This is a genomic window from Amycolatopsis sp. NPDC051106 (assembly GCF_040682775.1).
Classification (GTDB): Bacteria; Actinomycetota; Actinomycetes; order Mycobacteriales; family Pseudonocardiaceae; genus Amycolatopsis.
In genome coordinates, this window is sequence record NZ_JBFBBQ010000016.1 from 1 (window position 1) to 57,148 (window position 57,148).

The following is a 57,148-nucleotide window of genomic DNA, read 5'->3' on the forward strand; positions in this document are numbered from 1 at the left end:
CGTACCTGGAGGGTCGGCTCACGAGCCGACTCTCTGGGTACGCGAGCCGACCTTCTGGGTACGCGAGACGACCTTCTGGGTACGTGAGCCGACCCTCCGGGTCAGTCCTTGCGGGGGACGTGCTTGCCGAGGAAGCTGATCACGCTCGGGACCACCGTCCGGTTGAACGGGTCGCCGTGCTTGCCGTGGGCCGTGTGGGCGACCGCCGGGTGGGCCGCCTCGATGTAGCGGCGGACGCCCGTGATGAACGAGTCCTCGGTGCCGCACCAGATGCCGTTGGCGACGCTCTTCGTCTCGTCGATGTGCTTCAGAGGGTCCAGCGCGGTCCAGTCGTTCAGGCCCGTGAAGATGTGCCGCTTGGCCATCTCCTGCCACGACAGGATGAGCGCGGGGGCCAGCGTCGCGACCGCGGCCGGTGGCTGGCGCCGCTCGACCCGGCGACGCGTGTACACCAGCGCGCCGAACCCGCCCATGGAGACGCCGGTGCAGGCGAACGGCTGCCCGGTCTCGCCGGCGAAGCCGCGGGCCCGGAGCCACTGCGGGACCTCCTCCAGCAGCATCGCCATCGGGTCGTCGCCCGGGTGGACCTGGTGCCAGTAGTTGTCGCCGCCGTCGACGGCGACGAAGCCGAACGCCGGGACCGCCTTGCGCGCGACGTCGCTGGAGAGCTGCTTGAGCGTGCCGGTCGGGGCCGCGCTGCGGGCGTTGCCGTGCAGGCCGTGCAGCATCAGCGACATCGGCAGCCCCTTCGGCGGGGTCTTCGACGGCAGGATGAAGACCAGGTCGACCATCCGGCCGCGGGCCTGGGAGTAGACGCGCTCGACGCGGGTGCTGCCCAGCTGGGTCGTCGGGTTCGACGACGTCACGCCCAGCGTCCGCTGCAGGGCCTGGCTGAACGGCAGCTTGCCGGTCGCCGTGCCGAGGGCCAGGCCGCCCACGGCCAGCCCGGACGCCCCCGCGATCAGCATCGAGCGGCGGCTGAGCCACCGCCGCGCGTCGCGGACGGCCGCCGCCCCCGCCGGGATCCGGGGCTCGGCTTCGCCGTGCTCCCTGGGATCCCCGTTTTCCTCGTTCACCTGTCTCCGTCCCCCGCCTGCTGCTCCTAGGACGCCGCGCACCCACTCCGCGTTCCCCCGCGTCCGTCGTTCGCCGGGTTAGTCGTTCCCACCCTGCCCGGCGTTTCCGGTTCTCGCCCGCCAAACCGCCTTCGCGGCCTCGGTCGAGTGTTCCGCCCGCTCCACAGTGTCCCCGAGACCCACCGCCAGGGTGATCCCCAGGGGTATCAAAATGTGGTCGATGCCCTGCTCACCGGCGCCGAAGTGCCCGGACGCCTCGAGCGTGACGAAGCCGTGCAGCGCGCTCCACAGCTGGGCGGCCGCCTGGTACTTGTCGGCGGGCCGGAACCGGCCCGCCTCGATGGCCCGCTCGGTCGCCCGGACGATGTGCTCGAACGCCTCCAGGCCCTCCTGGGCGGCTTCGCGGCCCTCTTCGGTGGTCAGGTCGGACAGCGTCGCCCGCTTGCCGCCCGGCGCGGACTGGCCGAACGTCACCGCGAACAGCTGCGGCTGCTCGGCGACCGCCTGCCGGTAGGTCCGGGCCAGGCCGAAGATGTCCGCCACCGGGTCGTCGGTTTCGGCGACCTCGGCCAGCCACGCGCTGAGCTTCCGGAACCCCGTGCGCGCGACCTCGTCGACCAGCGCGGCCATGCCCCCGAAGTGCGTGTACACGGCCATCGTCGAGACGCCGACCTCCGCCGCCAGCTTGCGGGCCTGCAGGGCTTCGGGGCCGCCCTCGGCGAGCAGCCGGATGGCGGCCTCGACGAGCCGCTCCTTGACGTCGTTCGCGCGCGGTTTCGGGCTCATGCTTGCCAGTATCTCATAACCCTGTTATAAATGGAGTCATAACCGCGTTATAGCAGCCTCGGAGGGGTCAGTCATGGGCACCAAGTTCCTCGAAGGAAACTTCGCCCCGGTGAGCCGGGAGCACACGATCACCGAACTGGCCGTCACGGGTGCGATCCCCGGGTTCCTCGACGGCCGCTACCTGCGCAACGGGCCCAACCCGCTGTCCGAAGTGGACCCGGCGGCCTACCACTGGTTCATGGGCGACGGCATGGTCCACGGCGTGCGCCTGCGCGACGGGAAGGCCGAGTGGTACCGCAACCGGTGGGTGCGCAACCCGGCCGTGGCGGCGACGCTGAACGGCGAGGACGCGAGCCGCTTCTGCGGGCTGGACGCGCTGGGCGCCAACACCAACGTGATCGGCCACGCCGGCAAGACCCTCGCGCTGATCGAGGCGGGCGCGCCGGTCTACGAGCTGACCGACGAGCTCGACACCGTCGGCCGCTGCGACTTCGACGGCACGCTCCCCGGCGGCTACACCGCCCACCCCAAGCGCGACCCGCGCACCGGCGAGCTGCACGCCGTGTCGTACTTCTTCGGCATGGGCCACAAGGTCCAGTACTCGGTGATCGACGTGCACGGCCGCGCGCGCCGGACCGTCGACGTCGAGGTCACCGGGTCGCCGATGATGCACGACTTCTCGCTGACCGAAAAGCACGTCGTGTTCTACGACCTGCCGGTGACGTTCAACGCGGAGATGGCGGTCGCCGCGAACGTGCCGGGCGCGCTGCGGACGCCGGCGAAGCTCGTGCTCTCGGCCATGGTCGGCAAGGTCCGCGTGCCGGACCCGGTGACGGCGATGATGGCGCGCAAGATCGGCGCGAACGGCGGCCTGCCGTACCGCTGGGACCCGAAGTACCCCGCGCGGATCGGTGTCATGCCGCGCGAAGGCGGCAACGGCGACGTCCGGTGGTTCGAGGTCGAACCCTGCTACGTCTTCCACCCGCTCAACGCCTACGACGACGGCGACAGCATCGTGCTCGACGTAGTCCGCCACCCGAAGATGTTCGACACCGAGCTGCACGGCCCGGACGAGGGCGGCCCGACCTTGGACCGCTGGACCGTCGACCTGACCGCGGGCAAGGTCCTGGAGGAGCGGCTCGACGACCGCGGCCAGGAGTTCCCGCGCGTGGACGAGCGCCTCGTCGGCCGTCGCCACCGCTACGGCTACTCGATGGCGGCCGACGGCGGAGCGGACCCCGCCGGCTCGCTGTTCAAGCACGACTTCCAGACCGGCTCGAAGCAGGAGCGAGCGTTCGGTGCCGGCCGGCAGCCGGGCGAGTTCGTCTTCGTCCCGTCCCGCGAGGACGCGGCGGAGGACGACGGCGTCCTGATGGGCTTCGTCTTCGACCCGGCGAACCAGCGCAGCGACCTCACGCTGCTCGACGCGGGCACGCTGGAGACGGTCGCGGCGATCCACCTGCCCGACCGCGTGCCCAACGGCTTCCACGGCAACTGGGTCGAGACGGTCTAGGTGAGCACGCGGTGGTCGCCGGTGTAGAGGTTCATCGAGTCGCCGCGCAGGAAGCCGATCAGCGTCATGCCGTTCTCCTCGGCCAGCTCGACCGCCAGCGATGACGGCGCCGACACCGCGGCCAGCAGCCCGATCCCGGCCATCGCGGCCTTCTGCACCAGCTCGAACGAGGCGCGCCCGGACACGAGCAGGCCGTGCCCGGGGGCGGGGATCCGGCCGTCGAGGACGGCCCAGCCGAGGACCTTGTCGACCGCGTTGTGCCGGCCGACGTCCTCGCGGACGACGGCGAGCTCACCGTCCGGGGTGAACAGTCCCGCCGCGTGCAGGCCGCCGGTGCTGGCGAACACCTTCTGCCGGGCGCGCAGCGCGTCCGGCAGGCCGGCCAGCGTCTCGCTCTTCACCGCGAAGGGCGCTTCGGCCGGGGAGAAGCGGGTCTTGAGCTTGACCGCGTCGAGCGCGGCCTTGCCGCAGACGCCACACGAAGAGGTGGTGTAGAAGTTGCGCTCGACCCCGGTGTCCGGCGGCGGCACCCCGGGCGCCAGCGCGATGTCCAGCACGTTGTAGGTGTTGCGGCCCTCGTCGTCGACGCCGTCGCAGTAGCGGGCGACCGAGATGTCCTCGCGGCCGCCGATCACCCCTTCGGACAGCAGGAAGCCGTGGGCCAGCTCGACGTCGTGCCCCGGCGTGCGCATCGTGACGGCCAGCGCCTTGCCGCCGACCCGCAGCTCCAGGGGTTCTTCGGCGGCGAGCGCGTCGAGGCGGCGGCGGTCGCCGGCCGCGGAGATCTTCCGCACCGGCCTGCGCACGGTCACCCTGCCCATGACCCACACCCTTCTTCGCCGGAAAGTTCGACACCCGGATGGTGCAACACCGGGTATTTAGTAATACATTCCCTCCATCATCCCCACTCTACGGAGGGATCCGATGGCTCTCGGCTTCCTGGACCGTTCCCGGATCGTGGCACCCCCAGGCTGGACGCGCTGGCTGGTGCCGCCGGCGGCCCTTTCGGTACACCTGTCGATCGGGCAGGCCTACGCGTGGAGCGTGTTCAAGACCCCGCTCGAGAAGACGATGGACCTGAACGGCACGCAGAGCTCGCTGCCGTTCCAGCTCGGCATCGTCATGCTCGGCCTGTCCGCGGCGTTCGGCGGCACGCTCGTCGAGAAGAACGGCCCGCGCTGGGCGATGTTCGTCTCGATGTGCTGCTTCGCGAGCGGGTTCCTCATCTCCGCCCTCGGCGTCGCGACCGGCCAGTTCTGGCTGGTCGTCCTCGGCTACGGCGGGATCGGCGGCGTCGGGCTCGGCATCGGCTACATCTCGCCGGTGTCCACGCTCATCAAGTGGTTCCCGGACCGGCCGGGCATGGCGACCGGCATCGCGATCATGGGCTTCGGCGGCGGCGCGCTGATCGCCTCGCCGTGGTCGTCGTCGATGCTCGGCACCTCGCCGACCACCGGCACGATCGCGACGGCGTTCCTCGTGCACGGCCTCGTCTACGCGGCGTTCATGTCGATGGGCTGGCTGCTCGTGCGCGTGCCGGCCGACGACTGGAAGCCGGCCGGCTGGCAACCGAAGACCGACCACGGCAAGGCGATGATCAGCACCGCCAACGTCTCGGCCGCCAACGCGATCAAGACGCCGCAGTTCTGGTGCCTGTGGGTCGTTCTGTGCTTCAACGTCACAGCGGGCATCGGCATCCTGGAGAAGGCGTCGCCGATGATCCAGGACTTCTTCAAGAACACGTCGACCCCGGTCGGCGCGGCCGCGGCGGCGGGCTTCGTCGCGCTGCTCTCGCTGTGCAACATGCTGGGCCGGTTCGTCTGGTCGTCCACTTCGGACCTGGTCGGCCGCAAGAACATCTACCGCACCTACCTCGGCGTGGGCGCGGTGCTGTACCTGGTGATCGCGCTGACGGAGAACTCGTCGAAACTCGTGTTCATCCTGTGCGCGATGGTGATCCTGTCCTTCTACGGCGGCGGGTTCGCGACCGTCCCGGCGTACCTGAAGGACCTCTTCGGCACCTACCAGGTCGGCGCGATCCACGGCCGGCTGCTCACCGCGTGGTCGGTCGCCGGGGTGCTCGGCCCGCTGATCGTCAACCGGATCGCCGACAGCGAGAAGTCGGCGGGCAAGTCCGGCCCGGACCTCTACGCGACGTCCTTCTACATCATGATCGGCCTGCTCGTGGTCGGCTTCGTGGCCAACGAGCTGGTGCGGCCGGTGAAGGAGAAGTTCCACGAGCCCGTCACCTCAGGCGCGACCGCGAAGAGTGAGGCGTGATGAGCGAGCCGTCCACGAAGCCAAACCGGGTCCCGCTGATCGTGCTGGCCTGGGCATGGGTCGTGCTGCCCTTCGCCTACGGCGTCTACCAGCTGTTCCTGAAGCTGGTCCAGCTCTTCGGCTAGCTTCACGGCTTGTGAGCTGAGTCACCCGTGCAGCAGAAGGCGGCCCGGCGGCGTCGGTAGGGCGTGCACCTACTGGGGAAGATCGCCGTCGCCGGGCTGTCCTTCGCCGTCCTGTGCGGGACGGCTTACGGCTACGAGAACCTCCGCGCCCTCGACGACGTCACGCGCGACAGCGTCATCGACGCCGACGGCGGCACCGCGCCGGGTGAGCAGCCCGCCGACGGTTCGCTCGACATCTTGTTCGTCGGGCGGGACTCGCGGACCGACCAGCAGGAAAAACCGCTTCCGCCGGACATCCTGCGCGAGCTGCGAGCCGGCGCCAACGGCGACGACCTCACCGACACCCTCATCGTCCTGCGGATCCCGAACGGCACGAAGGACGTGAAAGCGTTCTCCATCCCGCGCGACAGCTACGTGTCCATGCCCGGCGGGAAGGGCAAGATCAACGCCGCGTTCGGGCGGGCGAAGGCGGCCGAGGGAAAGCGGCTGCGCGACGCGGGGGAGACCGACAAGGCCAAGATCACCAAGGCCGCTCTCACCGCCGGGCGGCGCGGGACGCGGCAGGCCGTCGAGGACCTCACCGGCGTGAAGATCGACCACTTCGCCGAGGTCAACCTGCTCAGCTTCTACGAGATCAGCAAGGCCGTCGGCGGCGTCGACGTCTGCCTGAACGAAGCCACCGAGGACAAGAACTCCGGCGCGAACTTCCCCGCCGGGCCGCAGCGGATCTCGGGTGCGGACGCGCTCGCCTTCGTCCGGCAGCGCGACGGCCTCAAGAACACCGACTTCGACCGCGTCCGGCGCCAGCAGGTGTTCCTCGCCGGGCTGGCCCGGCAGGTGCTGTCGGCGGGGACGCTGGGCGACCCGGGGAAGCTGTCGGACCTCATCGACGCCGTCAAGCGCTCGGTCGTGCTCGACGACGGCTGGAACCTGCTCGACTTCGTCGCGCAGCTGCGCGGGATTAACGGTGGCGGGATCCGGTTCGAGACGATCCCGGTCGGCAACCGCGACTACCGCTACGACCCGCAGAACCCGCGGGCCACGGCCGTGCAGGTCGACCCGGCCGAGGTGAAGGCCTTCGCCGCGGCCCTGATCGGGTCCGCCGCGCCGAAGACGCCGGCCGCCGCCCCGGTCACCGTCGACGTCAGCAACGCCGGCCCGAAGGAAGGCCTCGCGACCCGCGTGGCCGGGTTCCTGGGGGAGCACGGGTTCGCCAAGGGCGACACCGGGAACACCGCCTCGCGGCGGACGTCGCTGGTCCGCTTCGGCGCCGGCCTCGCGCAGCGCGGCGCGGAGGTCGCGAAGCTGCTGGGCGGGCTGGCGACGCAGGAGTCGGCGGCGGTGCCGGCGGGTCACATCGAAGTGGTGCTCGGATCGGTCTACTCCGGTCCCGGAGCGACCGGGGGCGGGAGCGCCCCGGCCGCCGGCGACGAGCCGATCACCTCGGACGGGGTCGTCTGCGTGAATTGACAGCGCCCGGCTGTCGAATGTCCGGCTTTTCCGCCGGGTTCCGCGAAATTGCGCGAGGAATTTCCGCGAAGTACCGCAAGGTCGTTTTCCGCCGACCGGACCACGGCGGACCACGAGGGTGAGTGGTCTTGACGCTGCCTCCCTGGTGAGGCAGTGTGCGGGGACCGTCGGCGGCACTACCTCGCGGCGGACCGGAAAAGATCACCGGACCGGTGGCGTTCCGGAAAGTCAATTTCAGGAAATAAGGAAAGTCCGGACCCTATGCGCTACCGCGTTGCCCGCGGGGGGTGGCTCCTTTCGGTGCTCGCTTCCGCTCTTCTGTGCGCCGGGTGCCAGTCGGCGTCCGCTTCGGCGCACTACCCCGACAAGATCGACGCGTGCAAGCTGCCCGCCGCGAACGCGCGCGACCGGCTCGCCCCCGGCACCGTCGAGATCCCGGCCGATTCGGTGAAGACCGCCGACGCCAAGGTCGTCCCCCAGGACCGCTCCACTGAGGACAACGACCTCACCAGCTGCAAGCGTCTGTTCGCCCGCGACCTCGGCGGCGGGAAGCCCAACCTGCAGGACTACCGGCTCGTCACGATCGCCGTCGTGCGGTTCACCACCGCCGACCACGAAGACGCCGCCGCCAAGGCCACCCAGCTGATGACCGACGCGCTCGGTGACCACTCGGGTGTCCGGCTCGCGACCGGCGTCGGCGACGAGTCCGGTTTCTCCGAGCAGTGGGCCGCCGTGCGCTCCGGGAACGTCGTGCTCAGCCTGGCCATCGCCGACGGCGGCACGGAGGCCGCGCTGATCCCGCCGGCGACCCTCGACAACGTCCAGGCCGTGGTCACCGACATGACCACCACCCTGGAGCGCGAGTACCAGGGCTGAATCAGGGGCGGGGCTCGAGCCGCACCACGATCGCCTTCGACACCGGTGTGTTCGACTTCTCCGCCACCGAGTCCAGCGGTACCAGGGCGTTGGCTTCCGGGAAGTACGCCGCCGCGCACCCGCGGGCCGTCGGGTAGGAGACCACGCGGAAGGACGGCGCGCGGCGGTCGCCGTCCCGCCATTCCGAGACCAGGTCGACCATCGAGCCGTCGGCCAGGCCGAGCGCCGCGAGGTCGTCCGGGTTCACCAGGACGACCCGGCGGGCGTTCTCGATGCCGCGGTAGCGGTCGGACAGCCCGTAGATCGTGGTGTTGTACTGGTCGTGGCTGCGCATCGTCTGCAGCAGCAGCCGGCCCTCGGGCACCTGCGGGTACTCCAGCTCCGACACGGTGAAGTTGCCCTTGCCGTTGGCGGTGCCGGTGAACTCGCGGGAGTCGCGCGGCGCGTGCGGCAGCACGAACCCGTCCGGCTCGCGGACGCGGCGGTTGTAGTCCTGGCAGCCCGGCACGACCCGGGCGATGCGGTCGCGGACCAGGTCGTAGTCGGTCTCGAACGTCCGCCACGGCACGGCGTGCCCGGCACCGAACAGCGCCCCGGCCAGCCGGCAGACGATGGCGACCTCCGAGAGCAGGTGCTCGCTCGCCGGCTTGAGCCGCCCGCGCGAGGTGTGCACCTGCGACATCGAGTCCTCGACCGTGACGAACTGCTCGCCGCTCGCCTGGACGTCGCGTTCGGTGCGCCCGAGCGTCGGCAGGATCAGGGCGGTGCGGCCGTGGACGACGTGGGAGCGGTTCAGCTTCGTCGAGACGTGCACGGTGAGCGAGCACGACTCGAGCGCCTTCTCGGTCGCCTCGGTGTCCGGGGTGGCGGAGGCGAAGTTGCCGCCGACGGCGAAGAAGACCTTGCCGCGGCCGTCGCGCATCGCCCGGATCGCGTCGACGGTGTCGAAGCCGTGCTCGCGCGGCACCTCGATGCCGAACTCGCCGGCCAGGGCGTCCATGAAGGACTGCGGCATCTTCTCCCAGATGCCCATCGTCCGGTCGCCCTGGACGTTCGAGTGCCCGCGCACCGGGCACAGGCCCGCGCCCGGCTTGCCGATCATCCCGCGCATCAGCGCCAGGTTCGCGATCTCCGAGATCGTCGGCACGGCGTGCTTGTGCTGGGTCAGGCCCATCGCCCAGCAGTAGATCGTGCGCTCGGAGGAGGCGATCATCCGCGCGACGCGCTCGATCTGCTCGCGCGGCAGCCCGGTGGCGCGTTCGACCTCGGGCCAGTCGATCTCGCGCAGGTGCTTCGCGTAGTCGTCGAAGCCGTCGGTCGAGCGGTTCACGAAGTCGCGGTCGACGATCGCGCCCGGCGCTTCCTCGTCCCAGGCCAGCAGCAGGTGCCCGACGGCCTGGAACAGCGCGAGGTCGCCGCCGAGGCGGATCTGGGCGAACTCGTCGGCCAGCGGCGTGCCCTTGCCGACGACGCCGCGGACGTTCTGCGGGTTCTTGAACCGCATCAGCCCGGCCTCGGGCAGCGGGTTCACGGCGATGATCCGCGCGCCGTTCCCCTTGGCCTCTTCGAGGGCCGAGAGCATCCGCGGGTGGTTGGTGCCGGGGTTCTGCCCCACGACGACGATCAGATCGGCCTGGTGGATGTCCGCCAGGCTCACCGAACCCTTGCCGATGCCGGTGGTGGCGGCCAGCGCCGCGCCGGAGGACTCGTGGCACATGTTGGAGCAGTCCGGCAGGTTGTTGGTGCCGAACAAGCGCACCAGCAGCTGGTAGAGGAACGCGGCCTCGTTGCTGGTGCGGCCCGAGGTGTAGAAGATCGCCTCGTTGGGATCGGTCAGCGCCTTCAGCTCACCGGCGACGAGCTCGAACGCGTCGTCCCAGGAGATCGGTTCGTAGTGCGTCGCGCCTTCGCGCAGCACGAACGGCTCGGTGACGCGGCCCTGCTGGCCGAGCCAGTAGTCGGTCTTGCCCCGGAGCTCGCCGATCGGGTGGGCGGCGAAGAACGCGCGATCCACGCGGCGTTTCGTGGCCTCCTCGGCGACGGCCTTGGCGCCGTTCTCGCAGAACTCGGCCAGCTTGCGCTTCTCGCCGTCGACCTCGCGGGGCTCCGGCCACGCGCAGCCGGGGCAGTCGAAGCCCTCGCGCTGGTTCAGCAGCCGCAGTGCCTTGATCGTCCGGCCGGTGCCCATCTGCTCGACGCTGCGCGCGAGCGACACGGCGACGCCGGGTATCCCCGCCGCCCAGCCCTTCGGCTTCCCCACCTCGAGGCGGGTCTCGTCCACGTCCTGCGCCGGCGCTTCACGGGTCATGTGTTCATCGTGCGCCTCGATGACCACATCCGCGAACAGGGGGTGGGTCACATCGCCGGCGCGCCACTTTCTCCGGGAAAGATGCGTCCCTCACCCCGCCGGCGCGTCACTTTCCCCAGGAAAGATGCATCGCCTCACGCGGACTTCACCTTCGCGGCGCGCAGCCCGCGGTCGAAGAGGGTGACCGCGAGCAGGGCGACGCTGATCACGACCAGCGCGATCGCCAGCCGGTGCAGCCCCGCCGAGTCGGCGTGCGATCCGTAGCAGAGCGCGATCAGCGTCGACGCCACGATCGCGCCGAGGTACTGGGCCGTGCGGAACAACCCGCTCGCCGTGCCCATCTGCTCGGCCGGCGCCTCGCGGTACAACGTCGTCTGGTTCGCGACGCTCGTCAGACCCTGGGCCAGGCCGAACAACGCGGCCAGCGCCAGCAGCGCGCCGGTCCACGTGCCGTTGTGGACGAGCAGCAGCAGCGCGGAACCGCCGGCCAGCGCGACGGCGACCGTGACGAGCCGCGCGCGGATCCCGGAGCCGCGCCCCGAGAACGCCGCCGCGCAGACCGCCGTGCCCGACATCGGCAGCAGCATCAGCCCGGCCGCCTCCTCGGACAGCTGCCGCGCGGTCTCCAGCCACTGCACGTAGCCGAACATGATCGCGTAGATGGCCATGAAGCTCAGGGCCTGCCGCAGGTAGGTCCGCAGGATCGCGCGGTTGGCCGCCAGCGTCCGCAGGTCGAGGAACGGGTCGTCGCGGCGCAGTTCGACCAGCGCGAACGCGACGCCGAAAGCCGCGACGACGGCGAGCAGCCAGGGTTCGGTACCCGGGTCCATCAGGAAGAACAGGAGCGCGAGCAGGGTCGCGGAGAACAGCGCGATGCCCAGGACGTCGATCGGCTTCGCCGTGCGCTCGCCGCGGTCGTCCTTCGGCACCCACGCCCATGCCAGCACCAGCGACAGCCCGGCGAGCGGGATGTTCACGGCGAAGATCGCCGGCCAGCCGAAGAGGCCGATCAGCAGCCCGCCGAGCGTCGGGCCGATCACCATCACCGTCTGCGCGGACATCGACAGCACGGCGAGCACGCGCGCGGGCACGCCCTGGCCGCTCGCTTCCGCGTGGTGGCGCAGCACGGCCATCGCGGCGGGGAAACCGGCGCACGTGCCGAGACCCAGGACGACCCGCACGCCGGTCAGCCAGCCGACCGAAAGCGGGATCATGCCCGCGATCCCCGCGATGATCACCAGCGCCGCCCCGCCGAGCAGGACACGGCGCGCGCCGTAGCGGTCCACCAGCAGCCCGACCACCGGCTGCCCGACCGCGGTGGCCAGGTAGAGCGCCGAGATCAGCCAGGCCGTCTGACCGGGGCCGGCGCCGAAGCTCTGCCCGATCGGCACGAGCGCGACGGCGATGAGAGTGGAGTTGATCGGGTTGAGCACCGCGCCGGCCACCAGCGGGGTGACCAGGCGGGTGCCGAACTTCGCGGGGGCGGTGACGGTGCTCGTGAGAAGTCCCTTCAGTGCTGGGCGACGCGCTGCAGCAGCGGCAGCGCGCGCGTGACGGCGTCGAGCTCGGCGGGGGACAGTGCGTCCACCAGCGCCTGGGCCAGCCACTCGTCGCGGTGCTGCAGGATGCCGCGCACGGTGTCGGAGCCGGCCTCGGAAAGGCTGATCACCACGCGGCGCCGGTCGGCCGGATCGGGCGTGCGGGCGAGGTAGCCGAGCTCGTCGAGGACGCCGAGGGTGGCGGCCATCGACTGCTGCCGGACGTGTTCGGCGGCCGCGAGCTCGCCCTGGGTGGCGGGGCCGTCGCGGTGGAGCCGGTTGAGTACGGCGGACTGCGACGGCGTGAGGATCCCGGCGTTGTCGACCTGGCGCAGCCGGCGGTGCAGTTGCCCGACGACCGCGCGGATCCAGCCGGCGCTCTCGGCTACGTGTGCGGGTACTTCGCCCATACACACAGGTTAACTGTACAGTCCAGACTGTGCATTTGGATGTGACGCACTCCCTGCCGGAAGCGCAGACGGGTCAGTGGCAGCCGTCGAGGGTCGGCACCGGGTACTTCGGGTCGTAGTAGCCGGGCGCGTCCTGGTCGTCGCCCGTCGACGGGCCGGACGGCGGATTGGCGTAGCCGGGAGCCAGGAAGCCTTCCCGGGCGGCGGCGCAGCCGACGGACGAGTACGCGCTGGAGCCGCTGTAGGGCCACAAGCCGTCGCCGTGGGGGAAGCCGGTGTTGCGGCGGATCACGTAGCTTTCGTCGGCCCGCAGGAAGCTGACGATCTGGCCCGGGCTGCTCAGCTGTTCCGGCTGCGCGGCGTCGAAGGCGTAGGCGAGGGAGAACTTCGCGTCGACGATCAGTTCACCGGGCCGTTCCCCTGCTCGCGCGGTGAGGCTGCCGAACGACCGCGGCCCCTGGTCGAGCAGGTGGTGGCCGTCGGCGATCTCGGTGAGGTAGGTCGACACGTCCGCCTGGCCGTCCTTCGACGGCTTCCGCCCGAGGTCGCCGCTGATGGTCGCGCGGGCGTCCATGGCGAACAGGGCCAGGTAGGCCTTCGGGTCGTGCTGGTAGAGCACGGCGGGGTCCAGCCTCGCCACCGCGATGACCTGCCGGACCTTCGCGTAGGCGTCCGCGACCGCGTCGGCCTTGAAGCCGCCGATCGCGGCCGCGGCGGGCGCGGTGATGCCGTCGAGGCCCTTCGGCCAGGTGTCCGCGGGGGTGTTCGCGTACGGCCGGGCGAGATCGACCCGGGCGTACTGCGGGACCCGCGTGGGGTTCGGCGCCGCGTTCTGGGCGGGCCGGCGGCCGACGAGCACGATCGCCGTCGTCGTCACGGCGAGGATCGCCACCAGCACGCCGAGTATCCACCAGCGGCGGTGCGGTTTCCGGGCACCGCGCTTGCGTTGCTTGCGGAGCTGTTTGCGGTCCTTCTTGGCGCCCAGCCAGGCGTCGGTCCGCGCGTGCTTGCGCCACTCCGGGTCCATCAGGTCCGGGTGCGAGTCGAGCAGGTCGTCGTCCACGTGCGTTTCCCCCCAGTCGATGCCTGATCATCGACAGCGGGGGAAGATCGTTACGACCCGAAGAACAGGAACGGGTCCTCGTTGACGCCGACGCCCTGGATCTGGTGCACGACGATCGCCGCCACGACCAGGACGACGACCAGCGCCAGCGCGAGCACGCCGGGCCACCGGCTTTGTCCCGGCTGGTGTCCGCCGGTGCGGCGCTCGTGCTTGCGGCGCTTCTTGAGCTCCTTCTTCGCACCCAGCCAGGCGTCCCGCTCGGCGTGCTGCTGCCAGTCGGGGTTCATCAGGTCGGGGTGCGTCTCCAAGCGCCGGTCGTCCGGATCCTGCGGCTGCTGAGGCTGTGCCATCCCGAGTGCCTTCCCCCTGGGTGACCCGCCGTGACGGGTTCGTAGACTTGTCCATTGTGACCGAGAACGCTCCGCAGCAGACCACCGACCTTCCGGGTGCCTGGGACCCGGCCGCCGAGGAAGCACCGATGTACGACCGCTGGGTAGCGGCCGGGTACTTCACGGCCGACGCCTCGTCGGAGAAGCCGCCGTTCTCGATCGTACTGCCGCCCCCGAACGTCACCGGTTCCCTGCACATGGGCCACGCGCTCAACCACACCCTGATGGACGCGATGAGCCGCCGCCGTCGCATGCAGGGCTACGAGGTGCTGTGGCTGCCGGGCATGGACCACGCGGGCATCGCGACGCAGAACGTCGTCGAGCGCCAGCTGGCCGGCGAGGGCCTTTCGCGCCACGACCTGGGCCGCGAGAAGTTCGTCGAGCGCGTCTGGGAGTGGAAGGCCGAGTACGGCGGCAGGATCCTCGGCCAGATGAAGCGCCTCGGCGACGGCGTCGACTGGTCGCGCGAGCGCTTCACCATGGACGAGAACCTGTCCAAGGCCGTCCAGACGGTGTTCAAGAACTTCTTCGACGAGGGCCTGATCTACCGCGCCGAGCGGATCATCAACTGGTGCCCGCGCTGCCAGACCGCGCTCTCGGACATCGAGGTCGACCACAACGACGACGACGGCGAGCTCGTGTCGATCCGCTACGGCGACGGCGACACCGCGATCGTGGTCGCGACGACCCGCGCCGAGACGATGCTGGGTGACACCGCGGTGGCCGTCCACCCGGACGACGAGCGGTACGCGCACCTGGTCGGCACCGAGGTCGAGCTGCCGCTGACCGGCCGGCGCATCCCGATCGTGGCCGACAAGCACGTCGACCCCGAGTTCGGCACCGGCGCCGTCAAGGTGACCCCGGCGCACGACCCGAACGACTTCGAGATCGGCCGCCGGCACGACCTGCCGATGCTGACGATCATGAACGAGCGCGCCGAAATCACCGCGCCGGGGCCGTTCGAGGGCCTCGACCGGTTCGAGGCGCGCCCGGCGGTTGTCGCCGCGCTGCGCGAGGCCGGCCGGATCGTGGCCGAGAAGCGCCCGTACGTCCACGCGGTCGGGCACTGCTCGCGGTGCGACACGGTCGTCGAGCCGCGGCTGTCGCTGCAGTGGTGGGTCAAGGTCGAGGAGCTGGCCAAGCTGGCCGGCGACGCGGTCCGCGACGGCCGCACGAAGATCCACCCGCCGGAGCTCGGCAAGCGGTACTTCGACTGGGTCGACAACATGCACGACTGGACGATCTCGCGCCAGCTGTGGTGGGGCCACCGGATCCCGGTGTACTACGGCCCCGAAGGCGAAGTGGTGTGCGTCGGCCCGGACGAGCAGCCGCCGTCCGGTGAAGGCTGGACGCAGGACCCGGACGTGCTCGACACGTGGTTCTCCTCGGGCCTGTGGCCGATGTCGACGCTCGGGTGGCCTGCGTCGTCTTCGGAGGATCTGGCCAAGTTCTATCCGACCAGCGTCCTGTCGACCGGCTACGACATCCTGTTCTTCTGGGTCGTCCGGATGATGATGTTCGGCGTGCACCAGATGAACGGCAAGCAGCCGTTCGACCACGTGTACCTGCACGGCCTCATCCGCGATGCGAACGGCAAGAAGATGTCGAAGTCGCGCGGCAACGTGATCGACCCGCTGGAGTGGATGGACGCGTACGGCGCGGACGCCACCCGGTTCACCCTGGCCCGCGGCGCGAACCCGGGCGCGGACATGGCCCTGGCCGACGAATGGGCGGCGGGTTCTCGCAACTTCTGCACGAAGCTGTGGAACGCCACCAAGTTCGCGATGATGAACGGGGCTTCGGTCGCTGCTCCGCTGCCTGCTGCCGCGGATCTGACCGAGGCGGACCGCTGGATCCTGGGCCGCCTCGGCGCGCTGGTGTCCGAAGTGGACGGCCTGTTCGAGGACTTCCAGTTCGCGAAGGTGGCGGGCGCGCTCTACCAGTTCACCTGGAACGAGCTGTGCGACTGGTACCTGGAGCTGGCGAAGGTCCAGCTGTACCAAGGGGATTCCTCCCGGGTCACCGCGACCCGCTCGGTCTTGGGGCACGTCCTGGACACGGTGCTCAGGTTGCTGCACCCGTTCATCCCGTTCATCACGGAGAAGCTCTGGACGGCCCTGACCGGCGGCGAGTCGCTGGTGATCGCATCGTGGCCTTCGCCCGCGGCCGGCTACGCGGACGCGGTGGCCGACGCCCGGATCGCGGACGTCCAGAAGCTGGTGACGGAAATCCGCCGGTTCCGCGCGGACCAGGGGCTGAAGCCGGGCCAGAAGGTGGCATCCCGGCTTGCGGGTTACACGGGTGGTCACGAGTCGGCGATCCGCTCGCTCGTCCGGCTGACCGAGCCCGCGGAGGACTTCGCGGCGAGCGCGTCCCTCGAGGTGGCCCTGGCGGACGGCGTGGTGACGGTGGAGCTGGACCTGTCGGGCACGGTCGACGTGGCGGCGGAGCGCAAGAGGCTGGAGAAGGACCTCGCGGCGGCCCGGAAGGAGCTGACCCAGACGGAGGCGAAGCTGGGCAACGAGGCGTTCATCGCGAAGGCCCCGGAGCACGTGGTCGACAAGATCAAGGTGCGCCAGGAGACGGCGGTGGCGGACATCGACCGCATCACGGCGAGGTTGGCGGCCCTTCCGGCTTCCTGACTTGGTGACAAAGCCCGGCGCTCCCTCGCGGAGTGCCGGGCTTTGTCGTACCCCTTCGGTAGCCTGGAAATCGGGGGCTGCTCAGCCCGTCTCGATGGTTCGCGCCGCTTCGATCAACGCCACCAGCTCCGGGGTCAACCGCCGCTCCGACGGTGTCGCCAAGTACGTCTGCATCCGCGGCGAAGGCTCCACCAGCGGCCGGAAGACCACGCCCGGGATCGGCAGCAGGTTCGCGTGCGCCCGGTAGAACACCGTCCAGTGTGGACGGCCGAAACCCAGCGTCCCCAACGTGTCCTGCGCCGTCGTGAACTCCTTGCCCAGCACCGGCTCGAACCCCGCCTCGCGGCAGCACGAGACGACCAGGTCGTACAACGGCTGATTCCGCGAAGGCGAACTGAGCCGCGCGGGAAGTGAAGCCAGCGAAGCAAAGGCGACTTCCGAAGAAGAAGCCAATGGATGAGACGCGGGCAACGCCACCAGCACCTCGTCCATCCACAAGGGAGTGAAGTCGAGGCCGGAAGCGGGCCACGAGCCCCGCACGATGGTCGCGGAAAGCGAACCGTCCCGGACGCGCTGGAGGCGCTGCGCCGTCGGTGCGTGGACCAGCTCCAACGAAGCCGAAGGCGCCAGCCGGGCGAACGCGCCCAGCAGCACGTCCAGCCGGTCACCCAAGCCCTCGCTCGTCCCCAAGCGGACCAACGACCCGGAAGAACGGAACTCGGACACCGCATCCGCCGCCCGGTCGGCCGCCGCCAGCACCGCGAGCGCGTGCGGCAGGAACCGCTGTCCCGCCTCGGTGAGCGCCACCGAACGCGTCGAACGGGCGAACAGCGTCACGTCCAGCGCACGTTCCAGCCGGCGGATCTGCTGGCTGACCGCCGGCTGGACGATGTGCAGCCGCTCCGCCGCCCGGCCGAAGTGCAGTTCCTCGGCCACCGTCACGAAGTACCTCAGCTGGCGAAGCTCCACGACCGACCCCATTCATCAGCGATCGTGATGAGTGTACGAGCGGACTGGTCCTCGAAAGGCGAGCGCCCGGAGGCGACGCTCGGGACATGCCTTACGCGAACGTCAACACCACCCGCCTCTACTACGAAGACGCCGGCGAAGGTCCCGCCCTGCTGTTGCTGCACGGCTGGGGCGCCAGCGGCCGCGTCTGGCAGTCGTGCCTGCCGGACCTCGTGCGCGACCACCGCGTCGTCACCCTCGACTGGCGCGGGTGCGGCCGCTCGGACCGGCCGCTCGAGGGCAACACCATCGACGGTGCCGTCGGAGACCTCGCCGCGGTCATCGAAGAACTGGCGATCAAGCCCGTCGTCGTCGGCTCCAGCATCGCCGGTGTCTTCGCCACCGAACTGGCGCTCGCCCGCCCCGAGCTGGTCGAGCACGTCGTCGCGGTCGACAGCCCCGGCTACTGGCCGAGCACCGGCATGCGCGAAACCGTGCACGAGCTGCGGAAGAAGCTCGTCGACGACCGCTTCGGCACCGTCGGCGGCTGGGTGCCGGGCTGGTTCGGCCCGAAGGCCTCGCCCGGCCTCGTCGACTGGACCGTCCGCCAGCTGCTCGACTCGGGCGTCTACATCGACGCGCTGTTCACCGAGATCACCGCCTACGACCCGCGGCCCCGGCTGAAGGACCTCAAGGTCCCGATCACCTACCTGCACGGCGAGGTCGACGCCCAGATCCCCCTCGAAGTCCCGCGGAACTGCGCTGCCGAGACACCCGGCGCCCGGGTGCACGTCCTCGCCGGCTGCGGCCACGTCCCGCACCAGGAGGACCCGCGGGCGTTCACCGCCGCCCTCCGCGCGATCACGGCCTGAAGGAGACGACCGTGCCCGAAGTGACCTGCGAAGACACCGTCGTCCACTACGACCGGACCGGCGACGGCCCCGCGCTGCTCCTGCTGCACGGCACCGCCGCCTCCCGCGAGCAGTGGGCGCCGCTGACGGCGAAAGCAACCCGCTTCACCGTCCTGGCCCCGGACTTCCCCGGCTCCGGCCGGACCACCGACCGCGGCGGCCCGATCACCGTCGAGGACCTCGCCGCGCAGGCCGAAGCCGTCCTGGACCACGCGGGAGCCGGCGCCGCCCACGTCGTCGGCCATTCGCTGGGCGCCGTCGTGGCGGCTCACCTGGCCGGTACGCGCCCGAGTCGCGTCCGGAAAGCGGTCCTGCACGCCGCTTGGCCGGTCACCGACATGAGGCAGGACGCCGAGTTCCGGTACTGGCTCGACCTGCTCGAAACCGGGACCTTCGCCCGGATGCTGCCGCTGATGGCGTTCGGCCCTCGCTACTGGGAGCAGGCCACCCCCGAGAGCAACGAACAGCTGGTCAAGACCCTGGAAACGATGATCGAGCCGGGCACGGACCGGCAGATCGCAGCCGACCGGGCCGTCGACCTGCGGGCCGTGCTCCCGAAGATCACCGCACCGGTGCTGGTGCTCGGCAGCGCGCACGACCGGCTGATCACGGCGGAGCAGCAGCGGCAGCTGGTCGCCGCGATCCCGCACGCGCGCGCCGCCGAGATCGACGCCGGGCACGGTGCCCCGGCCGAGCTGCCGGACGAGTTCGCCCGGATCGTGCTGGACTTCGTGACCGGGCCCGACTAGAGGCGTCAGCGCAGGGACTTGAGGATCACCGCCGCCACCCCCGCCATCCCGGCCTTGAGCGGGTGGTACGCGGCGGCCTCGAAGATGTTCTGGTCCTTGCCGTTGATCCACGCCGAACCGCCACGCGCGCAGGCGTCGTGGCCGCGCGACGGGCCGAAGGTGTCCACGAACTCCGCGTTCCCGTCCCCGTCCACGGCGTCGGCCAGCATCCGGTTCAGCGCTTCCTCGACGCTGCTCAGCCACGCGTAGTCACCGTCGGCGAAAGGCAGCACGTCCGGGCAGGAACCCTTCTCCGGCGCGATCCGCGGGTAGCCGACCACCAGCACCCGTGCGCGCGGCGACCGCTCGTGGATCGCGGCGAGCACCGCCTCGACCCGCGGCCCGATGTTGTCGATCGACGAGGTGACCGAACCGGCGAAGTGCTTCTCGCAGGGGTTGCCCGCCGGGTCGCCCGCCCGCAGGCCCGGGCACGTCGAGATCAAGCTGCCGAACACGCCGTAGTCGTTGCCGCCGATGCCGAGCGTGACCAGGTCGGTGTCGATCCGCAGCGCGCCCAGCTGCGGCGGGTTGGTGCCGTTGAACGGCACGCCCTGGGACTTGGTCATCGAGCCGGTGTCCGCGCCGGCGCAGCTGACGTCGGTGAACCGCCCGGCGTGCAGCGCCGCGGCCAGCACCGACGGGTAGTTCGCGGTGGACCGCCCGCAGCCCAGGGGGTCGAGCCGCTGGACCGGGATGAAGGGCCCGGAGGTGTAGGAGTCGCCGAGGGCGACGTAGCTGCCGATGCTCGCCGCGGAGGCGGCGGTGGCCGACGCCGGCAGCAGGATGGCTGCCGAGGCGACGGCGATGAGCAGCCGGGTGATGCGCATGAAGACCCCGTTCTCGCTGGTGGAAACGCTGCTTCCACATCTAGCGAGCGCCGGACGGCGAGGGTGCGGACTTCACCCGCCTGTCGGGTCACCTTCGCCGTGCTCACGGTAAGTGATCAGCGTCCGCCAGAAGAGCAACGACCGGACGGTGCTCCCGGGCAGCAGCCGGGCCGCCTCGCGGCGCACCTCGGCCATGGTCGGGAAGTCGTCGACGACCGGGGCCTTCGGGCCGTCCTCGCCGCCGCCGTTCAGCCGCTCGCCGGCGTAGACGACCAGCCGCGCGAGCGCGTTGACCGGGACCGCCGCGATCGCCCGCGCCCAGTCCACGGGCGTGCTCGGTTTCGCCAGGCCGAGCACCACGAGCACGCCGCCGGGCACCAGGGCGCGGCGCAGCTTCGCGACCGTTTCGAACGGCATGTGGTGCAGGGACGCGAGGCACGAGATGAAGTCGTAGTGCGCTTCGGGCAGGGGATCGGTGGTGACGTCCGCCTGCCGGTAGACGATCTTGCCCGGCCCCGGCGAACCGAGGCCCGCCGCCGCTTCGACCATCGCGGCCGAGACGTCGACCGCCTCCACCGCCATGCCGGTCGCGGCCAGCCGCCGCGCGAACCGCCCGGTGCCGCAGCCGACGTCCAGCGCGATCCCCGGTCCGGGCGGCAGCAGGTCCAGCAGCAGCGGGTGGTAGTGGTCGTTGTGGTTGAACGGCATGGGTCGAGAGTGCCACCTGCCACGCACGTAGACTCGGAAGCCAGTGCGAAAACCCCAGGCCGGAGGAGATTCAGTGCCGCAGGATGAGACAGGTCGGAGGCCGGACCTGTCGGATCTGGACAGCTTCGCGGGTGTCGACGAGCTCGATGCCGAAGGGTACGAGGACTCGGACGACCACGACCCGGAGCTGGACGCGCGGGACACCGCGTTCGACGTCGGCGGCGGCTCGCGCGGCGGGATCGGCGGGGTCGGCCAGCTCGGCGACAACCTCGCCACCGGCCCGGTGCCCGACCTGACCGTGCCCGAGGACACCGAGCTGCACGAGCTCGACGACCAGGGCGAACCCGCGGCGTACGGCAGCCCGGACGGGCCCGAGGCCCGCCGCGAGCTGATGGCCGTCGAGGCCGAGCTGAACCAGCGCTGGCCGGAGACGAAGATCGAGCCGTCGCTGACCCGCATCTCCGCGCTGACGCAGCTGCTGGGCGAGCCGCACCGCGGCTACCCGGTGCTGCACATCGCGGGCACGAACGGCAAGGGCTCCACGGCCCGCATGATCGACGCGCTGCTGACCCGGATGGGCCTGCGCGTCGGCCGCTACACGAGCCCGCACCTGCAGCTGGTCACCGAGCGGATCGCGCTCGACGGCGCGCCGATCTCGGCCGCGCGCTACGCCGAGCTGTGGCACGACATCGCGCCGTACGTGGCCATGGTGGACGGTGCCGCCGCGGACGGCGTCGCGATGAGCAAGTTCGAGATCCTCACCGGGATGGCGTTCGCCGCGTTCGCCGACGCGCCGGTGGAGGCCGCCGTGCTCGAAGCGGGCTTGGGCGGCGCCTGGGACGCGACGAACGTCGCGGACGGCGCCGTCGCGGTCATCACGCCGATCGGCATCGACCACGTCGAATACCTCGGCCCGGACATCCTCGGCGCGGCCCGCGAAAAGGCGGGCATCATCAAGGCCGGCTCGGTCGCGGTGATCGCCGAGCAGGATCCCGAAGTGCAGAAGGTGCTGCTGGAACGCGCCGTCGAGGTCGATGCGGCGGTGGCCCGCGCGGGCAGCGAGTTCGGCGTGCTGGAGCGCGAAGTCGCCGTCGGCGGGCAGCTGCTCAAGCTGCAGGGCCTCGGCGGGGTCTACGACGACATCTTCCTGCCGCTGCACGGCGCCCACCAGGCCGCGAACGCCGCGCTCGCGCTGGCGGCGGTCGAGGCGTTCTTCGGCGCGGGCAAGGACAAGCAGCTGGTCGTCGAGGCCGTCCGCGAGGCGTTCGCCGAGGTCGAGACGCCGGGCCGGCTGGAGCGGGTCCGCGCGGCCCCCGCGGTGATGATCGACGCGGCCCACAACCCGCACGGCGCCCGCGCGCTCGCGGCGACCGTGGCCGAGGAGTTCGCCTTCCGCCGCCTCGTCGCGGTGGTCGGCGTGATGGCCGAGAAGGACGCCCACGGCATCCTCGACGCGCTGGAGCCGGTGGTGTCCGACATCGTCGTGACGCGCAACTCCTCACCGCGCGCGATGCCGCTGGAAGAGCTGAACCAGCTGGCCATCTCGGTGTTCGGCGAAGATCGGGTGGTCGCCGAGACCGACTTGGAGACGGCGATCGAGACGGCGGTCGCGCTCGTGGAGACCAGCGACGACCCCGAAGAGCCCCTCGCGGGCGGCGGTGTGCTCGTGACCGGCTCGGTGGTCACCGTGGGCGAGACGCGCACGCTGTTCGGAAAGGAGCCGGCGTGAGCGAGACCCCGGAGACTCCCCGGACGCCGGAAGCGCCCAAGCCGAAGGACCCGATGAAGGGTTTCCGCGGCGTGATGTCGGGGACGCTGATCATGGAGGCGATCACGGTCGCCCTGGCCCTGCCGGTGGTGAACAAGCTCGGCGGCGGGATCAGCACCGGCACCGGCTGGACGGTGCTGGCCGTCGCGCTGGTGCTGGTCGTGACGTGCGGCTTCGTGAAGAAGCCGTGGGCGGTGCCGCTCATCCTCGCCCTGCAGGTGGTGCTGATCGCGCTGGTGTTCTGGCTGCCGGCGATCTCCGTGCTGGGCGTGGTGTTCCTGGCGATCTGGCTGTGGCTGCTGTGGCTGCGCAAGGACGTCGCCCGCCGCATGGCGGCCGGTACCCTCGCGAGCCAGCAGCAGCCCCAGCCCTGACCGTCACGGGTGCTGGCACTCCCGCACCCGGGCGGTGACGGCGTCGAGCGCGTCGAGGGCGTCGGCGGGGACGTCGAGGCGGTAGATCCGGTGCGGGCCCGCCCGGCTCACCGTCAGCAGGCGGGCGTCGAGCAGGATCCGCAGGTGCCGCGACACCGTCGACTGCGGTAGCCCGAGCTCCGCCTGCACCTCGCCGACCGTGGCGGAGCCGCCGCGGTCGAGGAACACGCCGATGACCCGGACCCGGGTCGCTTCACCGAGCGCCCGCAACACCGGCAGGGCCGTGGTGAGCGCGTCCTCGATCATCCGGCGACCCCCTCGGCCGAGTGCAGCAACTCGTCGAGCGCGCTGGCCGGGAGGCCGTGGCGGCCGGCCAGGTCCACCCAGTCACGCAGCATCCGGACAGTCTGCCCGCCGTGTCCGCCGAAGTGCCCGCGGAGGTAGTGCTGCACGTCGAAGGGCGCCAGCCGGGGGAGCACGGTCAGTGCCGCGCGCACGGCGAGCGGGCGCACCGGACGCGGGCTCGGGCCGCCGAACCCGGCCGCGACGGCGGCGCGCGCCTGGGTCGCGGCGGCCGCGAGCAGCTGTGAAGACCGGCGCGTTGCCGCGAGGTCGAAGCCCACGGCGTGCAGCCCGGCCACGACGGGCATCGTGCCCGCCGCGGCCACCAGCGGAGCTACGAGCGGTGCGGTCCGCGCCCACCGCGGCCGGGCGAACAAGGACCGCAGCGAGGCCGACGCGGGACCGGCGACGGTGAACCGGACCCGGGCCGGCGGCCACCACCACGCCGGATCGGCGCCACCGGCGAAGAACTCGGGAACCACCAGGCCCCACGGCCGGTCGCCCGCCAGCTCGCGCAGCAGCTCCACCTCGGAAGGCACCTGCGTGACCGCGGCGACGACCGCCGCCGACGACCGGCCGAGCAGCTCGGCCACCCCCGGCGAGGCGGGCGAGGCCGTGCTGATCACCACGTCCCAGCTCTGTGCCGGGTCCTCGACCGGCGTCAGGTCGACGCTTCGCCGGTCGACCCGCCGGGCGGGGCCCACGGTGCGGAGCCGGCGGCTCCCGGCGAGCAGGGTGTCGCCGGTCCGCTCGCGCACCGCGAACCCGACCCGGTGACCGCCGGCCATGGACGTCGCCAGGACCTGGGCCACCGGGCCCCTTCCCACCACGAGAACACGCATTCTGAGCACTATATCCGCATATCCGGATATAGTGTCGTCCAGCTCAGCGCAGCACGACGACCCGCAGCGCGGGAGAGCGCAGGATGTCGGCTTCGCAGAAGCGTTCCTTCACCCATTCACCCCGGCTGTAGAGCTTCGTCTGGTCGCTGAAGTACGGCGAGTTCGGGTTCGCCGACTGCGAGTACGTCAGCACCGTCGAGGAGTCCGGGCACGCGCGCCCGCGGAAGCCGACCACCTGGATGTAGCTGGACCCGTGCTGGACCTCCACGTTGCCGCGCGCGGGATCCCACACCGGCGTGATCACGTTGAGCACGCCCAGGAAGCCCGGCCCGCCGTGGATGGGGATGCGGTCGCCGTTGCGGGTGACCGCCTGGCCGTCACGCAGCTTCGCGTCCGGGGCCAGCCCGGCCGCGCGCAGCTCCACCAGCGCGTCGCCGAACGCCTTCCGCACGTCCGCGTTGCCGGTGTTGAGCGTGTTCGGCGTGGTCAGCGGCGCTTTCGGATCGAAGGGCACCGAGAACCGGTCGACGTTGCCGAGCCGCGCGGCGAACCGCTGGAACAGCAGCGAACCCCGCGTGTCGAGCGTGTACGTGTGGTCCCAGTTCGCGATGGCCGAACACGCCGGCCCGACCGGCACCGGGCCGGACGACGACGGCGCCTGCCCGCCCGGGAACGCCGCGCACAGCTTCGCCAGGTCGGCCGCCGTCAGGTCGGCGAACAGGCTGTGGCCGGCGAAGAGCATCTTCTTCATCGAGTCCGTCGTGAACCCGCCCTTCTCGGCGGTGAGCAGCGCCTCCCGCGTGCGCGGCGAGCGCTCGGTGCCGATGTCCCCGACGATGTGCGGGTAGCCCGTGATCGGCGCCTTCGCGTTGGCCAGCCAGGCGCTGTCGTTCGCGTTCAGCTCGTAGTCGCGGCTTTGCTGTCGCGGCAGCCGCGACGGCGCGAAGATGCCCGGCTCGAGCGCGCCGGGGTCGGAACCCCACCGGCACGACGACTTCGAGCCGTCCAAAATGGCCAGTCCGACGTCCGGGAAAGTCTGCCGTCCCAAGGGAGTGCTGCAGACTTCGGCCTGCTCGTCGGTGACGTGCGGGACGACCTGGATGTCGGCGTAGAGCGCGTTGCCCGCCCGGTCGGTGGCGATGGTGTTGACCCACGGGACGCCCTGCGTGCGGCTCAGCGCGCCGACGATGTCGGCCGTGCTGCGGGCCTGGTCGAGCTCGAACCACGTGTTGAGCCCGCGCATGTTCGTCGCGTTGGCGTCCCGCACGGTGTACGCCGACTTCGTGGTCCACGGCAGCGGAATGCCCTGGAAGTCGCTCAGCACCGGCCCGTACCGCGTCGACCAGAAGGTCTGGCGCACCGGCTTCAGCGCGCCGTCGGCCTGGCGCACCTGGACGGTGACCTCGCGGGACGTCATCTTCTCGGGCTTGCCGTCGACGACGTAGGTCGTCGGGTCGCCCGCCTTCAGCGGCACCTCGAACAGCCCGAACGTGACCGGGGTGGACACCGTGTGCGTCCAGGCCGCGTCCGCGGTGTGCCCGATCTGGACGAACGGCATGCCGAGCAGGCTCGCGCCGGCGACGTCGAGCCGGCCGGGGATGGTCAGCTGGCTCTGCCAGAACCGGCGCCCGGCGTGCCACGGGTAGTGCGGGTTGCCGAGCAGCACGCTGCCCTGGCCGGCCGCGGTGGAGTCCGCGCCGACGGCGATGCCGTTGCTGCCGAGCCCGCTGCCGTTCAGCGCCTGGGCCACCTTCGCCGACAGCTGCTCGCCGGTGCCCGGGGCGGGCGTCGCGCCGGACGGCGGCGCCGTGAACAGGCCTTCGGTGACGACGCCCTGGCCACCGGTGACCGCGATGGCGTAGAAGTGCCGGTAGAAGTCCTGCTCGGTGATCGGCCGCACCCAGCCGGCGCCGCGGCAGGCCGGGTCGGAGATGCCGGCTCGGCCGGTGCGCGCGAGGTAGGCGTTGAACCCCTTGACGTAACCGGAAACAACCTCCCGGACCTCCCGGCGCGGCCCCAGCGGCGCGGGTTGCGCGGCCAGCCGGTCGACGACGTGGGAGTCGTTGATCTGCTGGAAGAACAGGTCGCTGTGCAGGTTGCTCTCCGCCTCGGACAGCGACGGGTAGCCGCCACCCTCCGGGCCGAAGTACCGCGACCGCTGCCCGCTCACCGTGAGGTAGATGTTCGCGAGCTCGCAGACGTTGTCGGTCGCCGCCGCGAAGCCGTACCCGTAGCCGAGTCCGGCGTAGTCCTTCGCGACGATGTGCGGGATGCCGTGTTCGGTGTAGCGGAGCACGGCTCGGGCGTTGCCTTGTTCGCCGGCTTCCGCGATGCCGGTCACCAGTGTGGAGACGGTGAGTGCCGCTGTCAGAACCGCCAGGGTTTTCCTGAATGGTCTCATCTGACCCCCTTGTCGTGATCGCCACGCTACCGAGGGAGACGGCGCGCGGACATGGGGGAAAACCCGGGGATCCCGTTCACCCGCACGCCATCCGGCGTTGGCCGCGGCGGGATAGAAACCGCGCATGACCGAACCGACCCACCACTCCCGCCGCACCCTGCTCAAGGCCGGGCTCACCGGCGCCGCCGCCGGTCTCGTGCTGCCTTCGACGGCTTTCGCCGCGACCCCGCTGCTGCGCGGCGACCGGCCGGTGCTCACCCACGGCGTCCAGTCCGGCGACGTCACGCCCGGCTCGGCGATCGTCTGGTCGCGGGCCGACCGGCCGTCGCGGCTGGTCGTCGAGATCGCGCGCGACCCCTCCTTCCGGCACGCCCGCCGGGTGCCCGGCCCGCTCGCCGGGCCGGCCACCGGCGGGACCGCGCAGGTCCGCGTCGCCGGTCTCGCGCCCGGCACCGAGTACCACTACCGCGTCACGGCGGAGTCCCTCGACGGGCGCGCGACCAGCGAGCCGCTGACCGGCCGGTTCGCCACCGCGCCGGTGGGCCGCCGCGACACCCGGATCCTGTGGTCGGGCGACGTCGTCGGCCAGAACTGGGGGATCAACCCGGACCTGGGCGGCATGACGATCTTCTCCGCGATGGCCGCCCGCCGCCCCGACCTCTTCCTGCACAGCGGCGACACGGTGTACGCCGACGGCCCGCTGACGGAGACGGTCACCCTGCCCGGCGGCCGCACGTGGCGCAACGTCGTCACGGCGGAGAAGTCCAAGGTCGCCGAGACCCTCGACGAGTACCGCGGCCAGCACGCGTACAACCGCCTCGACACCCACTTCAAGCGCTTCGCCGCGCAGGTGCCGGTCTACGCCCAGTGGGACGACCACGAGGTCCTGAACAACTGGTACCCGGGCGAGATCCTCGACCTCCCGGCCTACACCGAAAAGCGCGTCGACGTGCTCGCGCCGCGGGCGTACCAGGCGTTCCACGAGTGGCACCCGATCGACGCGCGCCAAGCCGTCGACGGCCGCGTCTACCGCAGTTTCCGGTACGGCTCGCGCGCCGAGATCTTCGTGCTGGACATGCGGACCTACCGCGACGCGAACACCGCCGACCAGACGAAGCCGGGGCACATCCTCGGCGACCGGCAGGCGCGCTGGCTGGCCGACGCGCTCGGCCGCAGCACGGCGACGTGGAAGATCGTCCAGGCGGACATGCCGCTCGGCCTGGTCGTCCCGGACGGCACCGCGATCGAAGCGGTGGCGAACAACCTGCCGGGCGCGCCGGGCGGGCGTGAGACCGAACTGGCGTGGGTGCTGCGGGAGATCCAGCGCCGTCGCGTCCGCAACGTCGTCTGGCTGACGGCGGACGTCCACTACACGGCGGCGCACCACTATTCGCCGGACCGCGCGGCCTTCCCGGACTTCGACCCGTTCTGGGAGTTCGTGTCCGGGCCGCTGAACGCGGGCGCGTTCGGCCCGAACGCGCTGGACCCGACGTTCGGCCCGGAGGCGGTCTTCGTCCACGCCCCACCGGTCGCGAACACGGCCCCGATCGACGGCTTCCAGCACTTCGGCGAGCTGAACATCGACGGCGCCGGCGGAGATCTCACGGTGGACCTCAGGGATGCCACCGGGGCGTCACTGTGGTCGAAGAAGCTGCACCCGCAGGGCCGCTGAGGAGGGTCGGCTACGCTCACGCGCACCGACACGCACCAATGACATCCGGGGCTTCGCCCCGAGCCGGGGGCTCCGCCACCCGGACCCCCTAAGAGCAGCAGCAAGGAGAAACACCGTCGTGACTGAACGCACGCTGGTCCTCGTCAAGCCCGATGGCGTCGCGCGCGGCCTCGTCGGCGAGGTCGTCTCGCGGATCGAGCGCAAGGGCCTGAAGCTCGCCGCCCTCGAGCTGCGGACCGTTCCGCAGGCACTGGCCGAGGAGCACTACGCCGAGCACAAGGAGCGTGCGTTCTTCGGCGACCTGCTGGAGTTCATCACCTCGGGGCCGCTGGTCGCGCTCGCCGTCGAAGGCCCGCGCGCCATCGCCGCGTTCCGCCAGCTGGCCGGCGGCACCGACCCGGTCGAGAAGGCCACCCCGGGCACCATCCGCGGCGACTTCGCGCTGGAGACCCAGTACAACCTGGTCCACGGCTCGGACTCGCCGGAGTCGGCCGAGCGCGAGCTGAAGCTCTGGTTCCCCGACCTGTGATCGGCACCGGGGCCGCGCCCGGGCGTGGCCCCGGTTCTCCCCTGGAGCACCCGTGACGACGATGCCGTTCCCCGCCCGCGAGTACCTGCCGGTGCTGCGTGAGCTGACCAGCGCGTTCGCCGAGCGGCTGCGCACCGGCGACCTGGCCGCCGCGGTGCCCGACTGCGCCGGCTGGACGCTGGCCGACCTCGGCACCCACCTCGGGAACGTGCACCGCTGGGCCGCCACCGTCGTCACCACCGGGGAAGTGCAGCCGCAGAACTTCGAAACGGGCGCGGACGCCGAGCTGGCGTCCTGGTACGCCGAAAGCGCCGGACTGCTGCTCGACGCGCTCGAAGCCGCCACGCCCGAAGACCGGTGCTGGCACTTCGGCGGTACTGAGAAGACCAAGGCGTTCTGGTTCCGCCGCCAGGTGCACGAAACCGCCGTCCACCTCGCCGACTCGGGCAGCGACCACGTGCTCGACCCGGCCGTGGCCGCGGACGGCGTCGACGAGGTCCTGACCGCCTGGCTCCCGCGCGTCACGCGCTGGCACGCCGCGCCGTCGCTGACCGCGCCTCTCGTGGTGCGCGCCACCGACACCGGCGACGCTTGGACGCTGCACCCGGGGGAACCGCCCGCGCTCGGCCCGGCGACCGAACCCGCAGCGACTGCCGAGGCGACGGCCCGGGACCTCCTGCTGCACCTGTGGAAGCGAACGGCCACCCCGCCGAGCGTCAGCGGTGACCCCGCGATCGCCGATCAGCTCCTCAAAGCTCCTTTCACCGCCTGACCCGAGAGCTGTTCTAGACCATTCAGGCGGCGTTCACCGGGAAGCCTTCCCCCGGCCGTGCCGCTGCGCTGTGCTGGTCCGGCTCACTTCCACTCGATACTGGGGTACCTGGTGAAGAAGTCACGCCTGGCGCTGCCGCTTGCCGCCCTGTTCGCGACGGCGTTCGTCGTCCCCGCCCACGCCGATCCGCTGAAAGCGCCGCTCGGCACGCCGCCGGTCGAGGCCGCGCCCGCCGCGTCGTCGGACCACCAGGGCCCGGCCGCCTTCGCCGCCGCGGACCCCGACGACGGGCTCGTCACCGGCAGCGCGACCACCGAGGTCGCGCCCGGCCTGAACCTCACCCAGTTCGACCGGTTCGACTCGGCGGGCTGGGTCCGCGGCGACACCCTCGCCGTCGACCTGGGCAGCAAGGTCCTGAAGCCGGCGTACCTGAGCCCCGGCACGGTGTCCGCGCGCACGCCGCTTTCGCAGCAGGTCGCGCGCACCGGCGCGGTCGCCGGCGTGAACGGCGACTTCTTCGACATCAACGCCACCGGCGCGCCGATCGGCGTCGGCATCGACCATGGGCAGCTGCAGACCGCGCCCGCCGCCGGCCACAACTACACCGCCGCGATCACCGACGAAGGCAAGGCCCGGCTGGCGTCGGTCTTCCTCGAAGCCACGGTGACGCTGCCCGGCGGCGCGGTGCGGGCCACGAACTTCAACAGCCCGGTCCTCGAGAAGGACGCGATCGGCGTCTACACGCCGTTGTGGGGCGCCTCGGGCCGCGCGACCTCGGTCGCCGGAGCGTCCCGGGTGCGCGAGGTCGAGCTGCGCGACGGCGTCGTCACGGCCGTGCGCGAGCAGCCCGCCGACGGCCCCATCGCGGCGGGCACCACGCTGCTGCTGGCCCGCGAAGCCGGGGCGGACGCCCTCGCGGCGCTCATGCCGGGCGACCCGGTCGGCGTCACCTACGCGCCGCGCTCGGACGCGGGGAAGATCGCGGTCGCCGTGGGCGGCAACGAAGTCCTGCTCCGCGACGGCGTCGTGCAGCCGGTCGACGACGTGGCCATGCACCCGCGGACCGCGGTCGGCTTCTCCGCCGACGGCAAGCGGCTGTGGCTGGCCACTGTGGACGGACGCCAGGCCGACAGCCGGGGGATGACGGAGCTGGAGCTGGCGCGGCACCTGAAGAGCCTCGGCGCCGACGACGCGATCAACCTCGACGGCGGTGGCTCGTCGACGCTCCTGGCGCGCACCGAGGGCGAAGCCGCGCCGAGCGTCCGCAACGCGCCGTCCGACGGCGGGGAACGCCTGGTGCCCAACGGGATCGGCTTCGCGACCGTGCCGGGCAGCGGCAAGCTCACCGGCTTCGCGCCGGCGCCCGCCGTGGCCACGGCGGACGCGAACCGCGTGCTGACCGGCCTGACCCGGCACCTGGTCGCCGACGGCCACGACGAAACCGGCGCCGCGGTGGCCGCCGACCCGCGCTGGAGCACGTCCGACCCCCGGCGGGCCACCGTGACCCGCGGGGTCGTCACCGGCCACGGCGCGGGCGGCGTCGACGTCGTCGCGCGCTCCGGCCGCGCGTCCGGGAAGACGGCGCTTTCGGTGCTGGGCAAGCCGGTCCGGCTCGGCACGAGCACCGAGCAGGTCGCGTTGTCCGGCGCCGGCGCGAAGAGCACGTTCAAGGTCTACGGCTATGACGACGACGGCTACGGCACCTGGCTGGAAGCCGATGACGTCAAGCTCGACTACGACCACTCCGTCGTGCGGGTCGAGCCGTCGGGCGACGGGTACGCGGTGACCGCGCTGACCGCGTCCGGCGCCACCGCGATCACCGCGACCGCGGCGGGCCTCACCGCGCACCTGGCCGCTTCGGTGGGGACCGTGCCGCGGGTCGCGGCGCCGCTGGACGGGCCGGCGGGCTGGACGGCGACGGTGTTCCCGGCGGTCGTCGGCGCGGCGCTGTCCGCGGCGCCCGGGCGCGACGGCGGTGCCGGGCTCGCGCTGGACTACCGGCTCACCGGCACGACCGCGACGCGCGCCGCGTACGTGACGCCGTCCGCGGCCCTGCCCGTCCCGGCCGGCACGCAGAAGATCGGGCTGTGGGTGAACGGCGACGGCAAGGGCGCGTGGCTGCGGGCGGAGCTGCGCGACGCGGCGAACGTCGCGTCCATTGTGGACTTGTCGTTGAGCGTCGACTGGACGGGTTGGCGGTACGTCACCGCCGCGGTCCCGGCCGGGCTGCCCGAGGGCCAGCGGCTGACGCGCTTCTACGCCGTCGAGAACGTGCCGGACCAGCAGTACGAAGGTCACCTGGTGTTCGACGACCTGACCTTCGAGGTGGCGCCGACGACGGCGGTGCCGGCCGACCCGGCGGCGCACGACCCGGCGCTGGTCACCGACGGCACCCTGGCCGGCGGCCTGCGCGTCGCGGTCGTCAGCGACGCGCAGTTCACCGCGGACGACCCGGCCGGGCCGCTGGTCGCGCAGGCCCGCCGCGCCCTGCGCGAAGCCGTTGCGGCGAAGCCGGACCTGGTGCTGATCAACGGCGACTTCGTCGACCGCGGCACGGCGCCCGACTTCGTGCTTGCGCGGCAGGTGATCGCCGAGGAGCTCGACGGCAAGGTGCCCTGGTACTACGTGCCGGGCAACCACGAAGCCGAAGGCGGCAACGGCCTCGCCAACTTCCAGGCCGCGTTCGGCGTCACCCACCGGGTCGTCGACGTGCACGGCATCCGGCTGGTGCTGATGGACTCTTCGCGCGGCTCGCTGCGGGCGGGCGGGTTCGACCAGGTCCGGATGCTGCGCTCGGCGCTCGACTCCGCCGCTGCCGACCGGTCGATCCGCGGGGTCGTCGTCGCGATGCACCACCCGGTGAAGGACCCGAGCCCGACCGGGAACTCCCAGCTCGGCGACCGGAAGGAAGCCACGCTGCTGATCCAGTGGCTGACGGGTTTCGAGCAGGCGTCCGGCAAACCGGCCGCCTCGGTGGCTTCGCACGCCGGCGTGTTCTCGCTGTCGCGCGTGGACGGCGTGCCGTACCTGGTCAACGGCAACTCGGGCAAGGCGCCCGCGGCCGCGCCCGGCGACGGCGGGTTCGTCGGCTGGACGCTGCTGCGCGTCGACCCGGCCGACCGCGCCGAGCCGGTGCGCTTCGAGACGCGGCCGAACGTCGACTCGCTGACGCTGTCGGGGCCCGCGTCGCTGGCCCCGGGCGACCGCGCGGACGTGCGCGCGACGCTGCGCCAGGGCACCCGGGACGTGCCGGTGGCCTACCCGGTGAGCGCGGACTGGACGGTCGGCCGGGGTGTCGTCGCGTTCGACCCGGCTTCCGGTGTCCTGACGGCGTTGCGGCCGGGTGTCGCGCGGCTGTCGGTGACGGTCAACGGGGTGACGCGGACGCTGGTCGTGACCGTGCGGGGCTAAACCGTTCGGTTTTTGTCGGTGCCCGCTCGTATGGTCGGGGGGTGGACGAATCGGAGGACCGGGAACCGGCACTGGTGCAGGCCAAGGCACTGGTGAAGCGCTTCGGCGAGTTCGAGGCCGTGCGCGGGATCGACGTCGAGGTGCGGCGCGGGGAGGCGTTCGGCTTCCTCGGCCCGAACGGCGCCGGCAAGTCGTCGACGATGCGGATGATCGCGTGCGTGTCGCCGCGCACCGACGGCGACCTCCGCGTGCTGGGGCTGGATCCGGAGGTGGCCGGCCCGCGGATCCGCGCACGCCTCGGCGTGGTGCCGCAGCAGGACAACCTGGACGTCGAGCTGTCGGTCCGGGAGAACCTGCTGATCTACGGCCGGTACTTCGGGCTCTCGCGGGCGGCCGCCCGCAGCAAGGCGGACGAGCTGCTGGAGTTCGCGCAGCTGAGTGACCGGGCCGCGGACAAGGTCGAACCGCTGTCGGGCGGCATGAAACGCCGCCTGACGATCGCGCGTTCCCTGGTCAACGACCCGGAACTGCTGCTGCTCGACGAGCCGACGACGGGCCTCGACCCGCAGGCCCGCCACCTGCTGTGGGACCGCCTGTTCCGGCTCAAGGAGCAGGGCACGACGCTGATCGTCACGACGCACTACATGGACGAGGCGGAGCAGCTGTGCGATCGCCTCGTCGTGATGGACCACGGCCGGATCGCCGCGGAGGGTTCGCCTGCGGAGCTGATCAGCCGGTATTCGACGCGGGAGGTCGTCGAGCTGCGGTTCCCGGTGGGGCAGCAGGTCGCGGCGGCGCAGCGGGTCGAGGGGCTCGCCGAGCGGGTGGAGGTCCTGCCGGACCGGGTCCTGCTCTACAGCAACGACGGCGAGGACGCCCTGGAGCACGCGCATTCCCGCGGGCTGCGGCCGTTGTCGAGCCTGGTGCGCCGGAGCTCGCTGGAGGACGTGTTCCTCCGCCTGACCGGCCGGACCTTGGTCGACTGACTCGGGAGGGGACAGGATCATGCTCGCGGAAGGCGCTCGCCGATGACCCTCAGGGTGTTCCGTGGGGGCGCGGCCCCCACACCCCGGCCGAGGGCGAGCCCCCGGCTCGGCCGGTCGGGTCCGGGGAGGCGGCCATGACCACCGTCGAATCCACCGGCCGCGTCGTCGGCAGCTGGCAGGGCGCCTGGCTGCGCGTCGAAGGGCACTGGACCTGGTACCGGCGCCACTGGCTGTCCACTTTGTACTCCACCGGCCTCCAGCCGGTGCTGTTCCTCGCCGCGATGGGCCTCGGCTTCGGGTCGCAGGTGCGGCCGGGCGCGGTCACCGGCGGCCTGTCCTACCTGCAGTACATCGCCCCGGCGCTGCTCGCCGCCGGTGCCGCGCAGCAGGCCGTCGGCGAATCGAGCTACCCCGTGCTGTCGGGGTTCAAGTGGCAGAAGGACTACCTGGCGGTCACGGCGACGCCGGTGTCGCCGGGCCAGGTGCTCGGCGGCCACCTGATCTGGTCGGCGCTGCGGCTGACGCTCGCCGGCGCGATCTACGCGTTCGTCGCGCTGTTCTTCGGCGCCTGGACCGGGCCGAGTGTGCTGCTGGTGATCCTCGTGGGCACGGTCACCGGGCTCGCCTGCGCCACGCCGGTCACCGCGCTGGCGGCGCGGACGTTCGACGAAGGCCAGCGCTTCGGCCTGGTCTTCCGCTTCGTCGTCATGCCGATGACGTTGTTCAGCGGCACGTTCTTCCCGATTTCCCAGCTGCCGGGCGCGATCCGCTGGCTGGCCTGGCTTTCCCCGCTGTGGCACGGCTCGCAGCTGGCCCGCGGCGTGAGCGTCGGGGGAGTCGGCGGCTGGGCGATGCTCGGCCACTTCGCGGTGCTCGCGGCGTTGTTCGCGGCCGGGTGGGCGGTCGCGCACCGGGCCTTCTACCGGAGGCTGATGGAGTGATGGTGAGCGTCCAAGCTCCCCCGGCGCGGGCCGGTCTGCTGCTGCGGATCCTGCCGCCCGGGCTGTACGCGGGCCGCGCCCGCATGCTCGTCGAGCGATCGATGCGCGCGAGCCGCACCGGCTGGGCCATCTTCGTCTCCGGCGCGGCCGAGCCGTTCCTCTACCTGCTGGCCTTCCAGGTGGGGTTCGGCAAGCTGGTCACCGAGGTCGCGGGCCCGGACGGCCGCCCGATGGGCTACGTCGCGTTCGTGGCGCCGGCGCTGCTGGCGACGTCGGCGATGAACGGCGCGGTCTTCGAGTCGACGTACAACCTGTTCTTCAAGCTGCGCTACGCGAAGCTGTACGACGCGATGCTGGCGACGCCGATCGGCCCCCTGGACGTGGCGCTCGGCGAGATCGGCTGGGCGATGACCCGCGGCGGCGTCTACGCGGTGGCGTTCCTCGCGATCGCGGCGGCGATGGGGCTGCTGGCGTCGTGGTGGGCGGTGCTGATGGTCCCGGCGGCGCTGCTGGTCGGGCTCGCGTTCTCGGCGATCGGCATGGCCTTGGTGACGTTCGTGCGGTCGACGGCCCAGTTCGACTACATCGCGCTCGCCCTGATGCCGATGTTCCTCTTCGCGACGACGTTCTTCCCGCTGTCGGTGTACCCGGAGCCGCTGCAGTGGGTGGTCCGCTGCCTCCCGCTCTACCACGCGATCGAGCTGATGCGTGGCCTCGCGACGGGCCTGCTGTCCGGCAGCATGCTGATCAACCTGGCCTACTTGCTGGTCCTGGGCGCAGTAGGCCTCTGGGCCTCGACCCGCCGAATAGCCAAACTCCTCCTGACCTGACCGCGAGTTCCGTCCCTGATCACGCGACTTCCGGCCTCGATCACGCGAGTCCCGGTTTCCCGCACGAGCGGGAGCGGCTCACCGGGCCGGGTCGGGCCGTCCCCGCGGCGCGACGGCGGCCAGCGCGTCCACCATCCCGTGCCCGTAGAAGCCGTTGAACCCCTCGTACCCCGCGCAGTAGGCGTCCTGGGTGCCGTCCCCGGTGAGGTCGTAGTCGGCCGGGCACGGCATCGGCATCGCCTGGGCGTCGAGGGTCCGCCGCAGCTGCCGGGGCCCCGCGTCCCGGTGCGCGGACGCCAGCAGGGCCAGCACCCCGGTGACGTGCGGCGCGGCCATCGACGTCCCGCACAGCGGCGCGTACCCGCCCGGCACCGTCGAAAGCACGCACTCGCCCGTCTCTCCGCCGGGCGCCGTGATGTCGATCACGCCCAGCCCGTACGAGCTGTAGCCCGCCTTCACCCGGTCAGAGCCGACGGCGGACACCGCGACGACGTCCCGCAGCGCGGCCGGCAGCGCTTCGCACCCGGAACCCGCCCCGGCCGAGCCCGACCGCGCCGACGGCGTCAGGTCGACGGCCTCGTTGGTCGCCGCCGCGACGTTCAGCGTGCCCGCCGACGTGCTGTATTCGACCGCGCGCGCCAGCGCCTCGTGCACCACCCCGCGGTCGTCGCCGCGGATGCACGACAGCGTCCACGGGTTCACGAAGAAACTGCTGTTCGTCAGCCGCATGTGCCGTGACGCCGCCCACATCAGCCCGCACACCGCGGCCTCCGGGTCGGCGTAGCCGCGGTCGTCGATCACCTTCACCGACGCCACCCTGACCCCGGGCGCCACACCCGTCACGCCGCGTCCGTCGTCGGCCGCCGCGATGATCCCCGCCACGTGCGTGCCGTGCACCGACGTCGTGGGCGCCCAGGCCGACGGCGACCGGTCGGGGGCGCCGGTCAGGCAGCCGGCGGAGTCGTCGCGGTCCAGCGCGCCGCTGAGGTCCGGGTGGTCGGGGTCGATCCCGGAGTCGAGGACGCCGACGACGACGTCGCGGCGGCCGCCGGACCCGCCCGGCGCGCGGCCCGCGTTGATCATCCGCATGTCCCACTGCCGGTCGCTCAGGTCCGCGGTGGGGACGCGAGCCGGGTCGGTGGCGGGCAGCGTCGCCCGCGCGGGCTGCGGCTTGACCTCGGTGGCGCGCTGCGCGGCCAGCCGTTCGGCCTGGGCGCTGAACGCCCGGTCGAGCCCGATCCGCGCGCCGAACGCGGAGTCGCCGGAGGTGGCGACGGCGACGGCGATCTGCGGGTAGTACACGGTGGTGGCGCCGCACGCGCCGGTGACCCGCGCGCGAGCGGTGGACTCGGGCGTGCCGCGGTCGAAGGTGACGACGTAACGCAGGTTCCGGCCGTGGCCGCAGGCGAGTTCGTCGGCCGCCGCCGGACCGGCGGGGACGCATCCCGAAAGCACCAGGACGGTGCACACGGCCGCCCGCAGCGGCCGCGCCAGCAGGGACACCGGACCTCCCACCGGATGCAGGAACCGCGGGTGCCGGCGCGCGAGATCCCGGTCACCCCGAGCCGCACGGTAGCCACCCCGTGCCCGGCGGACAAGCGCTACGGCCAAGTTCCCCCGGCCGGTGGGGGTCCGGCGCGCCCGGCGGCGTGGGCGGAGGTACCGAGTACGACGGAGCAGTCACCCGGTGTGGGATACTCGGGGTGGCCGCTGGGCCGCGGGGCGCACGTGAGAGGTGCTGCCTGCGGCGTTGTGGCCCGGTGATGTGCATGTACAGCACGACGCGCGTCGCCGCCCGGGAGCGGGCGGCTGGACGACGTGGCGGGCGGCCCGGGGGTCGCGAGAGCCTGGCCACGCACGCCGCCGAGCAGACCTTTGGCCGGGTCGCGCCGCCGGATGCGGTGGTGCGCCGCCCGGTCGTCGGGCCAGGATTCCCGTCGCTGGTGACCACCACGGCGGAACGAACAGAAAGGGGCCCCTGCGCGGCCGCGTCCCTGCCGGTGAGCACCGGCAGACGCGCCCGGGGGCGGAGGAGACACATGTCGAACGCGGAAACACCCGCCGAGCAGACCGGCGGGAATCCCGCCACACCCACGAGCGGTCCGCTGGCCGAGCTGCCTGCCCGGATCCGGGTGCACGCGCTGGCCAAGCTGCTCGAGAAGAACAGCCGGGACGTCCTCGCCAAGCTCGTCGAGCTGGGCGAAAGCGTGCGCAGCGCGCAGTCGAGCGTGACCAGGGACATCGCGCTCAAGGTGGCCGAGACCTTCGCCCCGGCCGACGCCGGTGAAGCGCCCGCCGAGCAGGCCCCGGCGCCGGCGGAGCAGGCCCCCGCGGCCCGCCCCGAGGTGCCTGCGGCGCCCGCCGCGCCCGAGGTGCCGGCCGCCGAAGCCGACAAGCCGCGCCCGCGGCAGAAGACCCGCGCGCACCTGCCGGTGTTCGCCGCGCCGTCGCCGGTCTTCCTGCCGCCGGAGCCCGCGGCCACCAAGCCGGCCCGCAAGCCGGCCGACCCGTTCGCGGAGCCGGTCGCCCCGGCGAAGCGGCCCGAGCCGGAGCTCGTCGAAGACGAGGAGGCCGAGGACACCACGCCGGCCACCGACTCCGGTGACGACGACGGTGACGACGCCAACAGCCGCCGTCGCCGCCGCCGCGGGCGCCGCGGCCGTGGCCGGGGCAAGGGCGCCGACGGCAGCGACGAGAACGACAACGAGGGCGACGACGCCCAGGCCGAGGAGCAGCCGCCCGCGCGCCGCCGCTCCCGCAACGGCGACGAGAAGCCGGCCAAGGACGAGTCCGAGGCCGCCGAAGAGCCCGAAGGTGCCACCGACGAGTCCGACAACGACAGCGACGAGGGCGAAGGCGGCAGCAAGCGCCGTCGTCGCCGCCGTCGCCGCAAGGGCTCGGACGGCGACGACGCCGAAACCACCGACGACCCGCCCAACACCGTCACCCACGTCCGCCAGGCCAAGGCCGAGCAGCCCGAGCGCGAGCGTCCGGCGCGCGACGAGGTGCGCAGCGTCCGCGGCTCGACGCGGCTGGAGGCCAAGCGCCAGCGCCGCCGCGACGGGCGCGAGGCCGGCCGCCGCCGTGCCCCGATCCTGTCCGAGGCCGAGTTCCTGGCCCGGCGCGAGTCGGTCGAGCGCGCGATGGTCGTCCTCGAAAAGGGGGATGCGACGCAGATCGCCGTCCTCGAGGACGGCGTGTTGGTCGAGCACTTCGTGACGCAGTCGGGCTCCGGCTCGATCGTCGGCAACGTCTACCTCGGCCGCGTCCAGAACGTGCTGCCGAGCATGGAAGCCGCGTTCATCGACATCGGCCGCGGCCGCAACGCCGTGCTCTACGCCGGCGAGGTCGACTGGGACGCCGCCGGCCTGGAGGGCAAGGCCCGCAAGATCGAGCAGGCGCTGTCCACCGGCGACTCCGTGCTGGTCCAGGTCACCAAGGACCCGGTCGGGCACAAGGGCGCCCGGCTGACCACGCAGATCTCGCTGCCCGGCCGCTTCCTCGTGTACGTGCCCGCGGGCGGCGCCACCGGCATCTCCCGCAAGCTGCCGGAGAACGAGCGCCGCCGGCTCAAGGACATCCTCAAGCGGATCGTCCCGGAGGACGCGGGTGTCATCATCCGCACCGCCTCCGAGGGCATCGGCGAGCAGGAGCTGGGCCGCGACGTCGACCGCCTGAAGGCCCAGTGGGACGTCATCAAGGAGAAGGCCGCCGCCGGTTCCGGCAAGAAGGGCGGCGCTCCGACCATGCTCTACGAAGAGCCCGACCTGCTGGTCAAGGTCGTGCGGGACCTCTTCACCGAGGACTTCGCCAAGCTGGAGATCCAGGGCAACCGGTCGTGGGAGACCATCAACGACTACGTCCGCCACGTCGCGCCGGAGCTGACCGAGCGGGTCAAGCGCTACACCGGCACCGGTGACGTGTTCGCCGACCACCGGATCGACGAGCAGATCACCAAGGCGCTCGACCGCAAGGTCTGGCTGCCGTCCGGCGGTTACCTGGTCATCGACCGCACCGAAGCGATGACGGTCATCGACGTCAACACCGGCAAGTTCACCGGTTCGGGTGGCAACCTCGAAGAGACGGTGACCCGCAACAACCTGGAGTCGGCGGAGGAGATCGTCCGCCAGCTCCGGCTGCGGGACATCGGCGGCATCATCGTGATCGACTTCATCGACATGGTGCTCGAGTCCAACCGCGAGCTGGTGCTGCGCCGCCTGACCGAGTGCCTCGGCCGCGACCGCACGCGCCACCAGGTCGCCGAGGTCACCTCCCTCGGCCTGGTCCAGATGACCCGCAAGAAGATCGGCACCGGCCTGCTGGAGGCGTTCTCGACGCCGTGCGAGCACTGCAAGGGCCGGGGCGTGCTCGTCTCGACCGAGGTGCAGCGCACCAGTGGCGGCTCGCACTCCCACGGCGGCAACGGCGGCGGCAGCGGCAATGGTGGCGGCAACGGCGGCGGCGGGGAGAAGAGCTCCCGCCGGTCGCGGGGCCGCAACAAGGGCGAAGAGGCCGCCAAGGAGCAGGCCGAGGCCGCCAAGGCCGAGGTCCACGCGGTCCCGCCGCCGGAGCAGCGCGCGTCGGTCGCCTCGGCGGTCGCGGCGATGGCCAACGCCTCCAAGGTGGCCAAGGATCACGACCACGGCGTGCCGAACGGCAACGGGCACGTCCCGGAGGTGACCGACACGGCCGAGGCCGTGGCGTCTTCGGAGGCCGCCGAAGAGACGCGTCAGCAGGCCGTCACCGAGCCGGCCACCGAGGTCGCGGACGTCCCGGTGACCACCGAGGCGGACGAGCTCCCGGTGCCGCTGGGCGAGCCGGCGGTCGAGCGGACCTCGGCGCCGGAACCGGCCGAAGAGCCGGTCACGGAGTCCGTGGTGGCTGCCGAGCCGGCGGAACCGGTCGCCGATCCCGACGTCAGCGTGCCCGAACCGGCCACGCGCCCCACCCGGCGCCGGTCGCGCCGGGCCGCGTCGCGCCCGGCGGGTCCGCCGGTGCACGCGTCCGACCAGAGCCAGTGAACGACTAGGGGACCCCGGTGGTAACGCACCGGGGCACCCCACGTAACCTGTAGTACGGCCTGCCACCAGAGTAGGTCGCTGCGCGAGTGCAGGACCACCTCCCCGAGGTGGGCCGATCGTGCAGGCCCCCACCCATTGTCGAGTAATGCAGGAGACTTCCGTGTCGGCGTACGCGATCGTCAAGACCGGCGGCAAGCAGTACAAGGTGGCCGTCGGCGACGTCGTCGAGGTCGAGAAGCTCGAGGGCGAGCCGGGCACCGAGCACATCCTCCCCGCCGTTTTGTACGTCGACGGTGGCGAGGTCACCACGGACGCCGACGCGCTGGCGAAGGTCTCGGTCACCGGCAAGGTCGTCGAGCAGACCAAGGGTCCGAAGATCCGGATCCACAAGTTCAAGAACAAGACGGGCTACCACAAGCGTCAGGGTCACCGGCAGAAGCTGACCCGCGTCGAGGTCACCGCCATCTCCCTGTAAGAACTTTCCGGATCTTGGTAAGACTGAAAGAGGATTGAGCTATGGCTCACAAGAAGGGTGCGTCCAGCTCCCGCAACGGTCGTGACTCGAACGCGCAGCGCCTCGGCGTCAAGCGCTTCGGCGGCCAGCAGGTCAACGCCGGCGAGATCCTGATCCGCCAGCGTGGCACCAAGTTCCACCCGGGCGTGAACGTCGGCCGTGGCGGCGACGACACGCTGTTCGCGCTGGCCACCGGCGCCGTTCAGTTCGGCGAGAAGCGTGGCCGCAAGACGGTCAACATCGTCGTGCCGGTCGAAGCCTGAGTTCTCGGCTTCGAGTTAGACCTCTGACGAGGGGTGGGGCCGGAATATCCGGTGCCACCCCTCGTTTGTTTTGTTCGTACCCTTTCTTGAGTGAAGTGAGGCAAAGTCATGGCGTCCCGGTTCGTGGACCGAGCGGTCATCCACCTGACCGCCGGTGACGGGGGCAACGGCTGCGCCTCGGTGCACCGCGAAAAGTTCAAGCCCCTCGGTGGCCCGGACGGCGGCAACGGCGGCAACGGCGGCGACGTCCTGCTGGTCGTCGACCCCAACGTGCACACCCTGCTCGACTTCCACTTCCGCCCGCACGCCAAGGCGGGCAGCGGCAAGATGGGCCAGGGCGGCAACCGCGCGGGCGCGGCGGGGGAGACCCTGGTGATGAAGGTGCCGTCGGGCACCGTCGTGTTCACCGAGGACGGCGAGCTGGTCGCCGACCTCATCGGCCCGGGCACCACGTTCGTCGCGGCGCAGGGCGGCCGCGGTGGCCTCGGCAACGCGGCGCTGTCGTCGAAGGCCCGCAAGGCCCCCGGGTTCGCGCTGCTGGGCGAGCCGGGCGAGACCCGCAACCTGGTCCTGGAGCTGCGCTCGGTCGCCGACGTCGGCCTGCTCGGCTTCCCGTCCGCCGGCAAGTCGTCGCTGATCTCGGTGCTGTCCGCGGCCAAGCCGAAGATCGCCGACTACCCGTTCACCACGCTGGTGCCGAACCTCGGCGTCATCACCGGCGGCGACACGGTGTTCACGATGGCCGACGTGCCCGGCCTGATCCCCGGCGCGTCCGAGGGCAAGGGCCTGGGGCTCGACTTCCTGCGCCACATCGAGCGCTGCGCGGTGCTGGTGCACGTCGTCGACTGCGCCACCCTCGAGCCCGGCCGCGACCCGGTGTCCGATGTGGACGCTCTGGAAGCGGAACTCGCCAAGTACACCCCGGGTCTCGGCGGGAAGCTCGAGGAGCGCCCGCGTGTGGTCGTGCTCAACAAGATCGACGTCCCGGAGGCCGCCGAGCTCGCCGAGTTCGTCCGGCCCGAGTTCGAAGCCCGTGGCCTGCAGGTGTTCGAGGTCTCCACGGCGTCGCGCAAGGGCCTGCGGGAGCTGACCTTCGCGCTCGCCAAGGTGGTCGAGCAGTACCGCGAGATGCAGCCGGTGCTGGAACCGGAGACGATCGTCCTGCGGCCGCTCGCCGTCGACGACTCCGGGTTCACCGTCGAGCTCGACCCCGAGGAGGAAGGCGCGTTCATCGTGCGCGGCGTCCGCCCGGAGCGGTGGATCCGCCAGACCGACTTCGGCAACGACGAGGCCGTCGGCTACCTGGCCGACCGGCTCAACCGCCTCGGCGTCGAGGACAAGCTGGCGAAGTTCGGCGCGCGGCCGGGCAGCCCGGTCACGATCGGCGATGTCCAGTTCGAGTGGGAGCCGTCGACGCCGAGCGTCGCGATGCACCTGTCCGGGCGCGGCACGGACGTCCGCCTCGAGAACCACGACCGGGTCGGCGCCGCCGAGCGCAAGGAAGCCCGCCGGATCCGGCGCGACGGCTCGGACGAGCCGGAAGGCGACGACCTGGACCTCGACGCGTGAGCGGCACGCGGGAAGCCATCGCGGCCGCCCGTCGCCTGGTGGTCAAGGTCGGTTCGTCGGCGCTGACCACGGCGGGCAGCGGGCTCGACGTGGCCCGGCTGGACGCGCTGGTCGACGCGATCGCGGAGCGCGTCTCCCGGGACGCGCAGATCGTCCTCGTGTCTTCGGGCGCGATCGGGGCCGGGCTGGCCCCGCTTTCGCTCGGCAAGCGACCGCGTGACCTCGCGACCCAGCAGGCCGCGGCGAGCGTCGGCCAGCTGGCCCTGGCGCACGCGTACGCGGAGTCGTTCGGGCGGTTTTCGCTGACGGTCGGCCAGGTCCTGCTGACGTCCGACGACGTCGTCCGCCGGTCGCACTACCGCAACGCGCAGCGGACGTTCTCACGGCTGCTGGCGCTCGGCGCGGTCCCGGTGGTCAACGAGAACGACACGGTGGCCACGGAAGAGATCCGCTTCGGCGACAACGACCGTCTGGCTGCCTTGGTGGCGCACCTGATCGGCGCGGACGCGCTGATCCTGCTGTCCGATGTGGACGGTCTCTACGACGGCGACCCCCGCGACGGCGCCACCCGCAAGCTCACCGAGGTCCTCTCGGAGTCCGATGTGGACGGAATCTCGGTCGGCATGTCCAGCTCCGGCCTCGGCACGGGCGGCATGGTGTCGAAGCTGGCGGCGGCCCGCACGGCGGCGGGCGCGGGCATCCCGGTCCTGCTGGCGGCAGCGTCGGAAGCCTCGGCTGCGCTGACTTCCGCTTCCCCGGGAACGGCGTTCGCCCCGGCGGACACGCGCTTGTCGGCCCGCCGCTTCTGGCTGGGCTACGCGGCGGACACGACGGGCAAGCTCCGCCTGGACGACGGCGCGGTCACGGCGGTGGTCCGCCGCCGCAGGTCGCTGCTGGCGGCCGGCATCACGGGCGTGGAGGGCGAGTTCCAGGCCGGCGACGTGGTCGACCTGGTGGACGCGAAGGACCGCGCGGTGGCCCGCGGAGTGGTGGCGTTCGACGCGACGGAGCTCCCGGACCTGATCGGCCGGTCCACCCCCGACCTCCCGGCGGAGCAGCGCCGCGAGGTCGTCCACGCCGACGACTTGGTCCCTCTCCGCCGCTGACGCTGTGATCCCCAGGCATCACCCGTGATCAGAGAGGCATCACCCGTGACTGAGCGGGCATCGCCGTGATGCCCCGCCAATCACACGTGATGCCTCTTCAATCACGCGAGATGCCCTTCCGATCACGGGGCCTCGACCGCCGAAATCCGGTAGCGCGCCACCGACGCGTCGAGGATCCGCGCCGCCTGCTCGTCCGACGGTCCGGACCCGCGGAAGCGCTCGAGGTCCTCGTCGGACTCCCAGCGCTCGTACACGGTCACCCGGCCGGGATCGAGCAGGTCGGCACCCAGCGCGTACTCCAGGCAGCCGGGTGCCTCCCGCGCGAGCCGGACGGCTTCGGCGCACCCCTCGAGGTAGGCGGCACGGTCCTCGGGAGCGACGGCGAGCCGGCCGGCGATGATGATCACGTCGGGTTGATCCGGTCCGGCTTGATGGTGAGCAGCAGGCGGGTCTGGTCCCGGCCGCCCCACCACGGGTACGGGCCGCCGAGGTAGCGCTGCGCCAGCTTCTCGATGTGCTCGACCGCGCCGTCTTCGGTCGTGTCGATGACCTGCCCGCGGATCGCGTAGTAGCGCGACGGCCGTTCGCGGTCGGCGACGTTGAGCGCCACCCGCGGGTCGCGCTCGATGTTGCGCTGCTTCTGGTGGCCCAGCACGGTGTTGACGAGGATGTGCGTGCCGTCGGTGTCCACCCAGGTCTGGGTGAGCTGCGGCGAGCCGTCGGGCATCAAGGTGGACAGGAAGCAGAGGCTGGGCTCGCGCAGCAGTGCGAGCAGGTCGCCGGGCAGTTCCACGGTGGTCTCCCGCTAAAGCTGGTCGGGCGCTTCGATGCCGAGCAGGGAAAGCCCGAGCGCAAGCGTGTGCGACGTCAGCGTAGTCAACCTCAGCCGGGACGCGCGCAGCGACGGCGAGGACGCTTTCAGGACCGGGCATTCCTCGAAGAACCGGGAAAACGCGACCGCCGTCTCGTACAGGTACGTGCAGAGCTTGTGCGGCGCGTAGCCGTCTGTCGCGGTCTTCAGCGCTTCGCCGAACCTGAGCAGCTTCAGCGCGAGAGCTCGTTCGGCAGGCGCTTCCAAGACGACTGCCGTGCCGTCGGGCAGTCCACCCGCCTTCCGCAGGATCGACCGCGTCCGCGCGTGCGCGTACTGGAGGTACACCGAGGTGTTGCCCTCCTTGGCGAGCATCCGGTCCCAGGCGAAGACGTAGTCCCGCTCGCGGTCGCCGGACAGGTCGGCGTACTTGACCGCGCCGATGCCGACCGCGCGGGCGACCTCGGCCTGCCCCGCGGCGTCGAGCTCACTGCGTTCGGCGACGACCGCGGCGGCCTGCGTCACGGCTTCGGTGAGCAGGTCGGCCAGCTTGACCGTGTCGCCGGAGCGGGTCCGCATGGTCTTGCCGTCCGCGCCCAGCACGGTCCCGAAGCCGATGTGCTCGGCGTGTCCGGTCAGCCAGCCGGCGGCGCGGCAGACGGCGAACAGCATCGCGAAGTGCTGCGCCTGCGGTGTTCCGACGACGTAGAGGAGGTCGGTCGCGCCGCGTTCGGCCGTCCAGTAGCGGACGGTGGCCAGGTCGGTGGCGGCGTACCCGTAGCCGCCGTCGCGCTTGCGGACGATCAGCGGCAACCGGTCACCCTCGCGGTTGCGGAACCCTTCGGGAAACACGCAGACGGCGCCGTCGCTGATTTCGGTCAGCCCGGCCTTCTCGAGGTCGTCGACCACCGCCGCGAGGTAGGGGTTGTAGAAGCTCTCGCCGTAGATGTCCTGGTCGGTCAACGAAATGCCGAGCAGCGCGTAGACCTCGTCGAAGTGCCGTGTCGATTCGGCGACGAGCTCCCGCCAGACGGCCAGGGTTTCTTCGTCGCCGCTCTGCAACAGCACGACGCGGTCGCGTGCGCGGGTTGCGAAAGCTTCGTCGCTGTCGAACTTCTGCCGCGCTTCGCGGTAGAACGCGTCGAGGTCGGCGATGGCGCGGTGCCCGGCCGGTACGTCGAGGAGCTGCTCGATGAGCATGCCGAACGGCGTGCCCCAGTCGCCGAGGTGGTTGTGCGGCAGCACTTCGTGCCCGGCGAACCGCAGCAGGCGTGCGAGCGCGTCACCGATCACCGTCGTGCGCAGGTGCCCGACGTGCATCTCCTTCGCGACGTTCGGGCTGCTGTAGTCCAGCGCGATCCGCCGCGGGGACGCGGTTTCCGCCACGCCGAGGCGCGGATCGTCGAGCAGCGCGGCGGTGCGCGTCTCCAGCCATTCCCTGCGCAGCACGAAGTTCAAGAATCCCGGCCCGGCGACCTCGGGTGGGTCGGCGATCCCGTCCGGCTCGAGTGCGCCGGCGATCAGCGTCGCGACTTCGCGCGGCGGGCGGCCGAGCCGCTTGCCCAGGCTCATCGCGAGGTTGGCCTGGTAGTCGACGCCTTCGCGTGGCGACGCCTGGATCAGCGCCTGCTCCGGCGTCAGCTCGACGTCCAGTGCCTGGCCGGCGGCGGCCACGACGCGGCGCGCCAGCTCCTCGGTAACGTCGGCGTGCTGCACGGTGTCCCTCCTTCGGCTCGGTGTCGGGGCACGCAGCGTAGCGAGCGTGACCGGCCGATGACGAAGGGTTTACCGCAGCTCGCTGCCCTTCGTTTCGGGCAACGTCAGGATGACGGCGAACGCGATGGCGGCGCCGGCCGCGACGTACCAGAAGTAGAGCGTCGGCGAGACCGCGCCGAAGACGGTGATGAGCAGCGGCGCGGTGCCACCGAAGATCGCGACGGTCAGGTTGTACCAGGCACCGATCCCGAGCCCACGCAGTTCGGTCGGGAACAGCTCGCTCATGAGGGCCGGCGCGATCGACGTCATCGCGGTGTACAGCCCGAGCCCGACGCAGAACACCACGAGCAGGCCGCCGACGTCCGGGCCGATCAAGGTGGACAGCGGCACCACCACGACTGCGGTCGCCCCGGACCAGACGAGCAGCTGCGGCTTCCGCCCGACCCGGTCCGCGAGCGCGCCCATCGGGTACTGCAGGGCGATGAACAGGGCCGTGCCGACGGAAAGCGCGAGGAACACGGCGTCCGCGTCGGCGTGCCGGTTCTTCACCGCGAAGGACGTGAGCGCGCTGAAGAACGTGTAGTAGCAGAGGGTCGAGAGCATCGTGAAGCCGACGAGCCTGCCGACGGCCTTCGGGTGGTGGGTCAGCGTCGTCAGCAGCGGCCGCTCGAGCTTCCGCGCCTTGACTTTCGTCTGCTCGAACAGCTCGGTCTCGGCGAGGCTGCGGCGCAACCACAACCCGACCAGCCCGAAGACGCCGCCCAGCAGGAACGGCAGCCGCCAGCCCCACGACGCGAGCTGCGCCTTGTCCAGCGCGCGGGCCAGCACGAAGCCGAGGACGGTCGCGATCAGCACGGCCGTCCCGGTCGAGATGTAGAAGAACGCCGAGTACCGCCCGCGGCGCTCCGGCGGCGCGATCTCGCCCAGGTACGCCGACGCGTTCGACACCTCACCGCCGAGCGACAGCCCCTGCGCGATGCGGGCGAGCAGCAGCAGGATCGGCGCGAGCCAGCCGACCTGCGCGAACGTCGGCAACAGGCCGATCGCGACCGAGCCGCCGGCCATCAGCAGGATGGTGAGGATCATGGCGGGCTTGCGGCCGCGCGTGTCCGCGAAGCGCCCGAGCAGCACGCCGCCGAGCGGGCGGAAGAAGAACGCGAGCGCGTAGGTGGCGAAGGTGTTGATCAGCGCGAGCGTGTCGTTCCCGGCCGGGAAGAACGCGCCGGCGAAGTAGATGCTGAACGTCGCGTAGATCGTCCAGTCGAACCACTCCAGCGCATTGCCCGCGCTCGCCGCGAACAGCTTGCGCACCGGCAGCCGGTGCTGAACCTGCACGGTCATGGCAGCCTCCACGTCCCCCGAAGGTGCAACGGGACTTTGCCACATTCGTTCGCGGTGCGAAAGATCCCGACTGCCCGGTTGGCCCGCCAAGCCGACCGTCCAGGCACGCGAGCCGACCCTCCAGGCACGCGAGCCGACCCTCCGGGTACGCGGTCTCCTTCCGGTCAGGCCGTGCTGGCCAGCGCGAACGGCAGCACCGCCGGTGCCCCGGCCCTCCGCAGCAGGCGCGCGGCCAGCGTCATCGTCCAGCCGGTGTCGATGACGTCGTCCACCAGCAGGACCGGCCCGGCCGGCAGGACCCCGGCGAGGTCGGCCGGCATGCTCAGCCGCCGCCACAGGTCCGCCAGCCGTTGCGCGCTGTTCGCCTGGCGCGGGGGCGGCCCTTCGGCGTCGAGCGCCCCGAGGAAGTCCAGCTTGCCGATCTCGGCCAGCCGGGTCGCCAGGCTGTAGACGAGCCGCGGCCGGGTTTCCGACGGCACCGCCACCACCGCGACCGGCCGCTCCGCCCACTGCCACCCGGCGAGCACCTGCACGCAGGCCTTGAACACCGAGTCGGGGACGTCGGTGTCCTGGGCGCCGGTGCCGACGAGCTCGCGCAGCCGGTTGCCCCACCCGACGTCGGTGAGCCGCCCGAGCACCTGGCCCGGCTCGGCCTGGTCGTCGGCGCTGATCCGGCCGGACACCGGAACGTCCAAAGAGGACATCCCGGTGGGCCACTGCTTCCGCGGCGCGACCTCGACGCCCGGACGCTGCAGGCGTTCCCGGGTCGCCTCGGCGACGTCGTCGGCCACGGTCGTGTCCCAGTGCTGCCCGGTGCAGTTGTCGCACCGCCCGCACGGTGCCGCGTCGGGATCGTCGAGCTGGCGCCGCAGGTACTCCATCCGGCAGCCGCCGGTCTCCAGGTAGCCGACCATCGCGTCCTGCTCGCGGTGGCGTGCCTCCGCGACGCGCTTGTACCGCCCGCTGTCGTACTCCCAGTTCTCGCCCGTGCTGGTCCAGCCGCCCTTGACGCGCCGCACCGCGCCGTCGACGTCCAGGACCTTGAGCACCATTTCCAGCCGTGAGCGGGAAAGCTCCACCGACGGCTCGAGCGCGGCCGTCGAAAGGGGACGGTCGGCGTAGGAAAGCGTGTTCAGCACCTGGGTGACCCGCAGCTCGTCGGGGAAGGCGAGCGACCCGAAGTACGCCCAGATCGCCTTGTCCTCCTCGCCGGGCAGCAGCACGACCTCGGCGCGTTCGACGCCACGCCCGGCGCGGCCGACCTGCTGGTAGTACGCGATCGGGGAAGACGGCGCCCCGAGGTGCACGACGAACCCGAGGTCCGGCTTGTCGAAGCCCATGCCCAGCGCGGATGTCGCGACCAGTGCCTTGACGCGGTTGCCGAGCAGGTCGTCCTCGGCCGCCTGCCGGTCGGCCGGGTCGGTCTTGCCGGTGTAGGCCGCCACCGGGTACCCGCGGTCCTTCAGCAGCGACGCGACGTCGTGCGCCGCCGCCACCGTCAGCGTGTAGATGATCCCCGACCCGGGCAGCTCGGCCAGGTGCTCGGCGAGCCAGGCCAGCCGCGCCTGGGACGTCGGCAGCCGGCACACCGACAACCGCAGGCTCTCCCGGTCGAGGCTGCCGCGCAGCACGAGCGTGTCGGTGCCCGTGCCGAGGCCCAGCTGCTCGGCGACGTCGGTGACGACGCGGTCGTTCGCCGTCGCCGTGGTCGCCAGCACCGGGACGCCGTCGGGCAGGTCGCCTAGCAGCGTGCGCAGGCGCCGGTAGTCCGGCCGGAAGTCGTGCCCCCAGTCGGAAATGCAGTGCGCCTCGTCGACCACCAGCAGCCCGGTGCTCGCGGTCAGCTTCGGCAGGACGTTGTCGCGGAAGTCCGGGTTGTTCAGCCGTTCGGGGCTGACCAGCAGGACGTCCACCTCGCCGGCCGCGACCGAGGCCTGGACCTGCTCCCACTCCTGCGGGTTCGCCGAGTTCATGGTCGCCGCGTGGATGCCGGCGCGGGCCGCCGCCGAGATCTGGTTGCGCATCAGGGCGAGCAGGGGCGAGACGATGACCGTCGGCCCGCTGCCCTGTTCCCGCAGCAGCGCCGTGGCGAGGAAGTACACCGCCGACTTGCCCCAGCCGGTGCGTTGCACGACCAGCGCGCGACGCCGGTGCGCCACCAGGGCCTCGATGGCCGTCCACTGGTCTTCGCGCAGCTTCGCCGAGTCGCCGGCCAGGGCCCGGAGGAGGGTCTCGGCGCGGTCGCGGAGGGCTGGGGTGGTGCTGGTCGTGTCCACGTCCCCACGTCTACCCCATGACACCGACGATCCGGGAATCGGCGGCGGTGCGAACGGACCGTTCGTGACGAATACGGGTGGTTATGTGACCTGAATCACATTATCGGCCCGGCCGGGCGAGGTGGTGAACAGCACCCGACGTCCCGCGCGCGCGGTGTATAGGCTCCCGGTTCATGTCACCACGGCGGATCGGGGTCATGGGCGGCACGTTCGACCCCGTGCACCACGGCCACCTCGTCGCGGCCAGTGAGGTCCAGTCCCGGTTCGGGCTCGACGAGGTGATCTTCGTCCCCACCGGGCAGCCCTGGCAGAAGACGAGCCGCCAGGTGACCAGGGCCGAGGACCGCTACCTGATGACGGTCATCGCGACCGCGTCCAACCCGGTCTTCTCGGTCAGCCGCGTCGACATCGACCGCGCCGGCCAGACCTACACCGTCGACACCCTGCGCGACCTCCACGCCGAGTACCCCGACGACCAGCTCTTCTTCATCACCGGCGCCGACGCGCTCGAACAGATCCTGACCTGGCACAAGGCCGACGAGCTGTTCGACTTCGCGCACTTCATCGGCGTCACGCGGCCCGGCTACCGGCTCAATTCGCACCACCTGCCCAGCGGCAAGGTGAGCCTCGTCGAGGTCACCGCGATGGCGATCTCGTCGACCGGCTGCCGCGACCGCGTCGAGCGCGGGGAGCCGGTCTGGTACCTCGTTCCCGACGGCGTCGTGCGCTACATCGCCAAGAAGGATCTCTACCGGAAGAGCGACTGAAGCGCCGCTGGTCCCGGCGGGTACTCTTCTCGGGCGAACCCGATCTGTGAAGGAGCACCGTGGCAGCCACGTCCGAGGCACGAGAGCTGGCCGTAGCGGCCGCACACGCGGCGGCGGACAAGAAGGCCAGCGACGTAGTCGTGCTGGACGTGTCCGAGCAGCTCGTCATCACCGACGCCTTCGTCATCGCCTCCGCGTCCAACGAGCGCCTGGTCGGCGCGATCGTCGACAACGTCGAGGAGAAGCTGCGGGAGAGCGGGCACAAGCCGGTCCGCCGCGAAGGCGCCCGCGAGGGCCGCTGGGTCCTGCTCGACTACGTCGACGTCGTCGTGCACGTCCAGCACGTCGAGGAGCGCACGTTCTACGGCCTCGAGCGGCTGTGGAAGGACTGCCCGCGCATCGAGGTGGCCGGCCTCGAAGAGCCGCCCGCCGACGAGGATCCGGACGTCCCGTGAGCCCCCGGCGGCTCGTGCTCTGGCGCCACGGCGAGACGGACTACAACGCCGCCGGGCGGATGCAGGGTCACCTCGACTCGGCGCTGACGCCGGTCGGCTGGAACCAGGCCCGGTTCGCGGTCCCCGCGCTGGCCCGGTTCTCACCGGACCTCGTCATCGCGTCCGACCTGCGCCGCGCCACCGACACGGCCACCGTGCTCACCGACGCGATCGGCGTCCCGCTGCGCATCGACAAGCGCCTGCGCGAGACGCACCTCGGCGAATGGCAGGGGCTCACCGGCGCTGAGGTCGACGCGGCCTACCCCGGAGAGCGCGACCGCTGGCGCAAGGACGCGACCTGGGCGCCGCCCGGCGGGGAGAACCGCCTCGACGTCGCCGACCGCGCGGGTGAGGTCGTCACCGACCTGCAGCAGGCCAACTCCTCGGTGGGCGACACCGTGCTGCTGGCCGCGCACGGCGGACTGATCACCGCGCTCACCGCGCGGCTGATCAACCTGCCGGTGGAGGCCTGGCCCTCGCTGGGCGGGATCTCGAACTGCCACTGGGTCGAGCTGGGCGCGCGCGACGGCAAGTGGCGGCTGCACGCCTACAACGCGGGGATGCACGGCTAGCCGATGGGGCCTCGCCTGCTCGTGTTCGGCGACTCGCTGAGCTTTCACGGTCCCGAAGGACCCTGCGCCGCGGACGAGCCGCGCCTGTGGCCCAACGTGGCCGCCGCCGCGTTGGGCGGCACCGCCGACCTGGTCGCCGGGATCGGCTGGACCGCCCGGGACGCCTGGTGGTCGCTGACCGGCGACCCGCGCGTCTGGGCCGACCTGCACCACGTCGACGCGGTCGTGCTGGCGGTCGGCAGCATGGACACGCTGCCTTCGCCGTTGCCGACCTACCTGCGCACGGGGCTCAAGTACCTGCGTCCCGACCCTGTGCGGCGCGTGGTGCGCAAGGCCTACCTGGCCGCGCAGCCCCGGCTTTCGGTCGCGTTCCGCGGCCGTCCCGCGGTGCTGCCGGCCAAGCTCACCGTGCAGTACCTCGACACGGCGGTCGGTGCGTTGCGCGTCCTGCGTCCCGAACTGCCGATCTTCGGCATGCTGCCCTCGGTGCACCGGGCGGCGGCCTACGGCGGCGTGCACACCGCGCGGCCGGCCGCGGCGGCCGCGATGGCGGCCTGGGGCGCGCGAGCCGGAGTTCCGTTGCTGGACCTCGAAGCCGTTGTCGGAGAGCACGTCCTGAGCGGTGAGGGCAACCCCGACGGCATGCACTGGGGCTGGAAAGGGCACGCCGCGGTGGGCGACGCGATGTCCGTGTTGATGGCGCCGGTGCTCGCCCCCGGCCACGTAGGCTGACGGCGTGTCGGTCGCCGTAGTCACGGATTCCACCGCCCACCTGCCGGAGGGCTTCGCCGAACGGCACGCGGTCCGGGTGGTGCCGCTGCACGTCCTGGTCGACGGCGTGGTCTCCCTCGATGGCGTCGAGACCGGCCCGGCGGCGGTCGCCGAGGCGATGAGCCAGCGCAAGATCGTCACGACGTCCCGGCCGACGCCCACGGAGTTCGTGAAGGAGTACCGCGCGGCGCTGGCCGGCGGTGCCGACGCGATCGTTTCGGTGCACCTCTCGCGCGAGCTGTCGGGCACCTGGGAAGCGGCGGTGCTGGCGGCGCAGGAGGTCGGGCCGGACCGGGTCCGCGTGGTCGACTCGCGCACCACCGCGATGGGGCTCGGGTTCGCCGCCCTGCACGCCGCTTCGGCTGCCGCGGCAGGGTCTTCGGCGGCGGAAGTCGAGGCCGCGGCCGTGACCGCGGCCGGGTGCTCGTCGACGTTGTTCGTCGTGGAAACCCTCGACCACCTGCGCCGCGGCGGCCGGATCGGCCCGGCGGCCGCGCTGCTCGGCACGGCCCTGGCGGTGAAGCCGGTGCTGCACATGTGCGAGGGCCGGATCCTGCCGCTGGAGAAGGTCCGCACCATGAACCGGGCGCTCGCGCGGCTGGTCGAGCTCGCGGCCCAGGCCGCGCGGGACGACGACGTCGAACTGGCCGTCCACCACCTCGCCTCGCCGGAGCGGGCGGTCGAGCTGGCGAACCGGCTGGAAGAGGCCGTGCCGCGGTCGGCGGGCTGCGTGGTCTCCGAGCTGGGGGCGGTGATCGGGGCCCACACCGGGCCCGGCGTGCTCGGGGTGGTCGTCCAGCGGACGGTTCCCTCGCGAGGCTGAAGGGCACCTTCGGTGCATGTGACGAGCTGAAGGGACCCTTCGCCGCGTCTGATGCGAGGAAGGGCCCCTTCACCTCGCTCCGGCACCCGGCCGACGTCGGCGGCCGCCGCGCTGACCGCCGGTGCGCCGAACCCTCCAGCATGCCACCCGGGTACGACGGAAACGGCCGTTCCCGGCCCGGGCGGGGTGGATCCGTCCACAGCACCCCGGTTGTCCACAGGACGCGGCGGCACCCCTGTCGGACGCCGCCCCGCGAGCCCTAACGTCGATCGTGTGTTCGAGCAGCCCGCCCGGGATCCGGGCCCACCCGTCAACGACCGGCTCGCCTGGCTGGCCGACCAGCTCTCGCCCGACGCGAGCACGGTCGGGCCCGGCGGCCGGCTGGTCCGGCGCTGGCTGCCGGGCGGACCGGCCGGTGCCGGCCGCCGCCGGTGGGCGTTCGCCGGTGTCCTGCTGTCGGTGGTGGTGATCGTCCTCGGTTCGGTCGCGCTCTTCGGCGGTCCGCCGGTGCCCGAGCCCCCGCCCGCGCTGCCCAGCGCGAAACCGGCGAGCGAAGCACCGGCCCGGGCCGCGCCGCAGACCGGGTTGGTCATCAGCGTGATCGGCCGCGTCCGGTCGCCCGGTCTCGTCACCGTGGCCCAGGGCGCCCGTGTCGCGGACGTGCTGCGGGCCGCGGGCGGCGCCGAGCCCGGCGCGGACCTGAGCGCGCTCAACCTCGCCCGCCGGGTGACCGACGGGGAACAGCTCGCGGTCGGGATCCCGGCGCCGGCCGCCGTGGCCGCCGGTGCCGCCGGTGCGCCGGCGGGCGCCAAGGTCGACCTCAACGCGGCGAGCGCGGACCAGCTGGACACGCTGCCCGGCGTCGGCGAGGTGACGGCCCAGCGGATCGTCCAGTGGCGCACCGAGCACGGCGGCTTCACGAAGGTCGAGCAACTGCGCGACGTCTCGGGCATCGGGGAAAGCAAATTCCAAAAACTGCGTGAGCAGGTGATGGTCGGATGAGCACCCTTCCCACGACCGACACCCGGCAGGACATGCGGCTCGTCCCGGCGGCGCTGGCGTGCTGGCTCGCCGCCCTCGGCGGCCTGCTGCTGGGCTGGTGGACGGCCGTCGCCGCCGGCCTCGCCTCGGCGGCGCTCGCCGGGCTGGTGCTCTGGCGGGCGCGGGGGCGTCCCCGGGCGCTCGGCGCGGCCGCGGCCCTGCTGGTGCTGGGACTCGTCGCCGCGGGGCCGGTCGCCTGGCGGATCTGGGACGCGCAGCACGACGACCTCCGCGCGGCTTCGGCCGACGGACTCCCGGCGTCGGTGCGGGTCGTCGTCACCGAGCGCCCGAAACCCGTGCGCGGCGCGGGTTACGCCGACCAGCAGGCCGGTGCCCGATCGGTGGTGCTGACCGCCGACGTCCGCACGGCGTCGGTCGACGGCCGGCCGGTCAGCTCGTCCGGACGTGTCTTGCTGCTGGCCCCGGTCGCGCAGTGGGCTTCGCTGCTGCCGGGCCAGGACGTGACGGCGAGTGGCCTGCTGATGCCGCCGCGCGGCTCGGACCTGACCGTCGCGGTGCTGTCCGTGCGCGGGCCGCCGGGCGACCTCGGGCCGGCGCGGTGGTGGCAGCGGACCGCGGCCGGGCTGCGCGCCGGACTCCACGACCTGTGCCAGGTCCTGCCGGACGAACCGGCCGGCCTGTTGCCGGGGCTGGTCCTGGGCGACACGAGCGGGTTGTCGCCGCGGGTCGAGCAGGAGTTCATCACCGCCGGGCTCGCCCATTTGACCGCGGTCAGCGGGGGCAACCTCGCCGTGGCGTGTGGCGCGGTCCTGCTCCTGCTGCGCTTGCTGCGGCTCGGACCGCGGTTCTCGGCGGTGGCGGCCGGCGCGTGCCTGGTGGGCTTCCTCGTCCTCGTCGGGCCGGAGCCGAGCGTGCTGCGGGCCGGGCTGATGGCGGCGGTCGCGTTGCTGGCCCTGGCGCTGGGCAGGCGGGGCTCGGCGTTGCCCGCGCTGGCGTTCGCGGTGTGCGTGCTGGTGGTGGCGGATCCGGCGATGGCGACGGACTTCGGGTTCGCGCTGTCGGTGTTCGCCACGGCCGGACTCGTCCTCATCGCGCCTCGCTGGGCCGCGGCGCTGGCGCGTCGTGGCGTTCCGCCGGGGTTCGCCGAAGGACTGGCGATCCCGCTGGCCGCCTTCCTCGTGACGGCGCCGGTTCTCGCGGGCATGGCGGGCACGGTCAGCCTGGTTTCGGTGGTGACCAACGTCCTCGCCGCGCCCGTCGTGGCCCCGGCGACGGTGCTCGGTGTGCTGGCGACGGTGCTCGGTCCCTGGTGGCCGGGTGCGGGGAAGGTCCTGGTGCACCTGGCCGACCCGGAGGCCCGGTGGCTGATCACCGTGGCGCGCCACGGCGCGCGGGCTCCCGGCGCGGTCGTCGCCTGGCCCGGCGGCTGGTCGGGCGGGCTGCTCGCGGCGGCCGTGCTGGGCGTGCTGGTGCTCGCCGCCCGGCACCGGCGCGTGCGGCTGGCCATGGCGGTGCTGGTCGTCGGCGCGCTGCTGGTGTTCGTGCCCGTCCGGGTGCTCGCGCCGGCGTGGCCACCGCGGAACTGGGCGATGGTCGAGTGCGACGTCGGGCAGGGCGACGCGGTCGTGCTGGCGACCGCGGAGCCGGGACGCGCGGTCGTCGTGGACACCGGACCCGAGCCGGGGCCGGTGGACGAGTGCCTGCACCGGCTGGCGGTCGACCGGATCCCGCTGCTGGTGCTGAGCCACCTGCACGCCGACCACATCGGCGGGCTGGCGTCGGTCTTCGACGGCCGGGCGGTCGGCGCGATCGCCGTCGGCCCGGGGCGGGCGCCGGAGTGGGCGTGGCGGCAGGTCGCCGCGGAGGCGCTCCGGCAGCGAGTGCCGCTGGTGGAGCTGAACCCGGGGGAGCGGCAGGCGTGGCCCGGGCTGTCGCTCGACGTCCTCGGCCCGCGTTACGTGCCGGAGCGCTCGGCGGGTCAGCAGGACGGCACGACGATCAACAACAGTTCGGTCGTCCTGCGAGCGCAGACCGCGGCCGGCCGGGTGCTCCTGACCGGCGATGTCGAGCTGGCGGCGCAAGCGGATCTCTTGGCGGACATCGGAAACCTGAAGGCGGAGGTGTTGAAGGTGCCGCACCACGGCTCGCGCTATTCGCTGCCGACGTTCCTCGCGGCGGTGGCGCCGCGGGTGGCGATGGTCAGCGTGGGCGCGGGCAACACCTACGGGCACCCCAACAAGTCCACAATGGACAGCCTGACGGCGCTCGGTGCCCTGGTCACCCGGACCGACCTGGACGGCGACACCGCGGTGGTCGGCGACCCGGCGGGCCCGGCGGTGGCGCGCCGGGGCGAGCCGCGTGGCCCGCCCCGCCGGTGAGCGGTCACCCGGCGGGCTTGCGGGCGCTGTCGCCGGATTGGCGGTCGTGTTCGAAAGTGATCCGGCGGCGAGCCCATTGCTGCCCGCCCTCGTCGGCCAGGGTCTCCACGCGCGCGACCAGCACCCGGACCGCGTCCGTGCCTTCGTACGGCGGTGCGGAATGGAGGTACAACGCTGCTTCACGCTCGATCGCGTAGC

General features: G+C 72.1%; 50 protein-coding genes (1 of these 50 cut by a window edge). 29 read left to right on the forward strand and 21 right to left on the reverse strand.

What is annotated here, in order from left to right; translation table 11 throughout:
• Positions 1-101: 101 nt before the first annotated feature.
• Together AB0M83_RS15065 and AB0M83_RS15070 are read right to left on the reverse strand one after the other, a co-directional pair.
• The gene (locus AB0M83_RS15065; protein WP_364517447.1) at positions 102-968 is read right to left on the reverse strand and encodes an alpha/beta hydrolase-fold protein; all 867 of its coding nucleotides are present in this window, start codon (positions 966-968) and stop codon (positions 102-104) included.
• Positions 969-1,154: 186 nt separating this feature from the next.
• Positions 1,155-1,862 carry a TetR/AcrR family transcriptional regulator gene (locus AB0M83_RS15070; protein ID WP_364517224.1) on the reverse strand — a complete coding sequence of 236 codons (708 nt, stop codon included), beginning with the start codon at positions 1,860-1,862 and terminating at the stop codon, positions 1,155-1,157.
• A gap of 73 nt (positions 1,863-1,935) precedes the next feature.
• Here AB0M83_RS15070 and AB0M83_RS15075 point away from each other — a divergent pair, with 73 nt between their 5' ends.
• Positions 1,936-3,375: a carotenoid oxygenase family protein gene (locus AB0M83_RS15075; protein ID WP_364517226.1), complete on the forward strand. Its 1,440-nt coding sequence runs from the start codon at positions 1,936-1,938 to the stop codon at positions 3,373-3,375.
• Here the strand turns inward: AB0M83_RS15075 and fdhD are convergent.
• Positions 3,372-4,196, reverse strand: a complete 825-nt coding sequence (fdhD, locus tag AB0M83_RS15080) for a formate dehydrogenase accessory sulfurtransferase FdhD (protein ID WP_364517228.1) — start codon at positions 4,194-4,196, stop codon at positions 3,372-3,374. The two genes, AB0M83_RS15075 and fdhD, sit on opposite strands and share 4 nt — an antisense overlap.
• A gap of 103 nt (positions 4,197-4,299) precedes the next feature.
• Here fdhD and AB0M83_RS15085 point away from each other — a divergent pair, with 103 nt between their 5' ends.
• The 4 genes from AB0M83_RS15085 to AB0M83_RS15100 all read left to right on the forward strand — a co-directional run bounded on the left by AB0M83_RS15085 (position 4,300) and on the right by AB0M83_RS15100 (position 8,126).
• Positions 4,300-5,655 carry an OFA family MFS transporter gene (locus tag AB0M83_RS15085; RefSeq protein WP_364517230.1) on the forward strand — a complete coding sequence of 452 codons (1,356 nt, stop codon included), beginning with the start codon at positions 4,300-4,302 and terminating at the stop codon, positions 5,653-5,655.
• Positions 5,655-5,780, forward strand: coding sequence for a hypothetical protein (locus AB0M83_RS15090; RefSeq protein WP_364517232.1), 126 nt, complete (start codon positions 5,655-5,657; stop codon positions 5,778-5,780). Before AB0M83_RS15085 ends, AB0M83_RS15090 begins: the two co-directional genes overlap by 1 nt.
• A gap of 63 nt (positions 5,781-5,843) precedes the next feature.
• A complete protein-coding gene (locus AB0M83_RS15095) occupies positions 5,844-7,250 on the forward strand; it encodes an LCP family protein (RefSeq protein ID WP_364517234.1) in 1,407 nt (468 codons plus the stop codon).
• 300 nt (positions 7,251-7,550) lie between these two features.
• Positions 7,551-8,126: a hypothetical protein gene (locus tag AB0M83_RS15100; RefSeq protein WP_364517236.1), complete on the forward strand. Its 576-nt coding sequence runs from the start codon at positions 7,551-7,553 to the stop codon at positions 8,124-8,126.
• Position 8,127: 1 nt separating this feature from the next.
• Here the strand turns inward: AB0M83_RS15100 and AB0M83_RS15105 are convergent, their stop codons facing one another.
• The 5 genes from AB0M83_RS15105 to AB0M83_RS15125 form a co-directional block, all read right to left on the reverse strand.
• Positions 8,128-10,434: an FdhF/YdeP family oxidoreductase gene (locus tag AB0M83_RS15105; protein ID WP_364517238.1), complete on the reverse strand. Its 2,307-nt coding sequence runs from the start codon at positions 10,432-10,434 to the stop codon at positions 8,128-8,130.
• A 134-nt stretch (positions 10,435-10,568) separates the two neighbouring features.
• Entirely contained in the window at positions 10,569-11,879 is a 1,311-nt protein-coding gene (locus AB0M83_RS15110; protein WP_364517240.1) for an MFS transporter, read from the reverse strand.
• Positions 11,880-11,944: 65 nt separating this feature from the next.
• Positions 11,945-12,382, reverse strand: a complete 438-nt coding sequence (locus AB0M83_RS15115; RefSeq protein WP_364366709.1) for a MarR family transcriptional regulator — start codon at positions 12,380-12,382, stop codon at positions 11,945-11,947.
• 73 nt (positions 12,383-12,455) lie between these two features.
• Complete coding sequence (locus AB0M83_RS15120; RefSeq protein WP_364517242.1) at positions 12,456-13,445, reverse strand: hypothetical protein; 990 nt, start codon at positions 13,443-13,445, stop codon at positions 12,456-12,458.
• 50 nt (positions 13,446-13,495) lie between these two features.
• Positions 13,496-13,795, reverse strand: coding sequence for a hypothetical protein (locus tag AB0M83_RS15125; protein ID WP_364517244.1), 300 nt, complete (start codon positions 13,793-13,795; stop codon positions 13,496-13,498).
• Between the two features lie 56 nt (positions 13,796-13,851).
• Between AB0M83_RS15125 and AB0M83_RS15130 the strand changes: the two genes are divergently transcribed.
• Complete coding sequence (locus AB0M83_RS15130; RefSeq protein WP_364517246.1) at positions 13,852-16,476, forward strand: valine--tRNA ligase; 2,625 nt, start codon at positions 13,852-13,854, stop codon at positions 16,474-16,476.
• An 81-nt stretch (positions 16,477-16,557) separates the two neighbouring features.
• Here AB0M83_RS15130 and AB0M83_RS15135 read toward each other — a convergent pair whose 3' ends face one another.
• Entirely contained in the window at positions 16,558-17,445 is an 888-nt protein-coding gene (locus AB0M83_RS15135) for a LysR family transcriptional regulator (RefSeq protein ID WP_364517248.1), read from the reverse strand.
• 86 nt (positions 17,446-17,531) lie between these two features.
• On the opposite strand from AB0M83_RS15135, the gene AB0M83_RS15140 reads away from it, so the two are divergent.
• Positions 17,532-18,296, forward strand: a complete 765-nt coding sequence (locus tag AB0M83_RS15140) for an alpha/beta hydrolase (protein ID WP_364517250.1) — start codon at positions 17,532-17,534, stop codon at positions 18,294-18,296.
• A gap of 11 nt (positions 18,297-18,307) precedes the next feature.
• Positions 18,308-19,084 carry an alpha/beta hydrolase gene (locus AB0M83_RS15145; RefSeq protein ID WP_364517252.1) on the forward strand — a complete coding sequence of 259 codons (777 nt, stop codon included), beginning with the start codon at positions 18,308-18,310 and terminating at the stop codon, positions 19,082-19,084.
• Positions 19,085-19,089: 5 nt separating this feature from the next.
• Here the strand turns inward: AB0M83_RS15145 and AB0M83_RS15150 are convergent, their stop codons facing one another.
• Together AB0M83_RS15150 and AB0M83_RS15155 are read right to left on the reverse strand one after the other, a co-directional pair.
• Positions 19,090-19,950, reverse strand: coding sequence for an SGNH/GDSL hydrolase family protein (locus AB0M83_RS15150; protein ID WP_364517254.1), 861 nt, complete (start codon positions 19,948-19,950; stop codon positions 19,090-19,092).
• Positions 19,951-20,022: 72 nt separating this feature from the next.
• Positions 20,023-20,658 (reverse strand): class I SAM-dependent methyltransferase, encoded by a 636-nt coding sequence (locus tag AB0M83_RS15155; protein ID WP_364517256.1) that lies wholly within the window; start codon positions 20,656-20,658, stop codon positions 20,023-20,025.
• A 73-nt stretch (positions 20,659-20,731) separates the two neighbouring features.
• On the opposite strand from AB0M83_RS15155, the gene AB0M83_RS15160 reads away from it, so the two are divergent.
• Together AB0M83_RS15160 and AB0M83_RS15165 are read left to right on the forward strand one after the other, a co-directional pair.
• Positions 20,732-22,387, forward strand: coding sequence for a folylpolyglutamate synthase/dihydrofolate synthase family protein (locus AB0M83_RS15160; RefSeq protein ID WP_364517258.1), 1,656 nt, complete (start codon positions 20,732-20,734; stop codon positions 22,385-22,387).
• Between the two features lie 53 nt (positions 22,388-22,440).
• Positions 22,441-22,800 carry a DUF4233 domain-containing protein gene (locus AB0M83_RS15165; RefSeq protein WP_364517449.1) on the forward strand — a complete coding sequence of 120 codons (360 nt, stop codon included), beginning with the start codon at positions 22,441-22,443 and terminating at the stop codon, positions 22,798-22,800.
• Between the two features lie 3 nt (positions 22,801-22,803).
• Here AB0M83_RS15165 and AB0M83_RS15170 read toward each other — a convergent pair whose 3' ends face one another.
• From AB0M83_RS15170 to AB0M83_RS15180, 3 genes are read right to left on the reverse strand one after another with little or no spacing between them, the layout of a single operon-like run.
• Positions 22,804-23,106 (reverse strand): metalloregulator ArsR/SmtB family transcription factor, encoded by a 303-nt coding sequence (locus AB0M83_RS15170; RefSeq protein ID WP_364517260.1) that lies wholly within the window; start codon positions 23,104-23,106, stop codon positions 22,804-22,806.
• Positions 23,103-23,984 carry a hypothetical protein gene (locus tag AB0M83_RS15175; RefSeq protein ID WP_364517262.1) on the reverse strand — a complete coding sequence of 294 codons (882 nt, stop codon included), beginning with the start codon at positions 23,982-23,984 and terminating at the stop codon, positions 23,103-23,105. The genes AB0M83_RS15170 and AB0M83_RS15175 overlap by 4 nt, the downstream gene beginning before the upstream one ends.
• Positions 23,985-24,027: 43 nt before the next feature.
• The gene (locus AB0M83_RS15180) at positions 24,028-26,385 is read right to left on the reverse strand and encodes a penicillin acylase family protein (RefSeq protein ID WP_364517264.1); all 2,358 of its coding nucleotides are present in this window, start codon (positions 26,383-26,385) and stop codon (positions 24,028-24,030) included.
• A 124-nt stretch (positions 26,386-26,509) separates the two neighbouring features.
• On the opposite strand from AB0M83_RS15180, the gene AB0M83_RS15185 reads away from it, so the two are divergent.
• The 7 genes from AB0M83_RS15185 to AB0M83_RS15215 all read left to right on the forward strand — a co-directional run bounded on the left by AB0M83_RS15185 (position 26,510) and on the right by AB0M83_RS15215 (position 35,526).
• Positions 26,510-28,057 carry an alkaline phosphatase D family protein gene (locus AB0M83_RS15185; protein WP_364517266.1) on the forward strand — a complete coding sequence of 516 codons (1,548 nt, stop codon included), beginning with the start codon at positions 26,510-26,512 and terminating at the stop codon, positions 28,055-28,057.
• 118 nt (positions 28,058-28,175) lie between these two features.
• Positions 28,176-28,586, forward strand: coding sequence for a nucleoside-diphosphate kinase (ndk, locus tag AB0M83_RS15190; protein ID WP_004561228.1), 411 nt, complete (start codon positions 28,176-28,178; stop codon positions 28,584-28,586).
• A 52-nt stretch (positions 28,587-28,638) separates the two neighbouring features.
• Positions 28,639-29,358 (forward strand): maleylpyruvate isomerase family mycothiol-dependent enzyme, encoded by a 720-nt coding sequence (locus AB0M83_RS15195; RefSeq protein ID WP_364517268.1) that lies wholly within the window; start codon positions 28,639-28,641, stop codon positions 29,356-29,358.
• 132 nt (positions 29,359-29,490) lie between these two features.
• The gene (locus tag AB0M83_RS15200; protein ID WP_364517450.1) at positions 29,491-32,769 is read left to right on the forward strand and encodes a phosphodiester glycosidase family protein; all 3,279 of its coding nucleotides are present in this window, start codon (positions 29,491-29,493) and stop codon (positions 32,767-32,769) included.
• Positions 32,770-32,810: 41 nt separating this feature from the next.
• Positions 32,811-33,755: an ABC transporter ATP-binding protein gene (locus AB0M83_RS15205; protein ID WP_364517270.1), complete on the forward strand. Its 945-nt coding sequence runs from the start codon at positions 32,811-32,813 to the stop codon at positions 33,753-33,755.
• A 134-nt stretch (positions 33,756-33,889) separates the two neighbouring features.
• Positions 33,890-34,696: an ABC transporter permease gene (locus tag AB0M83_RS15210; protein WP_364517272.1), complete on the forward strand. Its 807-nt coding sequence runs from the start codon at positions 33,890-33,892 to the stop codon at positions 34,694-34,696.
• Entirely contained in the window at positions 34,696-35,526 is an 831-nt protein-coding gene (locus tag AB0M83_RS15215; protein ID WP_364517274.1) for an ABC transporter permease, read from the forward strand. Before AB0M83_RS15210 ends, AB0M83_RS15215 begins: the two co-directional genes overlap by 1 nt.
• Positions 35,527-35,604: 78 nt before the next feature.
• Here the strand turns inward: AB0M83_RS15215 and AB0M83_RS15220 are convergent, their stop codons facing one another.
• Positions 35,605-37,029 (reverse strand): S8 family serine peptidase, encoded by a 1,425-nt coding sequence (locus AB0M83_RS15220; protein WP_364517276.1) that lies wholly within the window; start codon positions 37,027-37,029, stop codon positions 35,605-35,607.
• Between the two features lie 536 nt (positions 37,030-37,565).
• Between AB0M83_RS15220 and AB0M83_RS15225 the strand changes: the two genes are divergently transcribed.
• The 5 genes from AB0M83_RS15225 (at position 37,566) to proB (ending at position 43,999) form a co-directional block, all read left to right on the forward strand.
• Positions 37,566-40,547, forward strand: a complete 2,982-nt coding sequence (locus AB0M83_RS15225) for a translation initiation factor IF-2 N-terminal domain-containing protein (protein WP_364517278.1) — start codon at positions 37,566-37,568, stop codon at positions 40,545-40,547.
• Between the two features lie 160 nt (positions 40,548-40,707).
• Entirely contained in the window at positions 40,708-41,022 is a 315-nt protein-coding gene (rplU, locus tag AB0M83_RS15230) for a 50S ribosomal protein L21 (RefSeq protein ID WP_086678418.1), read from the forward strand.
• 41 nt (positions 41,023-41,063) lie between these two features.
• Entirely contained in the window at positions 41,064-41,324 is a 261-nt protein-coding gene (rpmA, locus tag AB0M83_RS15235) for a 50S ribosomal protein L27 (protein ID WP_013228479.1), read from the forward strand.
• A gap of 108 nt (positions 41,325-41,432) precedes the next feature.
• On the forward strand, positions 41,433-42,893 hold the full coding sequence (obgE, locus tag AB0M83_RS15240) for a GTPase ObgE (protein WP_364517280.1): 1,461 nt from the start codon (positions 41,433-41,435) through the stop codon (positions 42,891-42,893).
• Positions 42,890-43,999: a glutamate 5-kinase gene (gene proB, locus AB0M83_RS15245; protein WP_364517282.1), complete on the forward strand. Its 1,110-nt coding sequence runs from the start codon at positions 42,890-42,892 to the stop codon at positions 43,997-43,999. Before obgE ends, proB begins: the two co-directional genes overlap by 4 nt.
• 122 nt (positions 44,000-44,121) lie before the next feature.
• On the opposite strand, the gene AB0M83_RS15250 is transcribed toward proB, so the two are convergent.
• The 5 genes from AB0M83_RS15250 to AB0M83_RS15270 form a co-directional block, all read right to left on the reverse strand.
• Positions 44,122-44,406, reverse strand: a complete 285-nt coding sequence (locus AB0M83_RS15250) for an antibiotic biosynthesis monooxygenase family protein (RefSeq protein WP_364517284.1) — start codon at positions 44,404-44,406, stop codon at positions 44,122-44,124.
• Positions 44,403-44,792 carry a PPOX class F420-dependent oxidoreductase gene (locus tag AB0M83_RS15255; RefSeq protein WP_364517286.1) on the reverse strand — a complete coding sequence of 130 codons (390 nt, stop codon included), beginning with the start codon at positions 44,790-44,792 and terminating at the stop codon, positions 44,403-44,405. The genes AB0M83_RS15250 and AB0M83_RS15255 overlap by 4 nt, the downstream gene beginning before the upstream one ends.
• 12 nt (positions 44,793-44,804) lie before the next feature.
• Positions 44,805-46,526: an arginine--tRNA ligase gene (gene argS / locus AB0M83_RS15260; protein WP_364517288.1), complete on the reverse strand. Its 1,722-nt coding sequence runs from the start codon at positions 46,524-46,526 to the stop codon at positions 44,805-44,807.
• Between the two features lie 69 nt (positions 46,527-46,595).
• Positions 46,596-47,867 carry an MFS transporter gene (locus AB0M83_RS15265; protein WP_364517290.1) on the reverse strand — a complete coding sequence of 424 codons (1,272 nt, stop codon included), beginning with the start codon at positions 47,865-47,867 and terminating at the stop codon, positions 46,596-46,598.
• A gap of 164 nt (positions 47,868-48,031) precedes the next feature.
• On the reverse strand, positions 48,032-50,143 hold the full coding sequence (locus AB0M83_RS15270; protein WP_364517292.1) for a RecQ family ATP-dependent DNA helicase: 2,112 nt from the start codon (positions 50,141-50,143) through the stop codon (positions 48,032-48,034).
• Positions 50,144-50,316: 173 nt separating this feature from the next.
• Here AB0M83_RS15270 and nadD point away from each other — a divergent pair, with 173 nt between their 5' ends.
• The 7 genes from nadD (at position 50,317) to AB0M83_RS15305 (ending at position 56,950) form a co-directional block, all read left to right on the forward strand.
• Complete coding sequence (nadD, locus tag AB0M83_RS15275) at positions 50,317-50,910, forward strand: nicotinate-nucleotide adenylyltransferase (protein WP_364517294.1); 594 nt, start codon at positions 50,317-50,319, stop codon at positions 50,908-50,910.
• A 59-nt stretch (positions 50,911-50,969) separates the two neighbouring features.
• Positions 50,970-51,365, forward strand: a complete 396-nt coding sequence (gene rsfS, locus AB0M83_RS15280) for a ribosome silencing factor (protein WP_003067112.1) — start codon at positions 50,970-50,972, stop codon at positions 51,363-51,365.
• Positions 51,362-51,976, forward strand: a complete 615-nt coding sequence (locus AB0M83_RS15285) for a histidine phosphatase family protein (protein WP_364517296.1) — start codon at positions 51,362-51,364, stop codon at positions 51,974-51,976. The genes rsfS and AB0M83_RS15285 overlap by 4 nt, the downstream gene beginning before the upstream one ends.
• 3 nt (positions 51,977-51,979) lie before the next feature.
• Positions 51,980-52,708: a diglucosylglycerate octanoyltransferase gene (gene octT / locus AB0M83_RS15290; RefSeq protein ID WP_364517298.1), complete on the forward strand. Its 729-nt coding sequence runs from the start codon at positions 51,980-51,982 to the stop codon at positions 52,706-52,708.
• A gap of 4 nt (positions 52,709-52,712) precedes the next feature.
• Complete coding sequence (locus tag AB0M83_RS15295; protein ID WP_364517300.1) at positions 52,713-53,570, forward strand: DegV family protein; 858 nt, start codon at positions 52,713-52,715, stop codon at positions 53,568-53,570.
• Between the two features lie 273 nt (positions 53,571-53,843).
• Positions 53,844-54,572: a ComEA family DNA-binding protein gene (locus AB0M83_RS15300; RefSeq protein WP_364517302.1), complete on the forward strand. Its 729-nt coding sequence runs from the start codon at positions 53,844-53,846 to the stop codon at positions 54,570-54,572.
• On the forward strand, positions 54,569-56,950 hold the full coding sequence (locus AB0M83_RS15305) for a ComEC/Rec2 family competence protein (RefSeq protein ID WP_364517304.1): 2,382 nt from the start codon (positions 54,569-54,571) through the stop codon (positions 56,948-56,950). Before AB0M83_RS15300 ends, AB0M83_RS15305 begins: the two co-directional genes overlap by 4 nt.
• Positions 56,951-56,954: 4 nt before the next feature.
• On the opposite strand, the gene AB0M83_RS15310 is transcribed toward AB0M83_RS15305, so the two are convergent.
• Positions 56,955-57,148, reverse strand: the 3' portion of a protein-coding gene (locus AB0M83_RS15310) for a DUF4231 domain-containing protein (RefSeq protein WP_364517306.1). It continues 292 nt past the right edge of the window; only the last 194 of its 486 coding nucleotides appear in the window; its start codon lies off the right edge, out of view — the gene reads right to left on this strand; its stop codon occupies positions 56,955-56,957.

Coding starts and splice junctions, on each gene's coding strand:
- AB0M83_RS15170 (WP_364517260.1), bottom strand. CDS start 23,106: ATGATCGAGGACGCGCTCACCACGGCCCTGCCGGTGTTGCGGGCGCTC.
- AB0M83_RS15140 (WP_364517250.1), top strand. CDS start 17,532: ATGCCTTACGCGAACGTCAACACCACCCGCCTCTACTACGAAGACGCC.
- AB0M83_RS15085 (WP_364517230.1), top strand. CDS start 4,300: ATGGCTCTCGGCTTCCTGGACCGTTCCCGGATCGTGGCACCCCCAGGC.
- AB0M83_RS15210 (WP_364517272.1), top strand. CDS start 33,890: ATGACCACCGTCGAATCCACCGGCCGCGTCGTCGGCAGCTGGCAGGGC.
- fdhD (WP_364517228.1), bottom strand. CDS start 4,196: ATGGGCAGGGTGACCGTGCGCAGGCCGGTGCGGAAGATCTCCGCGGCC.
- AB0M83_RS15155 (WP_364517256.1), bottom strand. CDS start 20,658: ATGCCGTTCAACCACAACGACCACTACCACCCGCTGCTGCTGGACCTG.
- AB0M83_RS15150 (WP_364517254.1), bottom strand. CDS start 19,950: ATGCGCATCACCCGGCTGCTCATCGCCGTCGCCTCGGCAGCCATCCTG.
- AB0M83_RS15225 (WP_364517278.1), top strand. CDS start 37,566: ATGTCGAACGCGGAAACACCCGCCGAGCAGACCGGCGGGAATCCCGCC.
- AB0M83_RS15075 (WP_364517226.1), top strand. CDS start 1,936: ATGGGCACCAAGTTCCTCGAAGGAAACTTCGCCCCGGTGAGCCGGGAG.
- AB0M83_RS15185 (WP_364517266.1), top strand. CDS start 26,510: ATGACCGAACCGACCCACCACTCCCGCCGCACCCTGCTCAAGGCCGGG.
- AB0M83_RS15305 (WP_364517304.1), top strand. CDS start 54,569: ATGAGCACCCTTCCCACGACCGACACCCGGCAGGACATGCGGCTCGTC.
- AB0M83_RS15115 (WP_364366709.1), bottom strand. CDS start 12,382: ATGGGCGAAGTACCCGCACACGTAGCCGAGAGCGCCGGCTGGATCCGC.
- obgE (WP_364517280.1), top strand. CDS start 41,433: ATGGCGTCCCGGTTCGTGGACCGAGCGGTCATCCACCTGACCGCCGGT.
- AB0M83_RS15105 (WP_364517238.1), bottom strand. CDS start 10,434: ATGACCCGTGAAGCGCCGGCGCAGGACGTGGACGAGACCCGCCTCGAG.
- AB0M83_RS15125 (WP_364517244.1), bottom strand. CDS start 13,795: ATGGCACAGCCTCAGCAGCCGCAGGATCCGGACGACCGGCGCTTGGAG.
- AB0M83_RS15165 (WP_364517449.1), top strand. CDS start 22,441: ATGAAGGGTTTCCGCGGCGTGATGTCGGGGACGCTGATCATGGAGGCG.
- AB0M83_RS15065 (WP_364517447.1), bottom strand. CDS start 968: ATGCTGATCGCGGGGGCGTCCGGGCTGGCCGTGGGCGGCCTGGCCCTC.
- AB0M83_RS15180 (WP_364517264.1), bottom strand. CDS start 26,385: ATGAGACCATTCAGGAAAACCCTGGCGGTTCTGACAGCGGCACTCACC.
- rpmA (WP_013228479.1), top strand. CDS start 41,064: ATGGCTCACAAGAAGGGTGCGTCCAGCTCCCGCAACGGTCGTGACTCG.
- AB0M83_RS15265 (WP_364517290.1), bottom strand. CDS start 47,867: ATGACCGTGCAGGTTCAGCACCGGCTGCCGGTGCGCAAGCTGTTCGCG.
- AB0M83_RS15070 (WP_364517224.1), bottom strand. CDS start 1,862: ATGAGCCCGAAACCGCGCGCGAACGACGTCAAGGAGCGGCTCGTCGAG.
- nadD (WP_364517294.1), top strand. CDS start 50,317: ATGTCACCACGGCGGATCGGGGTCATGGGCGGCACGTTCGACCCCGTG.
- AB0M83_RS15175 (WP_364517262.1), bottom strand. CDS start 23,984: ATGCGTGTTCTCGTGGTGGGAAGGGGCCCGGTGGCCCAGGTCCTGGCG.
- AB0M83_RS15215 (WP_364517274.1), top strand. CDS start 34,696: ATGGTGAGCGTCCAAGCTCCCCCGGCGCGGGCCGGTCTGCTGCTGCGG.
- octT (WP_364517298.1), top strand. CDS start 51,980: ATGGGGCCTCGCCTGCTCGTGTTCGGCGACTCGCTGAGCTTTCACGGT.
- AB0M83_RS15090 (WP_364517232.1), top strand. CDS start 5,655: ATGAGCGAGCCGTCCACGAAGCCAAACCGGGTCCCGCTGATCGTGCTG.